This is a genomic window from Thalassotalea montiporae (assembly GCF_053485855.1).
This window is the reverse complement of the sequence record NZ_JBQRUO010000010.1, coordinates 1-57,671: the sequence shown is the minus strand read 5'-3', so window position 1 is coordinate 57,671 and position 57,671 is coordinate 1. Positions and strand designations below refer to the sequence as shown.

Genomic DNA, 57,671 nt, shown 5'->3' with positions numbered 1-57,671 from the left:
TAAACAGATCGAAGCACTAGTTTATTCTGGTGATCCTACCTTTCAGAATGTCTATCCAAATTTATATATCGATGTAAGATCCGTTGGTGTTGCCAACTGGGTTTTCCGTTACCAGCTTCGGGGAAGGCCGATGTCAATTCAAAATTGGCAGCTATGGACTAAACCATGAGCAACTATTGGACTATCCTGATGCAGTTAATGTTGCTATTGATTGTCGTCAAAAGTTAAACGATGGTATCGACCCTAAACTAGAAATGGAGCGGCAAAGCCGCTCTAAACTCATAACGTTTGACGACTGTGTTCAGAAGTATTTAGCTAAAAAGCGCGAGCAAATTCGCACTGCTTTTGTTTATGAACGAATCTACAACAATGAGATCAATGCCCACCTCGGTTATGTGCGGATGGAGCAAATTAAAAGTTATGACATTGATAACGTTATTCAACGTATCCTAGATACGGGTAGGCCAGCAGTCGCGAACCAAGCCTTGTTGCTAATCAAACGTGTCTTTCGAGTCGCTATTAAATACAGCGTTATTGTGTCAAATATCGCTCAGGAATTTTCTCAAACGGAAGATGCAGGTGGAGCAGATAAGAAACGTCAGAGATTTTTAGAGGAGCATGAGATCGAAGCTGCGTTTAGAGTTTTTAGAGAAAACCCCGTGAAGATCACACAGTCGTCCTATATTGCGTTATCACTTTTACTCATGCTGGGTACACGTAAAATGGAGCTGTTATCTGCCAAATGGACGCAAGTTGATATTGAGCGGCAGACCTTCAAATTATTTGCAAGCTCAACTAAAACCGATGTTGCACTTGTCATTCCTATTCCTGATCTAGCAATTTCATTGTTTCAGGATTTACGTGTTTTGAGTGGCCACTCGGAATATCTCTTTCCTAAACGTAAAGCGAGTCAATATCCTTATATTGGGCCCGATACCTTGAATGATGCTGTAGCTTGTTTGTTCGGTATTTCATATGGAAAGCGGGATAGAGGACCTAATCGCATGGAGGAAGCAGGTGTTGAGCATTTTACTTTACATGATTTACGCCGTACTTTTCGCACGTTTCTTTCTAAACTTGGTGTTAGCCGCGAAGTTTCTGAAAAGTGCATGAACCATAGTTTGAAAGGCATGGAGAAAACCTATGATTGTTATGGCTTTTTTCCTGAGCGAGTAAAAGCTTTGAACAAACTCAGTGAATATGTTGCGCCCTTACTTAATTATAAGCCCTTAATTGCTACTACAGTTGGTTAACTAAACTATAGAGTTCTGCTGAGCAATGCTCAGCGGAGTTTTATATTTCGAGTGTAAGTAAGCATACCTACGATCAAAAACTCGGTATTATGTCGACTCAAAGCATACTTCTGATCGTAAGCTCATGCTGCCGAGATCTAATAATTGCTCTTTGCTATTATGGTAATGTTTTCTTAATAGAAAGACTCAAATAATGCGTATCACTAATCCCAATGCTCTTAAGCAGGCACTAGCCAATAACCGACTAGAATCGAAGGTACCTTCTAAAAAGGTCAAAGAGCTTTTAGAAAAAGCTTTGACTGATTCGACTATTACAACTTCTCGAATTCTGCAATTATTGCGTAGTAGATAATTAACAATAGTTCATCACTATTAGTGAATTATTGTTGAGCCACTACTATAACAACCTATATTCACTAATAGTGGTGAATATAAAGCGTTTTATGACAACTGCCTAACCTATTCACTAGTAATGGTGAATATTTCTTGCTAATGTGACTTCTAGTAATATAATCACTAATAATGGTGAATTATTGGGTGTTACCAATATGGCTAATCGAGTTAAAGTTTCAGACATGCCTAGCTCTGCACACATAGAAGATGCAGTAGTACTAGGTAAGCTAATTAAAGCAAAACGAACAAAGTTGAATATGAAACTGGCAGACTGCGCAGCGCTATGTGGAGTTGGTATAAATACGCTATCGCGTATTGAAAACGGCAATGCTAATTGTACTTTGTCCGCTGTCTTTTCGGTTTTACAAGGATTAGGGATAAAGCTAACAACAAAAGAGCTACTAACTCCGAACGTCAATACTATAGCTGATAAAGAGTGGGTCTAACTGATGAATAATAAATTAGATGCCTACAGCCTAAATATAAGATTCGCAGAAAAGGTTATCGGTGAACTATCACTGAACAAAGAAACTGGTTTGCCCAAACTAGAATACAATGATTATTGGCAACAAAATGGTTTCGCCATATCGCCAAACCTAACGCTTGATAATAATCACGATAACGCTGTTGCATATAACTTTCTTGATAATGCCTTACCTGAAGGAGAAGCTCGACTACTCCTTGCAGAAAGGGCTGGAGTATCAGAAAAAAACGTTTTCTCACAAATACGTGAAATAGGCGGCGATCTTTCAGGGGCTGTCACCTTTACTTCTGACAGCATTGAACAGAGTGTAAATGAAGCTGAAGAGCCTGCTTTCAGATTACTCACTGAAGATGAGCTTGAAAGGAGACTCGATACTAAAGAAGACATAGGTTTATTAACATGGGATGACAAGCCTAGGCTCAGTGTGGCTGGGGTTCAGGATAAGCTCAACGTCTTCATAAATGAAAATGGCGAAATTGGCTTTGGTGATGGAACGCTATGTTCTACGCATATCTTAAAATTTGAAAAGAAAAGTTGCCTAAATCTAGTTCTAAACGAATACTTTTGTATGAAGTTATCCGCAGCAGTTGGTTTACCTACTGCTGAAGTCGAGTTTATTCGATTTGGAAAGCACCCAGCGCTTATTGTTCATCGCTTTGATAGAAAATATGTCTCGGAGAAAAAACAAGTGTTGAGGAGGCACGTCATTGACGGATGCCAAGCATTGAACTTGCCTAGGGATTATAAATACGAACGAAATTTGGGAGACAACAGAGATGTATTGCATATAAGAGATGGCGCAAGCCTCCCTAAGTTATTTGAGTTTAGTAAATCAATGTCTTCCCCTGCTGATAGCGCACAATGGTTAATCAACTGGCAGCTATTCAACTTAATCATTAGCAATTATGATAGTCATGGAAAAAACGTATCACTGTTTTGGGGTAGGGAGATTAGTAGCTTCACTCCTGCTTATGACCTTGTCAATATTGCAATGTTTTCTCAGTTTAAGCATGTGTTAGCTATGGCAATGGGAGATGAGTTTGATCCCAATGATATCAATGCCTATCAGTTAGCTGATTTTGCCGAAGTTTGTGCAATAGATAAAAAATTACTGGCACGGTTACTTTCTAATTTAACCAAACAAGTGCTGTCCACTTTAACAGCAGAATCTTTTATTCAATACCTAATCAAGACCAATGACTTTTCGGTAGAAGAGCAAATATACATAGGTCAATTGAAAGACAATATTGTATCAAGAGCACAACATTTAAATTCTCAAACTTCAATGATCTCAACAATAGAGGTGTAATGAGCAGTTGTACGTCATTTCTTCTCTTGTTTGTTTTGAATGCCTCATATCCGAGCATATGCACTATTATTGAGTAATTGAGGTGATTATGTCGCTAAAGCTAGCAAGTGCTTAGGTAACGTCTTGATTTTGAAAATATAAAATCTAAGCGACTAATTTTTAAGTTTTGGTCCCAATATAACCAAAGAACCAAAATATTGAATAGTTGATTCCTCACCGATTTGGATAAGAAAAAGGAGCCATGCGCTCCTTTTTTACTAGTTAAAGTTCAACGCTCTGTTTAAAACACAAAATTAAACATCAGGGTGTAGGTTTGTGCGTCTGGCTCTTGCGGGGTTGTTGTAAATGAGCCACGTTGGTTGCCAAAGTTCTTAAACTGTTGCCATTCAAGGTTAAGTGATAAGTTATGTCGCAGATCATAGCGAACGCCAGCGACGAAGCTACTGCCAGATTTACCGTCGAAGTCTGTTATGTCGGTGCGTTTGGTTTTTGTCTCACCATAAAGCGCATAAGGCGATAGCTTCATAATTCGGTATGACGCCATGGCATACCAAGTAGAGCGTACATTGCCTAGTTGTCGCTCAGCAGTTAGCGTCCAATTACCTAAGTTGTATTCCGCGCCAAGAGAATACAACTCAAAGCGACGATCGGGCTGGTCTAGCACTAAAAGCGGAATGCCTGGGGCTGGGTTTTTTATGATAAATTTTTGATCATATTCGGCATCAAAGTAAGTAAAGTTCCAGCGGAAATAATCGCCTTCAAGTTGTGCATTGGCACCGAGAATGTCGTTAACGTTAATTTCTACGTCAAATGTGCTGGTGACTTCTAAGGTATTGTCATCATCGAAGGCGATGAACGGCGTGATTGATACTTGATATTCATCATAAAGGTCAAAATTCCAGACCACATTAGCGCCGTTGTAGGCAGTGATGCCTAATATAGAGTTGTAAACCTCTTCAGGTGGCCTCGCACTTTGGTAGGCATGGCCAACGTAATAATATTCAGAAGCCAGAAAAACGGGCAGACGAAGTCGACCTACTCGCGCTTCAACGTTGTCGAATGAATAACCCAAATACGCCCACTCTACTTCTGGATTAAGCCACTTGTCTTGTGGACGCTTGACGACTTGCGTTGATGCTTTGAAAGATTCTTGGTAATAATCGAGTTGTAAACCAAAGGTGGTGTCGCAATCCCAGCAGGTTTCATCAAGGATATTACGATTGATAATAAGGGGCGTTTCATTATCACTTTTAGTGATTGACGTTGAGCCAAAGCCACTGAGGCTGAGGTTGTCATTAATTTCAATAGCGGCGAGAGCATCAAAGCTAATCGCCACTGCTGATAATGCTGCGATTAACTTGTTATTCATGATTTTTATCCTTTTTAACCACATACAGTACGGTCACACTTTCAGGTAAAGATTCCAATGGGGCATAGCCGATGCGTGTTGGCTTCTGTGAAAGCCATTGCAGGAGTTCATCCAGTGAACTAGTTTTCATTTCTCTTGGCGGTCTGGCTTTACCGGAAAATGACAAGCCAGCCCAATGGGCGCTCATTTGTGCGGCGTCTTTGCCCAACAAGAGCTGATAGAATTCGTTTCTTGTTTGGTTATTATTAGGCCAATCAGAAAGCTCTATTTTTTTACCTTGCAGCGATTTAGCTTTGCCACGATATAGCATTCTCGCTTTGCCTTTACTGAGCTTTTTAAAGTCTTTATTCAGTGTAATGATGGCGTAGTTTTCAGCGGCATGTAGAGTCTGCGGGATAATCAACGCTGTACAGAATAACCAAGCGAGTAAGCACATTATTTGCTTAGGCCTGATTGATACTTTATATGGGGGTGTAATGGTAGGTTTGAAACGTCTGTGGTGCATCCTGAACCAAAATCTTTCCTTGCGATAGTTATTAAGGTAGCTGATATTTGTGAATTAGCAAGCGTATGATCCTAAACAAATTAATAGCGGATATTGATGAAAATCATGGTTTGCAACAATAATTCAGCGGTAGGCTTGAGATAAATTAGCCAAAATAGGCTAAGCTCTAAGCACAGCCGTATGTTGAGGTAACAGGACACCTGCATTGAAGTTATGGAATCGACTTACTATCAAGCGTAAAATTTGGGGCTTGGTAGTCATCCCAGCGTTCGCCATTGTGTTGTTGGCTGGTCATCAAGTAATCAATATTAATCAGCAAGTTAGTCAACTAAAACGTGCTGAAAATATGGCGCGCCAGCTAAACTCATTAGCGCAGCTTAATACTAATTCCCACCAATTACGCTCAGATAATAGTAACGGTAAATCAGACGCTATTATTTCGATTACAGGCAAATTGAACGAACAGTTAGGTTTAGAACACGAATTTTCCGAAATTCACCCACTGATTGAACAATATCGTGAAACCATAGAAGCAATTGTTGATAGTGAAGATAGTGAAAGCCGCATCGACAATATAGTTTGGCATGTTGAAGTTTATCAAGAGCTCCTGTTATCGGTGGAAGAGCGCACCTTAGTTGCGATGCCAGCTAGTGTTAATAATCACTTGAAAGCATTAGTACAGCTAAATTGGTTACTATTTTGGTCAGCGGAAGAGGCTTGGCAAATCCAACAGCTTAGTGCATTAACTAAGGCGTCAAGCTTCACTGAAGATGAGCTTAAGGTACAAATAAGAGCACTGATCCAGCAGCAAGAGCTATTTATGGGGCGCTTTGTGGTGATTAACGCTGAGCCTGATCAAATTAACCTAATGCTTACCACCTTTTCTAATCACGCCTTTGCGGAAAGTCAGCAATTTCGTGAGTTAGTATTAAGCGAGCCCGCCGTACCTATTTCACCTGAGCAAATGATGGCAGGTCAGCAGGCGTTGGCAACGCGTTTAGCCTTATTCCAAGAGGTTGCTGGTGCAATTTCAGGACAGCTTTTACAGGAAGTAGAGCGCCATGTTACAGCCTTCGAGCAGCAGCGTTTATTCGTTGTCATCGCTATTACGCTTTTGGTGATGGCTGCGCTAACAGTGGGTCTTCGCTTAGGACAGCGAATTATCCGCAACCTTACCTTAGTTTTGGATTATTTGGCTAATGAAGGGAAAACCGATACTAAGCTTTCAGAGCAAATTGACGGTCGCGATGAACTAGCCAGTTTTGCGAAAGAAGTTGAACGCTTGAATGCTGAACGCAACGAAAGTCAGCAGCGTTTACTGGTCGCGAAAAATGAGGCGGTAGTTGCTCGAGAAGAGGCTGAAATAGCAAGTAGAGCCAAAAGCAGCTTTTTAGCGAATATGTCACACGAAATACGCACGCCTCTCAATGGTGTGATTGGCATGTCAGAAGTACTAGCAACTACACAATTAAGCGCTATTCAAAAAGACTATCTAGACACCATAGAAACGTCATCGCATCTATTGCTTGCGCTGATCAACGATATTTTAGACTTCTCAAAAATTGAGTCGGGCAAACTGTGTTTAAGCTTACATTCGACAGCACTGCGCGAGACGATTTATGACTTGGCTGCCATTGTTGCGCCGAAAATTAAAGAAAAGCCATTAACACTGAAACTTGAGTTGGATGATCGCATTCCTGCGCGGGTAAGTGCCGATGACCATCGCATTCGCCAAGTATTGATGAACTTGCTGTCAAATGCCGTTAAGTTTACCCATAAGGGCGATATCACGGTAAGTATTAATTATCAGGGTGAGAAAGATGACAGCCCGCTGATTACCTTTTCAGTGGCAGATTCAGGTATAGGAATTGACGAGCAACAGCAACGCCATATTTTTGAACCATTTGCGCAAGAAGATGCTTCAATAACGCGACAATTTCAAGGCACCGGTCTAGGTTTAGCGATCAGTCGTCAATTAGTTGAATTAATGGGCGGCGAGCTCGGGCTTGTTTCAACGAAAGGACTGGGCAGTCGATTTTACTTTACGTTAGCGCTAGCAAGCATTGAACAAGATTATCAGTACCACAACAAACAAGCGTTCGCTGATATTGCCGTCGTCTGTCGAGAAGCGACTATTACAGAGCAATTGTCAGACTCACTTGCGTATATGGGGATTGATTTGCGCTATCAAGTAGAGTCGTTAGATAAACTGCTGGCTACTGCCAATAGTACTCAGCTGATTGTTGTTTATGTGGTGAGTGAAGGAGCCGACACTGATTCTATTCGTGATGATATGACTCTGCTAGCCAATGCTAATGCAGCAATTTGCCTGGTTCGCCAATTAACCAAAGCTGAAATCGATTACGGCAAACAAGTTACCGCAATGTTGACTTATCCGCTGCTGGGTAATCGTTTGGTGAAAGCGTTAGAGGTCTGTCAGCAGTATATTAATAGTGGTGGCGTTAAGGCACCTAGCGAGAAAAAAACACTGTCTAGCGGTTCGGTTTTATTAGTTGAAGACAACCCCGTAAATCAAAAAGTGTTGAGCTTACAGCTCGCGTCTGCTGGTTTTCAGTTCGATATTGCTGACGATGGCGAGCAAGCTATCACGCTATTTACCAAAGGCAAAAATTACGATGTCGTGTTGATGGACTGCATGATGCCCGTGAAAGATGGCTTTTCTACAACTCGCGAAATCCGCCTATATGAGCAGAATAATGAGTTGCCAGCAACGCCGATTATTGCCTTAACCGCAAGCGTGTTAGAAGAGGATATTGAACGTTGTTACGACGCGGGCATGAATGACTTTGTACCCAAACCATTTAAGCGCGATATTTTGTTCGAACGCATTAACCATGCAATGTCGCAAGCTCAGCGTAAATCAAAAGAGCAACCCGCACTGGCTTCAAAAGTAGCGAGCATTGTTCATCGAGGCGTTAATGTACTATTGGTTGAAGACAATCCGATTAACCAAAAAGTCGCCTCTTTGCTGTTAGAAAAAGCCGGCTATGATTACCAAGTGGCGGCCAATGGCGAAGAAGCACTAGAGCTTTATCGAAAGTCACCAGACTTTGATGTCATCTTAATGGATCTTATGATGCCAGTTAAAGACGGCTTTGCTGCAAGTGTTGAAGTCAGGCAATTCGAACAGCAACAAGGGCTGGCTGCAACACCAATCATTGCCCTGACTGCCAGTGTCGTGGATGATGATATTCAGCGCTGCTTTGACTCTGGCATGAATGGCTATGTGCCCAAACCAGTAAAGGGTGAAAAGCTTTACAGTGAAATTGAAAATCTCATGTCTTCCGTTTGATACTTGTTTATTTAGCTAAAAATACCCGTATCTTAAACTCAAAAGAGCAAACTGTTTTAGGTTAAATCAAAATAAAACTGTTGATGGAATTGCAGCCAACGTTTTTGGTAACTAGGAGCAAGGTAGCATTCTTTGTCTACCATGTTAGGGGCTTGTTTGGGCAGTAAATGCACCACCACATTCTGATAATGCGGCACCTCATACGCAGCCATTCGATGCTGCTTTTTTTTGCGGAAAAGCTGCTGCCAATAACGCAGCGATTGGCTTGTTGGCTCGGTAAAGTTTATCGACAGCAGGGTATGTTCTGGTAAATATTCTATCAATGCCTGTAACGTGTTATGCGTTGCATTAACTCCTACTTTTGGCGCTTGATAAATATCGAAAATTAGCCAGTCGATATCGATTAACGATTGATTAGTCAGCCATTGCTCAGCGGTTTGGCAAACTATTTTTTGGTTTGCTGCGCTCTGGTCTAGCGCAAAGAAGGTCTGGCTTAATTCAATCACGGTGCGATTACTCTCTACAACTTGGTAATCTGATTGGGGTGAAAGCCAGCGACAAAACCTCAAATGATTTCCTCCTCCTAAACCGAACTCAATAATACGTTTTGGTGAATAATGTTGCCACGGCAACATTAGCGCCCATTGATGAGGGAGTGTTAGCCAATGGGGTCTTTGTTTTCGCATCGCGCTTTGCAGTACGTCATTGAATGACAACCAGCGAAAATGGCGATTTTCACTGACTGAGATTGCATCTGGTGCCTGCTTAAAATACAGTAATTGTCCTTGTTGCAAGTGACGGCTAAGCGGCATAGTCCTTCGCACGTAAATTGGAATAAATTAAGCATAACCAATGTATTTAGTGAAAGCACCTGAAAATAAAGCGGCGTTTAAACGTTATTATCAATTTAGATGGCAACAACTTCGAGCTCCATGGCAGCAGCCTCAATGTAGCGAGCAAGATGCGCTTGAAGGCCAGAGTATTCATCGCTTTGTTGAAAATAACGCCGGTGAGATAATTGCGGTTGGTAGGCTGCACAAAACCTCGCAAACCACAGCGCAAATTCGATACATGGCGGTTGCGAGCGATCAGCAAGGCAGTGGCTTGGGGCGCAAAATTATTGACTCGCTAGAGGTCGAAGCAAGTAAGCATGGCGTTACCCATATTAGCTTAAATGCACGAGAAAACGCCGTCCCTTTCTATCGTAAATTGGGCTATGAACTCGTTGAAAAAAGGCATTTGCTGTACGGCGAAATTCAGCATTATTTGATGACAAAATCCTTGGCTCCAGCAGCCGGTCATGCAACTGATGTTAGCGTGCAACTCAACGACATTTGGCACCAAACTATTCCAATGAGTAAAGCAATGAACTTGCAAGTGAGCTTCTACAACAGTGAGCAACTATTTACCCATTGCGATGTCGCCTTCAATAAAAACCTTCACGATACGATGTTTGCGGGAAGTATTTATACCTTGGCCACCTTAACTGGGTGGGGCTGGGTTTATATGAAACTGACTGAGAGCGAGCTAAGTGGCGATATTGTATTAGCGGATGCCAATATTCGTTACTTAGCGCCTATCGCCGGTGCTGGCGTTGGCTATACCCACACTTCACTTGCTAGTGGTGATTTGACTTCGTTAGCGGCAGCACAAAAAGCCAAGATGCAAGTTGAGGTGCATATCTTAAGTGGTGATAAAGTCGCCGCGATTTTCACCGGCAAGTTTGTTATCCATTGCAGTTAAATTGCACTTAGATGCAATTAGAGAGTTGAAATATGATGAGTAAGCAGCAGGTTGCTATTATTGGTTGTGGCTGGGTTGGACAAGCGTTGACGCGTAAACTTCTCACCAAGAATATTGGCGTAACAGCGACAACGACTAATCCTGACAAAATTGATGAGCTTACAGCACTTGGCTGTCAAGCAAGGCTGCTAAAATTACCGCTTGCGTGCTTTGATTCCAGCACCGAGACGAATACTGAAACGAACGTTGAACCTAGCTCTAAATCTAGCTCTGAACCTAGCAATCAGTCTATTAGCGATTATCAGTGGTTAGCAGACATTGACACCATGGTTATTTGTATCACGCCTCAGTTTAAACAAGGTTCGATGGCCTACCCAGATCACGTCACGCAACTTGTGAACTTGGCAAAGCAGTATCACATTGAACGAGTAATACTGCTCAGTAGTACGGGGATTTATCAAGGGTTAGCGGGGCAGGTTGATGAGCAAAGTGCGTTAATGCTTGGTTCGCCAAAGGTTGCATTGTTGCACCAAGCTGAGCAAGCGGTGTTGACGGGTATCAGCAATGTGTGTGTGTTACGACTAGCGGGTTTAGTTGGCCCGAAAAGGCACCCAGCCCGCTTTATGGCAGGTAAACAAGCGGTAGCTAACCCGCGTACACCAGTAAATTTAGTGCATCAAGCCGATGTGGTAAACGCGATAATTACAATGATTAGCCATCAGCAAATTAACGGCATTTTTAACGTGGTCAGCTCAAATCACCCAAGTCGTGAAATATTCTATCAAGCAGCCTGTCAGCAGCAGAAGTTAGCGTCCCCAAATTTTAGTGAAGAGCAAGAGCAATTGTTGCGAATCGTCTCAGGGGAAAAGTACCAGCAGCTAGGTCAACAACTTCTGTGGCCAGATTTACTGGCTTGGTTAGATTCTGATTCACAGTGATGCTAGGCAATTGATATAATCACTGCTTATTACCAAATTGCTTTTATTGAACTATTGCTAGCTCAAGCAAACCGACACTAACCGAATGGCCTTGCTCGACGGTTTAACCTCAAACGCTAATTAAACGTCAGATGAAAACTAAACGAATTCGCTACACTTGCTTTTTTCTTGTGATATTTGCTCATATATCCGTACTTAACCTGTTCTACGTGAATGAACATGGTATTACGTTTTTTTGGCAGCAAGCAGTCGAGCTTCGAACAATTGCTACTCATGTTATTACTGCCGCATTAAGCCTAATGATTTATGCGCTAGTTGAACAAGGCCTTGCTTGTTATCGCAAGGGGCAAATGGCAATTCGTGAGCCTGTGCTGATCTTATGCTCTATCTCAATGATTCTTTCGATTGGTTTTTTGTTAATAGATTAGCTGTGTTGGCTCCCAGATAAAGGTCTGAGGGAGCTGAGTTCGGGAAACAAGGCACAGGAACACAGCTAACCTTTACTTATTCTTGTTTTGTCTTATCCAGACCTGAGGCTTTAGTTTGGCTTTATTTCAGCCATCAACTGCGTTGCATCGAGTTTAGCAATGAGTGGTCTAAATACACCTTCAGCGACAATAGCGGCATAAAGCACAATGAGAATACATACTGCCCAGGCGGTATTAAATGCCGCTAACGACTCGATACTTGCTTGGTTGGAGAGAATTGCAATAGCCCCTGTAATAAAGGCGATAAATGAGCCAGCATAGGTAAACACCAGTTGTTTTTTATAGATATAAGCAAGGTGAGTGGTATAACTGCTGACGGGAACATTTTCAGAAAACAAATACTTCAAACCCGTAATCGATTTAATAAAACCATGTGGCCCAAATGCGACGACCGAACAAGCATAAGTAAACAACGTTAAGAACAAGGCGCTGTAATGATCGGCAAACATCCCAAGTTCGCCGCCAAGCACAAACAACATTCCGATAGCGCCAATAATCACTATAAGTGCAATAACATTCTGCATAATACTTCTCCACTTCCATAAGGTTTCAATTTGTTCGGAAATATGAAGTAGCTCGTTTTGTGGTTTGTTAAGGGCGGCGGCCACCGACAATAGTGTTTCGCTTGAAGCGTTACCGTCTTTTTCCAGTCGTTGAATTGTTCGTAAACTTAAGCCAGACGCTTTTGCCAGTACATCTTGTGACCAGCCATTTTCTTTGCGGAAATATTTAATTTTTTCCGGTGAAATTTGCATAACTTACACTCCAAAGCTGCAACATCAATTTCCAGTTGCTACCTTGCTGCTCAGCTTGAGGAAAAGAAAGAAATACGTTACGTCATTATAGCGACAATGATATGACAATGCTTAATTTACAATAACTTGCGAGTAATGACGAAAATTCAAAAAATGCCTAGCTTGCGCCTGCTTTTACGCCTCTTTTACAATTTCTGCAACCGCTTCTTGTGGCCGACGTAGTTTCTCATCAATATAAGTTTGCAGGTAATCAAACATCACCCGCGGGTTATCACCTGCCATCATTTTTAATATCGCGTCTTTGATCAATGACTGATGCATCAAAATTTCGTCACTACGCTCAGATAACTTATTGGCAAGTGGTGTAGTAATACCATTGGCAATTAAGGCACCGTAAAGTGTGGTTAATAAGGCAACCGCCATAGCTGGGCCAATTGACTTAGGGTCTTCCATGGCAATCAACATATCCACCAAGCCAATCAGTGTACCTATCATGCCCATCGCTGGCGCAATATCTGAAAACGAGCGCAGTACTTTAATAGATTGCTGGTTGCGCTCTTTGGTTAGGTATATCTCTTTGGTCAGTGCAAGATTTACCGCTTCTTCTGAGTGACCGTCGACTAACATGGTTTTCGCTTTAGCTAGGAAAGGATCGTCAACATCGCTTTCTTCTAACGCTAAAAAGCCCCCCTTACGGGTTTTATCGGCCAGTTCAATACAGCTTTCAATGGTTTCAATGACATTGGTGGTAGTCAGTGAAAACGCATGGCGAATATTCTGTAGTGAGCTAAAAAAGGTTTTTGGTCGATGGCTGAGCAATACCGCGCCAAAGGTACCGACAAAAACGATAAATATCGATGGCGCATTCACATAGGTGTCCATCGGCGCGTTGGCTAAAAACAATCCGGAAAAGATGGCGACAATAATCAGTAATACGCCGCCAACTGCACCTAAATCCATAATAGTTCCTTGTTTGTCATTCTGAGAATAAACGTTAAGTTGAAAAAATTGCTACGCCGAGCAAACTCGTTTATCAGCGAACACTAGTGAGCTTCCGAGAGTAAGTTAATTCGCTCGGTGGTCAGTGTTTCACCTTGTAAAATGGCGATTTCTACACGACGGTTCTTGCGTCGATTTACTTTCGTTGAGTTCGGTACCAGTGGCCGATTACTGCCATGCCCAGTGACTGAGGTACGGGAAGAGTCGAAGGTATCTGATTTCGCCATTTGGTGAGCCACTGCTAATGCCCGCTGAGCGGATAGATCAAAATTGCTGGCATACATATCACTTGCAACACCTAAATTATCGGTATGGCCCGAAATGCTGATATGACCTGGAATAGCTTCAATGGTCTCGGCTATTTTCATCACCACTGGCTTAAACTTAGCTTGCAGATAAGGAGAGCCAGAGGCAAAAGCGCCATTTTCTTTAATCCGAATAATAATTTGCTGACCTAGCGCTTCGGTTTCCAGTGCGCCGTCTTCAATATATTGGGCGAGCTGTTGATTAATGCGTTTGAGCTGCGCCTCTTGCTCGCGCTTTGCCGCTTCTTCTTGAGCTTTTCGCTTAAGCCCTGAGGCGTCTTGATCACCCGGTGTTACTTTTAACGATTGCTCTGTGGCAGCAATCGTATGCTGGGTAATGGTATTAATGGGTGAAGGAGTTGGCTCGCCGGGTGAAAATTCCTGCGCAATAATACTGGTACCTTTGGGGATATCTTGTAGCTCAATTTGATTTTGTACACCAAAGGCCATTTTCATTGAACCAGCAATTTGCTTGAACTTAAGCACATCCATTTCAGAATAGGACAAGAGCAAGACAAAAAAGCACATCAATAATGACATCAGATCGGCAAAAGTCGCCATCCATGCCGGTGAGCCAGAGGGCTGATCATCTTGTTGATGTAATAACTCGGAAATTTCCATGAACTACTGCGTCCGTTTTCCTTGTAAAGCCTACTCAAGGTGGAGGCGATTAATATAAGGGGAAAGTGGCTTAGCTGGCAACCAGTTAGCGCATTAATCTGATTTTAATCAATTTTGTTGTTCAGGCTAAAAAAGTAAACCAATACTGTACGACAAAATGCCGACAGCATTATGACAAGCGTATTGATTTAGTCATTAGTTCAATGACTTAGCTTCAATGGTTTAGCTTAAAGGTTTAGGAGTAGAAGCGAACTAGCTTATCTTATGAGCTTTATTATGTTTTTCTAAGTGCGGTGGTACTAGGTAAAAGAGTATAAAATGAAAGTATAAAAAGCCGCTGGTAATTCATTACCAACGGCTTCACTTTTAAATACAAAGCTTAGCTTTGTAATGCATCCCAATTACTAAAAGCTTGGCAAAATATCGGCAGGGATCAGGTAGTTAAAATCACCTTCAGCAATACAGCCTGAAGCTTCTGCGATGTCAGGTGCGAAGTATCTGTCTTTATCATAGTAAGGGACATATTCGCGAATAATGGCTTTTGCCGCTTCAACTTTGTCAGATCCTTTCAGTGGGGTTCTAAAGTCTAAGCCTTGTGCAGCAGCCAGTAATTCAACCGCTAATACGCCGTTGGTATTTTCCGCCATATCCGCTAAGCGTCGACCCGCAAACGCAGCCATGGAAACATGATCTTCTTGGTTGGCAGACGTTGGTAAGCTATCGACCGAGGCAGGGTGGGCAAGGGTTTTGTTTTCTGATGCTAATGCCGCTGAGGTCACTTGTGCGATCATAAAGCCTGAGTTTACGCCGCCATTTTCTACTAAGAATGCCGGTAATTTGCTGAGATGAGCATCGATTAGCAGAGCCATACGGCGCTCTGACAATGAGCCAATTTCCGCAATCGCCAGCGCTAAATTATCCGCCGCCATGGCAACCGGCTCAGCGTGGAAGTTACCAGCAGAGATAAAGTCACCTTCGTTGGCAAATACCAGCGGGTTGTCTGTTACGCCATTGGCTTCCACATGTAACACTTCCGCTGCTTGGCGAATTTGTGTTAAACACGCACCCATCACTTGCGGCTGACAGCGCAGTGAGTAGGGATCTTGCACTTTTTCACAGTCCATATGCGATTGGCCGATCTCAGAGCTGTCCCCTAAGATTTCGCGGTAGGCACGAGCCGCATCAATTTGGCCTTTTTGACCACGTACTTGATGAACGCGATCATCAAACGGTGCACGTGAGCCCATTGCCGCTTCCACTGACATAGCGCCAATAGCAACACCAGCAGCAAATAAATCTTCTGCGTAAAATAAGCCTTCGAGTGCAAATGCGGTTGATGCTTGCGTGCCGTTTAGTAGCGCTAAGCCTTCTTTCGCTGCTAAGGTAACTGGCTCAAGGCCCGCGATTTTTAAGCCTTCAGCAGCTGGAATCACTTGGTCTTGGTAAGACATTTCACCTTCACCCAATAAAGGCAATACCATATGTGAAAGCGGTGCTAAATCGCCAGAAGCGCCAACTGAGCCTTTTTTCGGAACACACGGGTAAACTTCAGCGTTAAGCAAAGTGATTAATGCTTGAATCACAGGCAAGCGGATGCCTGAAAAACCGCGAGCTAAAGAGTTAATTTTTAGCACCATCATTAAGCGTACTGTGGCATCTTCCATATATTCACCAAAACCTGATGAATGCGATAGCACGATTGATTTTTGCAGCAGTTCTAATTCTTCTTTCTTGATGCGAGTGCTGGCCAGTAAGCCAAAACCAGTGTTGATGCCGTAAACCACTTGGTCTTTTTCAATCACCTCTTGCACCGCTTGGGCACTTTGATTAATGGCGTCAAAGGCAGATTCATCAAGGGTGTAGTGGATGCCATCATATTTGGCAACCGCACGTAATTGCGCCAAGCTCAGTTGGCCGGGAATAATGTTGAGTTCAGTAATGACAGACATTGTCTTACCTCTAATTCTGTAGCGATAAAAATGAACAAGTCTGGCGACATCTTATTGATGACCGCCAGAGCTGCTCAAGCTAGATAACTTTTTACATCAGCCTCAATAACAAGCTTATATAGCAGCTTTTAAAGGTGCTGATTACTAGTAATTTATTGTTAAGCGCGTGGCTTGCCATTAGCACCGTCAATCATTGGCAAGTCTAAGCCTTGCTCTTGTGCGCATTTGATCGCGATATCGTAACCAGCATCGGCATGGCGCATCACGCCAGTGCCCGGATCGTTCCATAAAACACGGCCTAAGCGCGTGGCGGCTTCATCTGTGCCATCTGCAACAATCACCACACCAGCATGTTGGCTAAAGCCCATGCCAACACCACCACCGTGATGTAAGCTAACCCAAGTGGCACCGCCAGAAGTTGATAATAGGGCGTTCAATAATGGCCAGTCAGAAACTGCATCAGAGCCGTCTAACATGCTTTCGGTTTCGCGATTTGGTGAGGCAACTGAGCCAGAGTCTAAGTGATCTCGGCCAATCACTACTGGCGCTTTTAGCTCGCCATTTTTAACCATTTCATTGAAGGCTAGTGCTAAGCGAGCGCGATCTTTTAAGCCAACCCAACAAATACGTGCTGGCAAACCTTGGAATGCAATACGCTCTTTCGCCATATCTAACCAGTTGTGTAAGTGTGGGTTATCTGGGATCAGTTCTTTAACTTTCTGGTCGGTTTTGTAGATATCTTCTGGATCACCTGACAATGCAACCCAACGGAATGGGCCAATACCTTCGCAGAATAATGGGCGCACATAGGCAGGTACAAAACCCGGGAAATCAAAGGCATTGGTAACGCCTTCTTCCAATGCCATTTGGCGAATATTGTTACCGTAGTCAGTTGTTGCAGCACCGGCGGCTTGTAAATCTAGCATCGCCTGTACTTGCACTGCCATTGATTGCTTCGCTGCTTTGACGACTGCTGCTTCGTCTTGCTGGCGCATTGCGGCCGCGTGCTCCATGCTCCAACCTTGCGGTAGGTAACCGTTTAGTGGATCGTGTGCTGAGGTTTGGTCGGTTACTACATCTGGTGTGATGCCACGTTTTACTAGCTCAGGGAAAACATCAGCGGCGTTACCCAGTAAGCCAACAGAGATAGCTTCACCCTTAGCACATGCGGTGTTAATGATGTCTAACGCTTCGTCTAAGCTTGTTGCTTTTTTATCGACGTAGCGAGTTTTTAAGCGAAAATCGATGCGTGATTCGTCACACTCAACCACTAATGCGCTGTAACCGGCCATAGTTGCAGCTAGTGGCTGTGCACCACCCATACCACCAAGGCCGCCAGTAAGTACCCACTTACCTTTGGCGTCACCACCAAAATGTTGTTTTGCCATGGCGACAAAAGTTTCGTAAGTTCCTTGAACAATACCTTGTGAGCCAATGTAAACCCAAGAGCCCGCGGTCATTTGGCCGTACATCATTAAGCCCTGCTTATCGAGCTCGTTGAAGTGCTCCCAATTGCCCCAGTTTGGTACTAGGTTAGAGTTGGCAATTAATACTCGTGGTGCATCGCTGTGGGTGCGAAAAACACCAACTGGCTTGCCCGATTGCACCAGTAAGGTTTCATCGTCTTCTAAACGATCTAAGGTCTCGACAATCTTGTCGTAGCATGCCCAGTTGCGAGCGGCACGGCCAATACCACCATAAACTACTAGTGATTGTGGGTGTTCAGCTACTTCATCATCTAAGTTGTTCATTAGCATGCGCTTAGCTGCTTCGGTTAACCAGCTTTTTGCGGTAATTTCGCTGCCTGTTGCCGCTTTAATCTTGCGGTTTTTGTCTAGGCGAGGATCATTCGACATGGTCGGCTCCTATAAATGTGTAATGGCTATTAACACCAGCGCTTGGCTAATCGTTAATAACAATATGGCCGCCGAGGCGATATTTATCACCCGGCGACGTTAAAATAGCGACACTCACCACCCCTTGGCGCGCCCAAGTACGTCGTCTAACTCTTAAACAAGGCTGGTGGTGAGTAATATTTAATTGTTGGCAAACCGATTCGCTTGCCAACACAGCTTCAATTTCATGGGTTGCTTCGGTTAGTGGCGCAACCGATGATAAAAATTCGTGTGGTGTGATTTGATTAAAGTCTTGTGCCAAATAATTCGGCACTAAGGCACTGCTGACATAGCGCTGCTCTAGTTGAATAGGCTGGTTATTTTCTAGGTGCAGTACTTCAGAATAAAACACCTTGTCGCCTGGTTGGCAGGCCAGCAGAATTGCGATTTCTTCATCAACGCTAACCGACGCCAGCACCAGTTGTTTGGCTTGATATTCGTGTCCGCGTGATTGTACTTCTTCCGCGATATTCTTGATTTCTAATAGCGACGATTGTGATTTAAAAGTGGCAACAAAGGTGCCAGCCCCTTGCGAGCGCACCAGCACCCCTTGCTCGGTCAATTCTTGTAAGGCTCGACGCGCCGTCATACGGCTAACAGTAAACTGTTCAGCAAGCTCATTTTCTGATGGTACTTTGGCATGCTGCGGCCATTGGCCAGATTCGATCTTATTTAAAATAAACTGTTTGATGATGCCAAACTTAGTGGTTGTCATCCCTTTGCTGGTCGCCATAACGATACGTACTGTAGTCGATAAATTTAACTTGTATATACAATCTCATGTTTTCAAAAAAATAACAATACTTGTATATACAAGTATTGTGTCGATTTTATTGTTCAACTATAGTTCGAATAAATGATAGCGCTGTTACAGATATGCTTGGCATATGGGCTTTGGAGCAAACAGCCGCAACTTTTGATGAAGAGAAGATGAAGATAATGACAGCAAGTCACTGGCAGCAACTTATTACAAACGTCAACATCGCCACTATGACTGAAGGCGGTAACGGCTATGGTGAGATTAAAGGCGGCGCATTAGCAATTGCGAATGGCAAAATAGCTTGGTTGGGCGCAATGGCTGATCTACCAAGCTATGATGCTAAGCAGCTAACCGTCATTGATGGTCAGGGCAAATGGTTGACACCTGGGCTGATAGACTGTCATACGCATTTGGTGTTTGGTGGAAGCCGTGCCAACGAATTTGAAATGCGTTTACAAGGTAAAAGTTACGAAGAAATTGCCAAAGCTGGCGGCGGTATTGTCTCAACAGTCGCAGCCACCCGCAGCGCTTCGCAAGCGGAATTAGTCGAGCTAGCTAAACCGAGGTTAGCAGCGCTTTTCGAACAAGGTGTGTCAACCGTTGAAGTTAAGTCTGGCTATGGCTTAGATACTCAAACAGAAATCAAAATGCTGCGCGCTGTGGGCGAGTTAGCTGAGCAGTTTCCGGTTAATGTTCAACGAACTTTCCTTGGTGCGCATGCCTTGCCTGTCGAATTTCAAGGCAGGGCAGATGAATATATTGAGCTGGTTTGCAATGAAATGTTGCCTGCAGTTGCACAGCAGGGTTTAGCAGACGCTGTTGACGTATTCTGTGAAAGTGTGGGTTTTACGTTAGCGCAAACAAAACAAGTCTTTGATGCAGCCAAACAGCATAACTTAGCAACTAAAGTACATGCAGAGCAATTATCTAATTTAGGGGCAAGTGAATTAGCAGCAAGTTATGGCGCGCTGTCGTCTGATCATATTGAGTTTCTGGACGAAGCAGGCATTAAAGCGATGGCACATGCTGGCATGACGGCAGTGCTATTACCTGGTGCCTTTTATTTTCTTCGTGAAACACAATTACCGCCCATTGAATTGCTCAGAAAACACGGGGTTGCGATGGCTGTCGCCACAGACGTAAATCCAGGAACATCACCATTTTCTTCCCTAACCTTAATGCTAAATATGGCGTGTACTTTGTTCCGTTTAACGCCTGCAGAAGCGTTAGCTGGGGTAACTTGCCATGGTGCCAAGGCGCTAGGCTTAGCTAACTCCAAAGGTCAGCTCAAAGTAGGGTTTGATGCCGATATCGCCCTGTGGAACATTAACCAGCCAGCGGAACTTTGCTATCAGTTTGGTGTTAACCCATTGTCAGCGTTATTTATTAATGGTGAAAAAGTAAAATAACTAAAGCTAAAAGGCATCGCCGAATGACCACTGTACAAATTTAATGCATTTGATTAGTCTAGACTTATCGACAAGGCTAAGTTAAGTGTTTGATGGAAGATGGATTTGTTAAGTGGTCGTTCAGTTTATCAAAGGTTAGTTGCAAAACTTACCCCTGCTTCTTTGGTTTCACTTTGTTGCCAACTGTGGTCAATGCTTTTCGTTATGGGTTTATTGAGCTTTTCTGCGTCGGCTAGTACTCCTCTTTTAGCCACCGAAGTTGATGGCACAAGCGTTATATCCCATTCATTTACGTTTATTGATTTTAATATTGCCTTTGTACTGGGCCTTAGCCTGCCAATGTTATTGGTCGTGTTGCTGGTGCGTCGGTTAGTGCCTAACCCATGGTGGTACTTTAGCGCGTTAATGCTTAGCGCACTTGGCTTTCTCTATTCATTAAATTATTTAACAGACAATCAAGCGCCAGCGGTGCTGAGCTTTGCTATCACCAGTATTGCCTTGGTGTATTTATGGTCATTTGCAAGTACAAACATGCTGTTTGTGGATCATGAAAGCGAATATTTTGCTCACGTTAAACTGGGTGAGAAGGTACTGATTGCCGCCAGTGTTATTTATATTGGCACCATTTGGTTAATCCCGAGTATTGATGCATACATTGGTTGGCTAGCGTTTGTGGCGCTGGTGTTGTTTACCGGCGCAGTGCAAATTGCCATGATGGCAAAAATAGCACCTGAGCATGTAATTCGTCTTGTTGGACAATGGCTGCTGGTGGGCATGTTTTGCGGCGTCATCTTCTTCTATTTACACGCTCAGGTTGAGCTTGAATGGTTAGTTATTAGCTTTGTATTAAGTTTTTGTGGGGCGCTAATCAATTCGAATTGGGAGTTGGTGCAACGTATTTACCAGCTCATCAGTGAGCAAAAAGAAGTGAATGCTAAACAACTCACTGATGAACAAATTTTTAGCTTCACGCATGACCCCGCTACGAATTTACCTTCATATCAACAAGCAATTTTACGCTTCGAGCAGCTAAGCTTCCAAAACCAGCTTACCGATTTTGCTGTGGTTGTGGTTAAGCCAAAAAACTTCACCGACGTGAACCGTGTGTTAGGTCATCAAAATTCAGACCTCTTATTACTCCAGTTGGCATATTGCCTTAAACGAGAAGTTGCCGATCTCAATTATCTGATGAACTTCGACTTTTCAGATATTAATGCCAAGCTTGCAAGGTTACCGAGCTTACACTTTATGCTGGCAGTGGATTTGAACAAAATAACCCATAGTAAAGAAATTGTTGTTGATGAACTTTGTCGAAGGTTAGCAGGCGCAGTGCCGCCGGCGATGAGCTTTAAAAGCTTTTCCCTTCGTTTTGAACTAGCTTGCGGTGTTGCCTATACCAACGAGCATGGCCAAACATTAGCTGAAGTTATTGCGCATGCAGGTGATGCTGTGATGGAAGCCCAACGTCGCAATGCACTATGGGTAGAATTTGATGCACAAGTTGCGCTGCATAGCGATCAACAATTGCAACGAATGGAGCACTTAAAACTCGATATTCAGCAGGACAAAGTGCAGTGCCAGTTATTGCCGCAAATTGATCTTGGCAATCACCAAATTCGTGGTTTTAGCCAAGTTGCGACATGGTATTACAATGGTGAAAACCTGCCACTAGAGGCGTTTATTGATGTGGCCGAGCAAAGCGGCGAAATATTCACGCTGTCAAAGAAAATGATAGTACATGCCTTTAAAGCACTCTTTGAATTGAAAAAGCTAAATATCTATCAACCTATAGGCATTCCAGTATTAAGCGAAAAGCTGTTGGAACCAGATTTAGCGGAATTCATTGAACAACAAATCGCGACCTACAATATTTCGGCTAAATATCTGGTTATTCAAATGAGTGAGCCAGTTATGCAGGCGGCATGTGAGCAAGCCAAAAACTTGATCGATCAACTAAAAGCGCTAGAAGTGAAAATTTGTATTGCCGATTTTGATGGCAGCTATGAGTCGCTTCGTTATATTCGTAAATTGTCTGTCGACCAAGTAAACATCAGTTGCGAACCGTTATGTTTGGCTGAAGCCGGCAGTGCAGAAAAGGCGATTGTCAACTCATTGGTGAGCTTGGCAAGAACTATGAAACTATCGTTTGTCGGTAGCCACGTAAACAGTAAACAAGGGTTAGAGCATTACCGAGCTATGGGTGGACAAGCGGTTGAAGGCGACGCGATGAGCCCACCTATTCAATTAGCTGATATCGCGACTTGGACGGAAACTTGGTTTAAACGCTACCCGTCAGCCCATACTCGAAATAGCTCCTTGAATATTTAACACTTATTCTTATGAGCCCAAGTAAGTTATGAGCTCAACTAAGTTGTGAGCGAGAATGGATGATGAGGCGACTGTTTGAGGGCTGTTTTTCTGCCCTCGTTGTCATTTTGGTCAGTACTTGTTCGATTGGCCTCTATTCTATATCTAGCGGATCAGGTGATAGAATCACGCCGGTATTGTCGGCATAAATGTGATCATCAGGTAAGAAGGTGACACCTGCAAAATTAATGGCCAAATCGCTTTCACCTACGTCGCTATCGGTCGCGCCAACAGGAATTGACACTAGGCCTTGAATGCCTAAATCTAACTCTTCAATGGCATCGACATCGCGGACACTGCCATAACAGACAATGCCTTCCCAATTATTTTCAACGGCTAATTCCGCAATTTCAATGTCAATAAGCGCGCGGCGAGTAGAGCCACCACCATCGATAACAAGCACTTTACCTTCACCGTTTTGGCTCAGTACTTCGTGAATTAACCCGTTATTTTCAAAACATTTAAGGGTAACTACTTGGCCACCAAATGAGTTACGGCCACCATAGTTACTAAAAATTGGTTCTAACACATCGATAAGATCGGCGTAAATATTACATAACTCTGAAGTGTTATATTCCATAATGGTCTCTCAACTGGGTGGAATGGCGAGTAGCCTTATTGATTGTTAGTTTAGTATAGCGAGTTAACGCGTCTAGTCTCAATTGTTAATGTCTTGTTTATAATAAGATTGTTGCTTGAAATCAAAGAAAAAACACTATTAAATGAGTAACTAAGTAGTTTTTCTTGCCAAGGCGCTCATGAACGAGCAGTTAGTTGCTAATACATTTTTATACCTGACAAATGCAATTGTCTTTGGCGTTCTCTCCTTTTTACTGTGGCAATTCTATCGCGGATTCGGTAGTAAACATGTCAGGCTTTGGCAGTTTAGTTTACAAGCGCTAACTACTAACCAATTAACTATGTGTGTTAAAGCATTTACTGCTTTGTCACCCCCTACAAGTTTTAGCCAAGTACTGCTAGAAGGTCTTTATCAGAGTAGTTATTTTGTTTTTGTCAGTTTGTTTTTGATCGGCTTGTATATCGCCCAAACCCAGAAAAGCCTAGCTCGCAAGCATATTATTGCAATAACAGGGGCAAGCTTTTTATTTGCTTGGCTGATAACGTTAATTTACGCCTTTGCCGATGGGCATGTTTATGATCGCTTCTTTATGCGGGAGACAGTGCCTCAATTTCTGTTTGGTATTGCCTACATTGGCATGGCATTTTTTAGCTATCGCACACCGCCAGCCCACGTTTCAAGCCGTATTATGCAAATCTCGTTTGTAATTTATGGGCTGCGCTATTTTGTATTTTCGATGTTATCAACCGTAATGATAGCTGAGGTATGGTTTAGTCACGTTATTCGCTTCTTCAATTTCTTTGATATTGGCTCACATGCGGTGATTGGTTTTAGCATGTTAATTTGGATGCAAGGAGCTGAACGAGCAACAGCGAAATCAGCTACGAATAAGGCACAGTATCTTGGTCGACACGATTCACTGACCGGCTCGTTAAACCGTGAGCAAGTGATGGAGAAAATGCCAGAGCTAATGCGTACGGCTGGCTTAAACGGTAAAAAGTTGAGTATCTTTTTACTGGATATTAAACGCTTTAAGTTTGTTAATGATACTTATGGCTTAAAAACTGGCGATTTTATTTTGGGTGAAATTGCTCGCCGCTTGCGTGATAGCCTATTCCAGCCGCAAATTGTTGGCCGTTTAAGCGGTGATTCATTTGTTTATGTATTCGAGTTTGAGCAGCGCCAGCAAATTCCTCGTGCCCTAAGCCATTTGCATGAATTAATTGCCCGCCCGTATCAATACGATGGGCAAGACATAATGTTGCAATGCAGCATTGGCTACAGCTTTTATCCAGAGCATTCAGATAACGCAGAAACTCTATTGCAGTTGTCAAACTTAGCACTTTTCCATGCGGAATCACGCAATGAAGCGAGCAAGCAGTACAGTGATGATATGCAGGTGCAAGGTCGTCATCTATTAGCCATGGAAAAAGCCATTAAGCTGGCAATGGAGCGTGATGAATTTGAACTCTATTTCCAACCTCAGCTCAACTTATTGACTAATAAACTTGAAGGGGTAGAGGCATTAATTCGCTGGAATCATCCAACGGATGGTCTGCTTTCGCCTGATCGCTTCTTGCCCGATATTGACGCATTGGCACTTAATAGTGTCTTTGATAACTATGTGTTGGACAAAGCCTGTCGTGCTATTGCACGTTGGCATCAAGCCTATCATCGCTGGATAACGGTCGCGGTGAACATTACTGCGGTTGAGTTCCAAGACCCTAAATTCGTTTCTAAAATTCAAACTTTGTTACTTAGGTATGACCTTCCGCCAAACTATCTTGAATTAGAGATTACGGAAAATGTGGTAATGACGGATTTACAGTCAGCAATGGATACCATTGTTGAGCTGCAAACCATGGGGATAAAAGTATCGATTGATGATTTCGGTACTGGCTATTCATCACTGGCGTATTTACGTAATTTGCCGATAGATAAAATTAAAATTGATCGCAGTTTCGTTAATGAAATGGCTGAGAATGATTCAGACTTAACCATTGTTAAATCTATGGTGCGTTTATCGCATGGGTTAGGCAAACGCGTATTGGCAGAGGGCGTAGAAACGCAAACTCAGCTCGATATTCTGCGCACGCTTAATTGCGATGCAGTGCAAGGCTATTTTATTAGCAAGCCGATTTGTGAAGCTGATTTAGTTAAATACTTTAAGCGTTAGCAAGCCGCGAGAACCAATTAAAGTCAACAGTAAAATAATATCTAAACTTTTCGAGTGCTATCTGATGTAAATCAATACCCTTCTTTCTTGCTTCAGTAGCATCATTATATGCTGACACCTTATTGAACTTGTGTACCCAAGGTGAACACGAGTTAGCATTACTGTTAACAGAAGTTTGTCTACTATTCTTATTAGAATTCAGCTAGTTGAATACCAATTTCTGGCTTAGTGCATGATTTTGTCCAATTATTAAGAAAGAAAACTAGGCTTGTCAGTGTCTTTTCAGTTCACAAAGTTATTACCATTTTGTCGTATCAGGGGATAGTTGATGCTAATTAAACGAAAATTAATGCTCAATACAACGATATCGGTTGTAGCCATGTTATTTATGCTTTGGCTGCTAACTTTTACGATTTCGTCCTTAGAAAACAATATTCAAGTTGCGCGTCATATAGGCAAAATTGAAAGTCATGTGCTGCAGCTTCGCAGGCATGAAAAAGATTTTATTGCGCGCAAAGATATGGCTTATGTAGACAAGTACCAAAGCAGTGCACAACAGCTCAAAGCCGAAGTAGATTCTTTAGCAAGAGAATTTAAAGAACTTGGCTTGGAAAGTACTGAAACAACCGCGATGCAAAGTGTGTTGGCAAGTTATGAACAGGCATTTACTGAGCTTGCCGATACGCAACAGGTTATTGGTTTGCACCCCAAAGATGGTTTATATGGCTCACTGCGTAGTGCTGTGCATGACGTTGAAACCCTAATTGGTAAAGATGACTACCAGTTATTAAGTGGCATGTTACAGCTACGTCGCAACGAAAAAGATTTTATGCTGCGTTTGGACGAGAAGTACGTAACGCGTTTACAAAACAACACCGCGAAGTTAGTTGAGGCGGTGCGCGCAAGTGCCTTCGAACAGGAGCGGAAATCGAATATTGTTACGCTGCTAAATTCATATCAAACCGCATTCGTAAATCTAGTCAATGAGCAGCGTAAATTAGGTTTAACCCCTGACCAAGGTATTCAAGGTGAAATGCGGGCGAGTATCCATCGAGTGGACGAGATCTTAGAGCGTTTATTAACGATTAGCTCTGACGAAGTTGCCCAGTACACAAGCTTTGTTGAACGCCTCGCTTTTATAGCGTTTTTCATCATACTCGTTGTGGCAATTGGTTTCGCTAGCTATATCGCTAAGAGCGTTCTCACTTCTATCCGCCGTTTACAAACATCGATGTTGGCCATTTCACAGTCTAACGACTTAACCATAGAGATTGATGCCAGTGGCAATGATGAGTTGTCTGAGATGGCAAAAGTGTTTGAAACCATGGTACAAAACTTTCGCAACTTGATTGTTGAAGTAAACCAGTCTGTGACTACGCTTAATGATGCGACACAGCAGGTAGCAAACAATATTAGTGTTACTAACCAAGGTGTCGCGTCACAAATTCAAGAAACGGATATGGTAGCAACAGCCGTTACTGAAATGGTCGCAACCGTGGATGAAATAGCCAACAACACGCAAGAAGCAGCGCATAAGGCGGAGCTTACCAATGAAAATGCATCGCAGGGTAAGCAAGGTGTTGATCATACGAAAGGCCAAATTAGCGCATTATCAGAAAACTTAGCAGACTCTGAGCAGATAGTGCAGGAGCTAGCAAAAGACAGTGAAACTATAGGTTCGGTACTTGATGTTATTCGTGGTATTGCAGAGCAAACCAACTTATTAGCATTAAACGCGGCGATTGAAGCTGCGCGTGCTGGCGAACAAGGACGAGGTTTTGCGGTCGTAGCCGATGAAGTGAGAACCCTTGCTAGCCGTACTCAAGATTCTACGCAAGAGATTGAAGGGATTATTTCCTCACTGCAACAACGCACACGTCAAATTGTTGAGCACATGGCCGATTGTCGTGTACAAGGTGATGAAAGCTCAACAAAGGCAGATTCGGCAGGGCAAATGCTGGTCGAGATCACTCAAGATGTTTCAACTATTATGGAAATGAACACGGCAATTGCCATGGCCATTAAAGAGCAAAGTGCGGTGGCGACAGAAGTAAATAAGCATGTCGTATTAATCCGTGATGTTGCTGAGCAGTCAGGACAAATGGCACAGCAAAATGAACAAATGAGCCATGAGCTATCAGAGCAAGCCCATAAACTGCAATTAGAGGTTAATCGCTTTACTGTCTAGAAGAGCAGCTAAAGCTGCTTGATGTCGATCATAGCATCACGGCTGTGGCCGCTGATGCTAAGTTGCTGTAAATAGGTTTGCCATAACAAGCCGGATTGCTGGTGAAATAGGGCAAGCTGAGCTTCAGAATAAATCACTTGATAGCTATCATCAAAAAGCAGTCGGTAACCGTGTTTACCGACTACTTCAATGCGCGTTAGCACAACGTCTTTTTTATGCGTCGCCAGCGCAGGTGCTTTGCCTTTCCGGTTGCCAGAGGCATTAGCCGCAAAAGCACTGGTGGCTTGGCTGCTTTCAAGCACCCTTAAAAATTCATAGCTAAACTGCCAGCTTTCCGTCAGCGCTTGTTCGCCTGCTTGAGGTGCAAGCGCAACCGTTAGCTGCTTGTGCGTATGGTTTAGCTGAAATTTTACAATGCTTAACATAATCGAATGTTGTGTTAATCAAACCTTAGTACTAGTGAGCCGCTTAAAGAATAAAGCGGCTTAAGTCTTCGTTTTGTACTACGTCGTTTAGCGTTTTTTCAACATAAGCAGTATCAATCACGACTTTCTCACCAGAGCGATCGTTAGCGCTGTATGAGATTTCCTCCATCAGGCGCTCCATCATAGTATGTAAGCGACGCGCACCGATGTTTTCAGTGGTTTCATTTACTTGCCATGCCGCGTTAGCGATCGCTGAAATACCGTCTTCAGTGAACTCCACATCAACACCTTCTGTTTTCATTAACGCAATATATTGTTCGGTTAATGAGGCATTTGGCTCAGTTAAAATGCGTACGAAATCTTCAGTGGTTAGGGCTTTTAATTCAACGCGAATTGGCAAGCGACCTTGTAGCTCTGGAATTAAGTCAGACGGTTTTGCCATTTGGAAAGCACCCGAGGCGATAAACAGAATATGATCGGTTTTCACCATACCGTGCTTAGTGCTCACCGTTGAACCTTCAACTAGTGGCAGTAAGTCACGTTGTACACCTTCGCGCGAAACGTCTGGACCTGAGCTGTCGCCACGCTTACAGATTTTGTCGATCTCATCTACAAACACAATACCGTTTTGCTCTACCGCTTCGAGCGCTTTGGTTTTGATATCGTCTTGATTAACAATTTTCGCGGCTTCTTCTTCCTGCAAGGCTTTAAACGCATCTTTGATTTTCAGCTTGCGTTTTTTGGTTTTATCGCCTGACATATTTTGGAACATGCTTTGCAATTGCGAGGTCATGTCTTCCATGCCCGGAGGCGCCATGATCTCCACGCCCATAGGCTGTGCTGCGATATCAATCTCGATTTCTTTGTCGTCGAGCTTGCCTTCACGTAATTTCTTACGGAATACTTGACGGGTGCTGCTGTTGTCACTGGTTTCTTCGTTGCCAAAGGTATCGCGAGGGTTTGGAATAAGTACATCAAGTACACGCTCTTCTGCCGCTTCTTCGGCAAGGTGCTTAACGCGCTCCATTTCCTGCTCTTTGGTCATCTTAACTGCCATATCAGTTAAGTCGCGGATAATGGTTTCCACTTCTTTACCAACATAACCGACTTCAGTGAACTTAGTCGCTTCCACTTTGATAAAAGGTGCGTTAGCAAGTTTAGCTAAACGGCGGGCAATTTCGGTTTTACCAACACCCGTTGGACCGATCATCAAAATGTTTTTTGGCGTTACTTCAGTGCGCAGCTCTTCATTAAGCTGCATACGACGCCAGCGGTTACGCAGAGCAATGGCAACAGCGCGCTTAGCGTCGGCTTGGCCAACAATATGGCTATCTAGTTCATGAACAATTTCACGTGGGGTCATATTCGACATGATAATTCCTTACTTCTCTTCTGCGCCAAGTTCGTCAATGGTGTGATGCTGGTTGGTGAACACGCAAATATCACCAGCAATAGTGAGCGACTTATCAACGATGTCGCGGGCAGATAATTCGGTATTTTGTAACAGTGCTAGTGCTGCAGCTTGCGCATAGTTGCCACCACTGCCAATAGCAATTAAGTCATGCTCTGGCTGCACCACATCACCGTTACCAGTAATGATTAAAGAAGCGGTTTCATCAGCAACAACTAGCATAGCTTCTAATTTGCGTAGGGCACGATCGCTGCGCCAGTCTTTGGCCAGTTCAACCGCTGATTTGGTTAAATGACCTTGGTGCATTTCCAGCTTGCTTTCAAAGCGTTCGAATAAGGTAAATGCATCGGCAGTACCGCCAGCAAAACCAGCGAGTACTTTGTCGTGATAAAGGCGACGCACTTTTTTTGCGTTGCCTTTCATTACTGTATTGCCTAAAGAAACTTGGCCGTCGCCACCGATCGCAACTTTACCGTTACGTCTAACTGATACAATTGTAGTCACACTACACCTCAAACCTTTGGCTGCTGGTTACCAGCAGCGCGATAAACATGTTTGATAAGATGGGTGTGTTTAGCGGATTTTCAAGTTATGTCAGGGAAATTAACTGAAGAGGCTAGTTCCACAGCCAAATTTGGCAGGTGGTAATATTATTGCGCTTAAGCTTGTGCTTGTCGGCTTCTGCCATACGCTTGCGTGGGTATGGGCCAAGGGCAACCTTGTACCAAATACCATTTTTACCTGAGCTTTCCGACACTTTCGCCACTAGGCCGCTAAAGGCAATTTGTGCTTTCATCGCTTCTGCTTGGCTGCGCTTTCTAAATGAGCCACACTGCATTTTATACGGGCCTTTTTCTTCCACTTCATAGTGGCCGCCTTCGATTTGCGTGCCTTGTTTAAGCTTGTCGATATATTCCCACTTTTCAGCCGGCGGCTCAGGTAGTTTTTTGGTGGCTTTTACCGCGGGTGCTTTAGGCGTAGGTGTGGCGATCGGTTTAACGTCTTTTAAAAACCACAAAAAGTAACCGGCACCGGCAACTGCTAAGACAGTGAATAAAGTGATCAGCTTCACTTTTAATGGCATTCCCGTCGCCTCTGGCTGTTGCTTTTTGTAGGGGCTTTTCTTTTTATTGTTCGAGCGGGAAACGTAATCCTGTGGTGCCATAAAAAATCATAAAACTGCGGTAAACAAGAGCCGCTATTGTAGCGAAATAAGCGGAAAAAAAAAGCCTACAAGCAAGTCCTAATCAAGTAAAAACAAGGCTTACCAACTAAAATCTAAGGGATCAACATCTACTGACCAGCGCACTTTATTGGTTAATTCATGGCTTTCCAAAAACGAAATAACTTGCAGCATCGCTTGATGCAGTGTTTTACGCTGCTCGCTTTGCACTATTAAATGGTAGCGATAGTAACCGGCTTTTTTCTCCATGGTCGCGGGAATTGGGCCAACTAATTGACAATGGTCAAGGCTTAGTTGGCTGACCGCCATTAAAAACTTGGAGGGGTAAGATGGATATTTCGCTTCGGCGCGAATAAGTACTTGATAGCCAAATGGGGGCAATCGGGCAAAGTTTCGCTCAGCCAAGGTTTGCTGGGCAAAATGGCGATAACCATTGTTAACTAAATCTTGCAGCAGCGGGTGCTGAGGATATTGGCTTTGAATTAGCACCTTACCGGGTTTACTGGCACGGCCTGCACGACCTGCTACTTGCACTAAAAGCTGCGCCATATGCTCAGCGGCGCGAAAATCGAAACTGAACAGGGCGCCATCAACGTTCAATATCACCACTAAGGTCACATCTGGAAAATGATGACCTTTGGCAAGCATTTGTGTGCCCACCAAAATATCGTGCTCTTTATTGTGAATGGCTTGCAGCAATTTGGTTAGTTCGCCTTTGCGCCTTGTCGAGTCGCGGTCAATGCGCACTACGCTACTGTAGGGAAACCAGTCGGTTAAGTGTTGTTCAAGTTGTTCGGTACCTTGACCAACGGGGGCTAAACGTGTGCTACCACATTGCTGGCATTGATGAACAATACGCTTTTGATTGCCGCAGTGATGACAGACTAAAAGCTGATCTTTTTGATGCAAGGTGAATGGTTTATTGCAGCGCTGACAGTCAGCGACCCAATGACATTCTTGGCAATTAATCGCTGGCGCATAACCACGGCGATTTAAAAACACCAGCACTTGTTCGCGGCGTTTTAGCGTATCGGCAATCGCTTGTTTAACCGTTTCGCCAACCCCTGCGGTTAAATGCTCATGGTTAACATCCACTAAGCGCATACTGGCTTGCACGCTATTGCCCGCACGCTTATTTAACTGGTGATAATGAAACTTGTGCGACAGGGCATTTTGCAAGCTTTCTAAGCTCGGCGTGGCACTGCCCAGTAGTATCGGAATATTGAGCTGACGTGCTCGTAAAATTGCGGCGTCTCTGCCGTTGTAGCGAAAGCTGTCTTGCTGTTTTAATGAGGCATCATGCTCTTCATCAACGATGATCAAACCAAGTTTATTAGCTGGGGTGAAAATGGCTGAACGCGTACCGATAATGATGGCCGCATGACCACGATAAGCTGCCCGCCAGGTATCTAACCGCTCTTTGTCGTTAAGTGCTGAGTGGTGCAAATATATCGGCACGTTAAATCTATGCTCAAAGCGCGACAAGGTTTGCGGGGTTAGGCCAATTTCCGGCACGATCACCAGCACTTGCTGATTGCTGGCTAAGGTTTTCTCCATTGCCTGCAAGTACACTTCCGTTTTACCACTGCCAGTAATGCCGTCGAGCAAATGACAACTAAACGCTTGATGACTTTGGTTAAGGGCAGAAACAACAATAGCCTGCTCGGATGAGAGCTTTAGGCGGCTTTCTTGATTTAAGTCGCTCTCGTGCCAGTGAAATGGTGCTGGCACTATCTCTTTTTCTTCAATCAAGGCTTTGTTTTGCAGCGCGGTTAATTGCTGTTTAACAAAACCTAAGGTTCTTAACTCAGGCCAGCTAGTGCCCGTTTGGTTATGGCGGATAACTTGATAAAGCTCTAGTTGCTTTTTCGCTTTTGTACCTATGGCACTGAGCGCTTCTTCTTCACTTGATTCAGTGGCAAACCAGCGGGTTTGGTAGCTTAAATCGGGCGCTTCAATCTGGCGCAGCAATACTGGCAATGCCTGCTGGAAAATATCACCAATAGCGTGGTGGTAGTATTGGCTTAATGTCGTTAAAAAAGTCACTAATTCTGGCGGCAGTGGATATTGCTCAGATACGCGGCTAGTAACGGCTTTGATCTTGTCTGCGCTTAGCGTTGTGCTGGTATTGGTTGCCAGCACAATACCCACTAATTGGCGGCCAGCAAAGGGCACCACCACACGTTCACCGATTTGAATTGCTGGCGAATTGAGTGCTGACGGCAATTCATAGGTATAAAGCTGCCTAGTAGGTACGGGCAGGGCAATTTCAATATAGCAAGTTGCTGCCGTTGGCTTGGCTAACGGATTCGTTAGTGGCAGCTTAGCGTTCTTTTTTACGTGCTTTTCAGACAAGATTTTTGGTTAGCGTTGGCAATAATTTCTCTATTGTGACCAGATGTAGGCGAACTGCCAAGTGCCTTTAATCGCTTTATTTTTTGCTTAGCTTTTTGCTTAGCCAAGCGCTAATAAACAAAACAAATATCACACTACTCGCTCATTGCGCTAAAATTGTTTAAAAAATTAGCGATTTTGCGTGAATTTGGTTGCAGTTAACGCAACGATCCCCTACAATTCGCGACCGTTATTTTTAACTAACTCGTATGGTGCTTAGCGGTAATAAAACTGACTAAGTGGCGATACGGCCTAATATAGAGGTTTCCCATGAAAGAAGGTATTCACCCTAATTACGTAGAGATCAAGGCAACTTGTTCTTGCGGTAACGTTATCACTACTCGTTCAACAGTAGCTAAAGATTTACACCTAGACGTATGTTCAGAATGTCACCCATTCTACACTGGTAAGCAAAAAGCTGCTGAAACTGGTGGTCGTGTTGACAAATTCAACAAGCGTTTCGGTATGCTTGGTAAGAAGTAAGTTTTACTTACTCTTGCAAAAGAAAGCGCCTAATAGGGCGCTTTTTTTGTGCCTGAAATATCTAATCACCGCTAAATATAAAGGCCAAAAACGAATTACATCAAGCCTTTAGATTTTTGGATCAAAAATTAATTCCTGCCTTTTAAACCCTTTTGCGGCATACTGCATCTAACTTACTAAAACCTAAACAAACAATCGCGAATAAACGGAAGTTTTCATTGGATAGTCATCAAGTTATTGAAGCCAGTAAGCGCTTCACACAAGATGAAGAAGCAAAGCTTATCACGCTATCAAAGGGCGGCGATCAGCAGGCGTTCTATCAGCTGTATGAAATGCATCATAAAAAGGTGTACGGCTTGTGCTGGCGGATGCTGGCAGATAAAGACAGTGCCGAAGATGTCTGTCAGGAAGTGTTTGTGCAGGTCTGGCAAAAAATTGGCAACTTCCAAGGCAATAGTAAATTTAGTACTTGGTTGCACAGCGTGGCCTCTAACATCGTACTAAGCCACCTGCGTAAGCATAAAAACTGGTTGCAACGGGTGTTTAGTATTGAAGACCAAGTGGTTGAAGAAGTGGGTGAAGAAATGGCGGAAATATCAGAGTTAGACAAGCATATTATGCGTTTACCTGAACGTGCCCGCCTGGTATTTGTGTTGTTTGCCGTTGAAGGCTATCGCCATGAGGAAATCGGGAACATGTTAAATATGGCGGTCGGTAGCAGCAAAGCCCAGTACCACAGAGCAAAAACCTTATTAAAAGAATGGCTGGAGGAATGATAATGAGTATGTCAGACCAAGAGTTACAGCAAAGAATTGATGGCTTAAATAAAGAAGTCGCGCCACAACGGGACTTGTGGCCGGGTATAGAGAATGCCTTGGCGGCGCAGCAGATGACAGCACAGCGCGGGCGAGGCAATGAACAGCGTAGCAAAGTTGTGCCGTTTGCATGGGCGGCCAGTATTGTCGCTGCGGTATTGCTCACTTGGGTCAATGTCGTGCCGCAAGGGGCAAGCAATGCTGAACTGGGTTTAGTGGCGTCACTCAATCAAGAGTTTGACCAGCAAAAACAGCTGATGCTTACCAGTTTTGGTGAGCCAGATTTAACCCAGTTATCACCTGAGATGCAAGTGGAATTGGCTAAGCTGGCGCAGGCTCGAAAAAGCATTGCCGCCGCACTGGAAAACGATGAGAACAACACGGATTTATTGAATTTACTGCAATGGACACAGCAGCAAGAACTGGATTTATTAAAACGTTTGTATACGCCCCAATGGCAAACCATATAACGGCAGACTATATAGCGACAGACGAGTTAGGTCGAGTAGCCTTACGCCTGCAAGCGTAAAGACTAGCAAAGAGTAGAGTAAAGAATTTAGAGGTAGTTATGAAAGGTACAACCTTATTATCATCAGCATTTTCACGCCTTGGCCTACCCGTTGGCCTAGTGCTAGGTATCGCAACTGCTTTTAACGCCTATGCTGGCGAGCGCATTGATGAATCGCTATCGGCAGATGGCCTGTCGGTGGTTAATATTGAGAATATGCGCGGCTCGGTAAAAATTATTGGTCACGATGATGACGAAGTCAGTGTTAGCGGTGAACTGGGCGAAAAAGTTGATCGCTTTATTTTCGAAAAAAGCGGAAATATGTTGCGGGTTAAGGTGGTATATCGCTCAACGCGTCATAGCAACAATAGTAGCGGCTCTCGTTTTACTGTCAGCATGCCGAAATCGCTAAGTATGAATTTTGAAGGGGTATCGAGTGACGTAGAAGTGTTAGATCTCGACAGCCATATTGAAGTGAAAACCGTCAGTGGTGATATTGTTGCTAAGAAACTGAAAGATAATATTGAGCTAAGCTCGGTGAGTGGTGATATCGACAGCCGCGATTTAGCGGGCAAAATTCGCTTATCGACCATTAGCGGTAAAATTGATGATCGCGACTCTTCTGGTCGCTTACGCTTAAAAGCGGTGAGTGGTGATGTAGAAACACGCTCAACTGCACAGCAAGTGTCACTCAGCGTTGTCTCTGGTGATATTGAGTTTGAACTAGGGGAAGTAGAAGAACTAGCCATTGCCAGTGTTAGCGGCGATGCTAGCGGCTCACTGACCTTGCTCAATCACGGTGATGTAAAAGTCTCCGGTGTCAGCTCAGATATCGAATTAGCGTTTGAGAACGATGTTAATGCTGATTTTAGACTGCATGCCAGCGCAGGTGGCGACATTGTAAATCGTATTACTAACGACAAAGCGACGCGCGCAAAATACGGCCCAAGTTCTAAGCTTTCATTTACCGTCGGTAATGGCACAGGCACAGTACGTGGTAATGTGGTTAGCGGTGAAATTAAGGTGAGAAGTAAGTAATTTTCAGCAAACCTTACTAATGTTTAAAGCTGATTTTCATTACTCTTTTTGATAGCATACTTGTCCCGTATTGAGACTTTTTAAAGTAGCGCTCGTCGCTGCTTTTTCATATGTGCAGGTAGTAACCATGGCCGAAGCCAAAACAAGTCAATTCCCCAAAGGTGGTGCGCAAGGCTCAAAAGCTAAGCGTGATCAACAGGTTGAAGACCTGAAAATGCCGCCACACTCACTCGAGGCTGAGCAATCAGTGCTGGGTGGCTTGTTATTGGATAATGAAACTTTCGACCGCGTCGGTGAACACGTAGTAGCGCAAGATTTTTATAGCCGTGGCCATCGCCTGATATTTGAAACCATCAGTGTATTGGTTGAGCGCGGTGAACCAGCTGATTTGGTGACGGTAACTGAGTCGCTGGAAAACGATCAACAGCTTGATGATGCCGGCGGCTTTGTTTATATCGCGGAAATGATCCGCAATACGCCAAGTGCAGCCAACATCACGGCTTATGCGGATATTGTGCGTGAACGTGCGGTAACACGCGAGCTGATCAGCGTTGCCCATGAAATCTCTGAAGCAGGCTTTGATACTCAAGGGCGCGACAGTGCCGAGCTACTGGACTTTGCCGAAACTAAAGTTTTTGCCATTGCCGAAGCGCGTGCTAATAAAAATGAAGGCCCAGAAGCGCTGCATCCAATCTTAGAAAAAACCGTTGATAAAATTGAAAAGGCTAGTGGCTTAGGCAACGACGGTGTAACTGGGGTTTCAACTGGCTTTGCTGATCTGGATAAAATGACTGCAGGCCTGCAAGCCTCTGACTTAATTATTGTTGCTGCCCGTCCGTCGATGGGTAAAACCACCTTTGCGATGAACTTGGCCGAGCATGCGGCTATGCATGAAGACAAGCCAGCGTTAATTTTCAGCCTTGAGATGCCGTCAGAGCAAATCATGATGAGGATGCTAGCCTCACTAGGCCGCATTGACCAAACTAAAATACGTACTGGTCAGCTAGATGATGAAGATTGGGCGCGCTTATCAACCACCATGGGTACCATGATCGAAAGCGGTAAAATGTATATTGACGATCAAGCAGGCTTAACACCTACGGAAGTGCGCTCACGTGCTCGCCGTATAGCCCGAGATCACGGCGGCTTAAGCATGATTATGATCGATTACCTGCAATTGATGCGCGCGCCGCAGTTTGCTGATAATCGTACCTTAGAAATTGCCGAAATCTCTCGCTCACTTAAAGCCTTGGCGAAAGAGCTAGAAATTCCAGTGGTGGCGCTATCTCAGCTAAACCGTAGTTTGGAGCAACGCTCTGACAAACGCCCGGTTAACTCTGATTTACGTGAATCTGGTTCAATCGAGCAAGATGCCGACTTGATCATGTTTATCTATCGTGATGAGGTGTATCACGATGATTCTGAGTTTAAAGGCATGGCGGAAATCATTATTGGTAAGCAGCGTAATGGCCCAATCGGTCGTGTGCCACTAACCTTTAACGGTCAATGGTCACGCTTTGACAATTACGCTGGCCCACACGTACTAGAAGAAGATTAAGCTCGATGTCGGTTCGCACTGCAACGGCTGCAATTGATTTGCAGGCGCTCACCCATAATGTCACCCAAATCAAAAAACTTGCCTCGAACTCGCAAATTTTGGCAGTGCTCAAAGCCAATGCTTATGGCCATGGCTTAGAGCGCATTGCCGAAGCACTAGCCGAGCAGGACGTAGGAGCATTCGGTGTTGCGCGTTTAGATGAAGCGCTGGCGCTTAGAGCCTGTGGCGTGGTTAAGCCGATAGTCTTGATGGAAGGCTTTTTTAGCCCGCAAGAGCTACCTGTACTGGATGTGAATAACCTTCATACGGTGATTCATAACCAAGAGCAACTAGATGCATTGTTGACAGCTGATTTGCAAACACCAGTAAAAGTGTGGTTAAAAGTTGATACGGGCATGCATCGCCTTGGTGTTGAACCTGAGCAGTTTCACGATTTTTATCAGGCGTTAAAAAAATCGCCTAACGTGCAAGATGATATTGTGCTGATGAGCCATTTAAGCTGTGCGGATGATGTTGAAAGTATGCATACGCCAACACAGCTTAGTTTGTTTAATTCGCTAACTGATGTATTAGCAGGGCAAAAAACACTGGCAAATTCCGCCGCCATTTGTGCTTGGCCTGATACCCACTTTGACTGGGTCAGACCGGGCTTAATGCTTTACGGCGTGAGCCCTATGCAGGATAAAGTTGCAGCCGAGCTTAATATTCAGCCGGTAATGACGTTAAAGTCTAGCCTAATCGCTAAGCGCTTTATTAAAAAAGGCGAGTCGGTTGGTTATGGCGCAGCATGGAGCGCAGAAAAAGACACTTATATCGGTGTGATTGCCATAGGCTATGGTGATGGTTATCCCCGCCATGCGCCCAACGGTACACCGGTATTGCTTAATGGCCGACGCGTGCCGCTAGTGGGTCGCGTCTCAATGGATATGATCAATGTCGATTTAGGCGGCGCAGCTGAGGGCGAATGTGCTGATAACATCGGCGATATTGCCACTTTGTGGGGCGCAGGCTTAGGCATTGAAGAAATCGCTCAATGGGCAACTACCATTCCTTACGAGCTACTGTGTAATATCACTCGCCGAGTGAACATGACGGTATCCTCCTAGCAAATAATCTTATTCACCTTGGATAGTCGCCACGAGTGTCCGGCTGCCACCATAATCTCGATGCTCACCTAAATAAATACCTTGCCAAGTGCCCAGATTTAATCGCCCGTTACTGATCGGAATACTAACGCTAGTGCCTAACGTGCTGGCTTTAATATGGGCTGGCATATCGTCAGCACCCTCATAGGTGTGTTGATAGTAGCGGGCATTTTCGGGCACAAAGTGATTAAAATGCGCTTCCATATCAGAGCGTACGGTTGGATCTGCGTTCTCGTTGATGGTTAGTGAAGCTGAAGTATGTTTTACAAATAAGTGTAAAAGGCCACACTGAATACCACCTAGTGCTGGTAATTGTCGTTCTACTTCGTTTGTGATCAAATGAAAGCCACGTGCTTTCGCAGAGAGAGAAAATTCAACTTGTTGCCACATAGGCTTAGCTCATTCGGTTATTGAAATGGTTGCATAAGCGTAGCGAATTTATCGCGTGATGCAATCACCAGTTGTTTTACGCTGCTTAGCTCAGCAATATCTTGCTTTAAGCGAATATACAGTGACTTTGTAATTGCTGGTGCTAAAGGTATTGTTCGTATGCCTGTTTGGTATTGGTAGGCATTGACTAACCAATCGGGAAGAACGGCTACACCAATATTGCCGTGGATCATTTGTAATATAGAGTGAGAATTCGCCACCTTTCTCGTTTTGGCAGGTACAACATTGGCAGGTGTCAACAATTGGTTAAAGATATCAAGACGGCTAATCTCCACTGGGTAAGTGAGCAGCACTTGATTGGCAAAGTCTTCGGCAATTAGCAGGTCTTTTGAGGACAAAAGATTAAGCTCACTAACTACAGCCACTTGCTCAAATTGCCCCAATTTAATTTCTATCACTTGATTGTCGGTGCTCGCTTCGTCGGTAAACAAAATATCTAAATCACACTCTTGTTCGAAGACATCATCCCGTATATCCCAACTTAGGCTCGGATAATCTTGTTGTAAATTCCGACAAATGGGCATCAACCATTGAAAGCAAGCATGACAAGCAAAACCTAATGATAAGCTCTGCGCTCGCGGCCTTTCAGTTAGGGTTGCAACAAGGGCATCGATTTTTGGTAAGACTTCATCAGCCAGTGACTTAATTGATTTGCCTTGCGTGGTTAAGTCGAGCTTACGTTTATCACGTGTGACTAATTTAGTTGCTAGCTTGTGTTCTAGTTCTTTGAGTTGGTGCGACAATGCCGATTGGCTTGTTGCCAACTGCTCTGCAGCTTTGGTTAAGCTGCCTTGCTGATCAATTGCGCGGATGGTGCGCAAATGCTTGAGCTCTATCATATAGCATTCCCGAAAATTGCGTATCAAAATTTACTTGGCCGATTGGCGAAGCAAATTTATTATAAGCATCTGAATGTCTAGACGTCTATAACTGTTTTTAGTTAGCGCTAGCTTTATTTGGGGAGGATATTCGGGTAGGAATTCGGTTTAGGTGTTACCAGTACAGCTATACCTTCAAGCGACTAGCCGATTAGCCACCTTGTTAAACAAAATAGATGACTAGCGGCTGGGCGCTCAAAAAGCTTTTGTTAGCTCAGGTTGTTATTGCGTTCGATAGGGATATCCGAGAGATATTCTATAAACTCCACCTCGTAGCCTGTTGGATCGATAAAGTACACGTTTTTGCGAAACGGGTTTGATGCGCCAACTTTATCAGCGGCAAAGCCTGCGGCGGTAAGTCGCTCTATAACAGCGTCTAGGTTTGTTACCTGATAGCCGAAATGAGCAAGACCAACGAGATGACCTGTATTCTCTCTAAGCTCTCCTTCACCGTGATCACTAAACGACAAATATTGATAATCGTCGCCAAAATGCAACCAGTTTCGCGCTTTACCATACCACTCGCCGCTCCCTTCGCTGCGAACACGCCAGTGAGGGAAAGCAGCTTGATAGAACTTCAGGCTGGCTGTAATGTTTTTGACGACTAAATTGACATGTTCTAACTGCATGTTAGCTCCTTGTTTTGGCTTAAGTTCGGCTTTAATTTGGTATAAGTTTGGGTTCAGTTTGGCTTATTTGTATTGCATTGTTTTGCTTAGCAGCTCTGCTAATGCGTGAATGAATTTACGTTGTTTGTGCGTTTGGCATTCCGTTGGCTTGTTACTCTCAGCTTTACTTTCGCTATCAGTATTTTGCACATCAATACTGTCGCTATTGGCACAATTCACTATTGATTGACTAGCCAGTGTAATAGAGGTCATTTCGCTACTCCTTGTGATTAAGTTATGAGCATGCTAAAACCTCAAGTTAGGTTTAGGTAAAGTACTTTTTGAAACTTTTTTGCAGAGTATCTAGATTGTGTTGAGGGACTGATATGCTAGAAGAAGCGAACTGGACGGTTGGCAGAGTTGCTAAACGTTGCGGTGTGAAGGTGTCGACACTCCACTATTACGAGCGTCAGGGGCTTATTAGAAGTTGGCGTAACGATGGTAACCAGCGTCGATATAAGGCGGATGTATTAAGGCGCATCTCTGTTATCAAAGCGGCGCAAAAAATGGGTATCTCGTTGGCCGATATTAAAGCCGCGTTTGCCAGTTTGCCAAATAATCGCACGCCAACCAAAGAAGACTGGAACGAGCTAGCTGCTAGCTGGCAAGCACAGCTTAACGCCCGTATTCATTATTTAGAAACGCTGCGAGATTCGCTCTCAGGTTGCATAGGCTGCGGATGTTTATCATTGAATTCCTGCCCGATTTACAACCCAGAAGATACGTTAGCCAGCGAAGGCGAAGGAGCGATTATTTTAGAGCGTGATGCGGCTCTCAAATAAAATGATTAGGTGGTTGCTTTTGCTAAGGTATAAAAAAAGCTCCTATCATCAGGAGCTTTCGTCGTCTTAGGCGTTAGTAACGCTATGTTGATACTTAGTCAAAGCTAAATTCGATAAACGCTTTACCGTGTGCAGAGGTCAACGGAATAATAACAATTGGGCCTTCTGCTTTGTGGTTGATGGTGTGGTCTTTACCTGATACAACCATAGGTGTCGCCATATCAAACTCAAAACCTTTTTCGCTTAGCATACGCTTAGCGCCGCCAGTGACCATGTTGGTGATTTCACCGACTAAGTCAGTAATTTCTTCATTAACTACATCAGGGCCCTCACCAACCATATTTTTCATCGTCGCAATGGCTAATGATGCTTCAAAAGTTATCGATAGTGAGCCTTTAGCTTGGTCACTTACCATGCCAATTAAACCCGAAACGTCACCTTTAGCGACTTCGCCTTGCTTTAGCTTAGGCTTTTCCGGTGTTAGCTCCATCATTGCCATCGTAGACATTACGTTTAACATCGAAGATAAGAAAGGATTTATAAACTCTACATTCATGGAAATTACCGGGTCTTAAAGTTGGCTCAAGTGCATAATCTGGCTGCTAATTTAGCATAAATTTAACATAGGGCACTAGTTATTGTTGTTAATTGTAGCAATACGCTGTGAATTATTGAATGTCAGGCTGAATTTTGCTTTGCCACTAATAAAGTTCACCGTATTGATTTGCTTGGGATAAGTATCAACGAGTAGTTGATTTTTTACCACCAAAGGCGCGAAAAACTTATTGGCACTTGCTTCTTGATAAATGACGATTTTATCGCGAACTATTTCTAAACCAACCCAGTTTGTTTTAATTTGCGCATCGTTCATCAATAGATGAAAGTGGTTTTCAACATATTCTTGAATGAAAGCTTCGTAGTCAGCAAGCTCTGGGCTGAAATGGATATTGCGTTGTTCGGCAATGGTGTTTTCAATGTCGTGTGCGGTTAGCTGATGAATAATCTCAAAACTGTTTGCGCTGCGATTGTGGTTAATATCAGTGATCGCGAAAAAGTATTTGTGAGCTGCAGCCGAAGCTGCAACTCCCATCATCAAAGTGGCGGTTAGCCACAAGACAATTTGACGACCAAACGATTTAGTTGGCTGTGTTGTCATCTTGCTTTTCTTCATTGCTGTCTGATTTTTCGTCTACTGGTTTTAACTCTTCATTGTAGTCGCGCATCATGTCTTTTTTCTTGCGTTTGAATAAATCAAAGCGCGATTGAATTGGACGTGCTGGCCAATAGTTGTTGTTCACATCAACATCGGCAGTTTCCCAGTTCGGATCAAGCGCAATCGCTTTAATTTCTTTGTCGCGAATTAATAGCTTCGATACCTTTTCAGGGGTTCTACGCCAAATTTCAGCAGGAATGCGAACTTGCTCTGTGCTGTCGTCAGCATAGGTAATATCCAAGATAATGGGCATTACCAAGCCGCCTTTGTTAGCGAAGTCGATAATGTAGAACTTACTGTCGTTTGCTAATAGGTCTTTTTCCCACTGCTCTAATTTACTGTGCGTCTTGTTGTACTTATTGCGCGCGGCGTTAGTTGCAGTGAATTTATCGTGTTCGTTGTAGAAGTCTAACAATTCAGGCTTGTCGTGAGTACGACGCCAGTTGCCTTCGTTTAGCATGTCGCTGATAAAGGTTGGTTGCTCATTGTAACGAGCACGTTCCCAAGCCTCTTCAATATCTGGATTTTGGCTGTTGGGGCGGTACAGGTAAACATTTTCAATCGCGATGTCTACATGGTCAGTGGTGTAGAACCAACCGCGCCAGAACCAGTCAAGGTCAATACCTGAGGCATCTTCCATGGTACGGAAGAAATCAGCTGGTGTTGGACGTTTGAATTTCCAACGTTGAGCGTATTCACGGAAAGCGAAATCGAATAGTTCACGACCCATAATGCTTTCGCGTAATATGTTCAACGCAACCGCTGGCTTACCATAGGCATTGTTACCGAACTGCAAAATTGACTCTGAGTTGGTCATAATGGGTACTTGGTTAGTACTTTTCATGTAGCTGATCATGCCTGCTGCATGGCCACGGCGAGATGGGTAGTTTTCTTCCCATGCTTGCTCAGCAACAAATTGAAGGAAAGTATTTAAGCCTTCATCCATCCATGTCCATTGACGTTCGTCAGAGTTAACAATCATCGGGAAGTAGTTGTGACCAACCTCGTGAATGATAACGCCAATCAAACCGTACTTAGTGCGACGAGAATAGGTTTTCTCACCGGTTTCCTCGTTCAACGTCGGGCGTGGGCCATTAAAGGTGATCATTGGGTATTCCATACCACCCACTGGGCCATTGACTGAGATTGAGACTGGGTATGGGTAATCAAAGGTGTACTTGTTGTACTGCTCCATCGTGTGGATGATGGCTTCCGTTGAATAGCGCTCCCACAATGGGTTACCTTCGTTCGGGTAGAACGACATTGCCATGGTGTCGGTGCCACCTTTTTTATAGCCTTGTGCATCCCAGATAAACTTACGACTTGATGCCCAAGCAAAGTCACGTACGTTCTCCGCTTTAAAGTGCCAAGTTTTCGTTTTGTCTGAACGTGACTTTTCATTTGCCAACGCTTCTTCAGGCGTAATAACAAGTACCGGCTTTTTAGCCGTTTCTGCCTGCTCTAGGCGCTCACGTTGTGTTTTGGTTAGCACCTGCTTAGGGTTTTGAAGGACACCGGTTGCGGCAACAACGTGATCAGCAGGTACGGTAATTTTTACATCGTAGTCACCAAACTCTAGGGTAAACTCACCATTGCCCAAGAATTGCTTGTTTTGCCAACCCATCACGTCGTAGTAAGCCGCTGCACGTGGGAACCATTGAGCTAGCTCGTACAAGTAGTTGTCGTCTTTTTTGAAGTATTCCCAACCTGAACGGCCACCTAAGACTTTTTGTTCGTGTAGTTGGTAGTTCCAGTCGATATTTAGCTCAACAGTTTTACCTGGCTTTAAAGGCTTGGGTAAGTCAATACGCATCATAGTGCCATTGATCACATGCTTAAGCGGTTTGTTATTGCTGTCAGCGACTTTTGTGATTTCATAACCACCATCAAAAGCATCTGTTTCAATAATGTTGCGCAGACCTTTGTAGGTCACTTTTTTCTTTGGCGCGACATTGGCTAGCTTGTAGTCAGCACCGCGTTTCATGCGGTTTTGATCAAGCTGAATCCAAATATAGCGCAACGTGTCTGGCGAGTTGTTGGTGTAGTCTAACGTTTCAGAACCCATTAAACGCTGGGTTGCATCATCTAGAGTAATATTGATTTCGTAATCAACTTCTTGTTGCCAGTATTGATGACCAGGAGCACCTGATGCTGTGCGATAGGTATTAGGTGTTGGTAACAATTCGTCTAATTGACGGAATTTATCGTCGAATGGCGCGCCTTTGGCAATGGCTGCACCGGAAAATACAACGGTTAAGCACACAATGGTGCTTTGCACTAATTGTTTCATAGAACTTCCAGCGTTGGTTGTGAATATGGATTTACAAGAATTTTGAACGCGGGAGGTTATATCACAGAAACATTCGTTTACGAATAGCAATATTTAGTAATTGCGGCTATTCGTACAAGAATTAGGATGAATGGCTAATTGTTATAGTGTAACGATAAAATATGTGGGGGGTTATTAAATCGTTGGGTTTAATGACAGCGTTGGCAGCGGCCATGTGCTTCAACAATTTGATGGCTAATATCAAAACCGCTGGCATCTGCCATTGCACGTAATGCGAGATCTAGGTTATTTGACTGAATTTCTTCAACGTGGCCACACTCATCACAAATAAGCAGCTGAACTGGATGGTTACAATCGCTGATGTGGTGACACATAACAAAGGCATTAATCGACTCGATTTTATGGACAAATCCTTGCTTACTTAGGAAGTCCAACGCACGGTAAATAGTGGCTGGCTTAGCACTTTGATCGGTTTTTTGTAGTTGCGCTAATAAGTCATACGCACCGACGGCACCGTCGTGCTGCGCCAATAGTTTCAGTACTTCCGCACGTGCACGCGTTAAACGAGCACCGCGTTTTTCACATACTTGTTGTGCTTGGGAGATTAAATCTTCTAAATTCATAATGTTAGTGAAACTGTTGGCAATGTTGATTAGCGTTGTTGCTTGTTGGCCAGTCTACCATAGGGATTAAGTCTTGAAAATTCTATTCAAGTAATATCATGGGCACATTGGGCTTTTTATTATTAAACGGCGTAATGACCTATTCAAAACCTATCAAAACCTAGTGAGGAAACTGAGATGGATTTACTGATCAAGTCGCTTGAAGGTAATACGTATCTTGCTGAACAGCGAGATGGCAGTAGTAGTCACCTAGTATTGGATAAACATAACAGGCCGCTGCGTTTTCAAAGTATCACCAGTGTTCGCGAACACTTTAGCGATCACAGCTTTGAACAAGTTTGGCTGGAGCACCAGAGCGCTTACGATGAGATGTGTGGCATGCAAGCACCCGCTGAACCTTTGCTTATGCCGCTGCGCTGGAAGTAGTTTTTAGTTTTAACAAGAAAGGCTGCCATTAGTGCAGCCTTTTGTTTTGTCAGTGGTTTCTTGTTGAGTAAAAAACTTAAAGTTACTTGAAGCTAGATACGGCTTTCAAACGTTCTGGTTTTGTTCTTGCCATCGTTTTGTGAAAACTGCGTAATACCGCGTTTGCCTTTAACCGAGTGTAGATTGTTAATGTATTTCTTCCATTGACGCTGGCTGAGGTAACCAATATGGATATCTGGCTCCTGTCTTACCCCAGTAATAATTGGGCCGTCAACTATGGTGGCAATAATGTAGTCTTGGAAATTCTTGCAGTACATATTTTTCACGGCTCTTGTACCATGCTCTTCAAAACTAGTTTCCAAGCCAATTTCAAATTCGTCGTCGCACTTTGCCCAAAAAATTCGTTCAAGACGCTCAAGCGTTCTATCAAATTGGTAGACGTTTGGCATTTTTAGGGTTTTTTCATAGAAGACTAAGGTGTTATCTGAGTTCAGGAACCAAAGATCATATCGGCCTTCATCACATTTCATTTCATACTTGGTAATGGCTTTGAGATCTAAACCCGGCATCACCGAAAAGTTCATATTGTAGTTGGTTAAACCAAAGTTACTGTTAGTAGAGGTTTCTGGAAAGAAGTGATCAACCAAGGCTTCTTTTCGCGGTGCCAGCGTTTTGGTGATCGGAAAACTATAGTCGGGCATTTGGCTAATTTTACAGTTTTCAATAAGCGATAATAACTCGTTCTTTTTTGCCCCTAAGGGCACATTGTCTATCGTAAAATCACCATCTGAACTCGGTACCAAAGTAAGTTTCTTTTTCAGCGAGTTTTTTTCACGGGCGATCAAGTAGTCATCAAAGTATTCAAAATTTTGGGCACTGGCATCTTCTTTAGCAACGCGATAAACCTCCAGTGGAAAGCCATAACTTTTAGCTAGCTGTAAATCACGTTTATAGCTTTGATAATCTGGATAGTCGTAAGACTGCGCTTCAAGATGTTGCTGATACGCTAGGTAATCATCGAATCCAGCTTGCTTAGCATTAACCATAATGGCTTGGTACTTGGTTAACTCAAGCTCATGCCTGGTTGCTCGTTGCAATTCTTGCTGGTAGCTTTGATAGTTATCATAACCATATTGGTTTGCTAGCTTGAGCTTGTTGTCAAAGTCGTTGTAGTAATAAAGTGGCACATAGCCTAGAAGGCCAACAATAAGATACGTAAGTGCTCGAGAACGACTTGAGATACCAATTGCGCTGTTTATCTTGTTGGTCAGTGGCGCATAGCTATTTATTAGAAAATAAATAGTCAGTACGGCTAAAATCGCCGCAATAGTAACTACAGTAATACTCATTTGTTCAACCCTGTATGATGTCCATTACTAATACAGATCCATGTTGCTAGCTTGTTAGCTTGTCTATATCAATTGTTGAGTTTGCTGCGTGCCGTGGCGGCTCCAGCTTTATCGTTATTGTTATCGTGTCAGCAAAAAGAGATACGTTGCTTTCATCACTACTACCAATTTCAATGACGGTTCGATCATTTAAGTTGGGTATCAATATCCAACTCATTAATTCAATTGGTATAAGCAACTTATGTTAACAATAAATTACATTTTCGCAAGCCAGTGTATTGACTTTTATTTGAACGAGGGCTAAGCGCCTGTTTAAGACGCTTAAATCAAGATATGTGTAGCTAAGGTGTAGTGTAGAGAAATACAGGTAAGAAGAGTTAGCTGCCGCACACGAACGTTTGCTTGAGTATGGTGCTTTCCTGCAATGCTTTGTTGGCAGGCAGCGGCTCATAGCCGTCTAAAAAGTAGATAACGCGATTGCCCCGTTCTGCTAGTTCAATTGCGTGCTGATAATTCACACTAATACTAGAAGCAATCGATTGCGGGTACTTTTCCGCATCACGACGCACATATTCCAGTAATTCTAAATTAACTTGCTCATCATAAAACACCGCGTCCGCAAATTGACAAGCTTTGTGAATCGCTAACGTCATGTTGTCTGGGTTACCTGTCATGGTATGAACAAAGGTAATACTGCCTTGCTGTGGTGGTATTTCGCTTTTTAAGCTAGTGAATAGTTGTTGCTCTGCTTCGGTTACTCGCCCCGATAAAATATTCTCACCGATACTGCCTCGCAATGTGTTTTCCCAAAATTGGCGGCGATTAGACAAGCCCTTGACACGTGCTTTGACATGATCTCGAAACTTGAATGAGAAATCTGCCAGTTTGCCGTAAGCGGCGGGCATAATGCGTTCTATTTGTTCGCGCAGCATTCTAACTAGAATTGGTGCGCTTCCTGAGCTTGAGATAGCCACTATCATCGGATCACGGTCAATGATGGCTGGCGTGATATATGAGCATAGGTCTGGTTGATCAACGACATTCACTAACAAGCCAAGGCTGCTTGCTTCTTCTTGTACTTCAGCATTGACATGTGGGTCGTCTGTTGCGGCGATAACCATTGACAAGTCGTTCATATGACCCGGCTCGTAGGCGTGTGCAAGCCATGTTAAATCGTGTTCCTTAATTAAACGTTGCACGGTTGGATTGAGCTTGCTGCTCATTACCGTGATGTTTGTGGTCGACTTTAATAGCAATTCAATTTTACGGGCGGCAACTTCGCCACCCCCAATGACCAATGCGCGGATAAAACGTGCATCTAAAAAAACGGGAAAATATTTCATCAATCAGCCAATTGCCACTTCTGTAATATCGCCAGATATTGTCCGCTTTGTTTTAACTTTTCCAGTGCTTTTTGCAATTTTTTAATGATGATAGGGGAGGTATTCAAACTGGCAGCAAGGTAATGCCCTTGTTGAAGGTCATCTAAAATCAAAGCTGACTCTACCGCTTGAAATGCCTCGTGGCTTGTTTGTTGCTGCGCTTGCCACATAAATTTATTTGCTGTGATGTAATCAACTTTTCTTTCTAAGAGCGCCAGCCACGCACTGGCGTAAGAAGAATTCAGCAAGATGTTATGGTCATCAGTAAACCCCTTAGCTTGCAAATACTGATGAATAATATCTGAGCGATGAACGCCAATGCGGTACTGTTTGGCTTGTTCTAATGTCGAAATAGTGAGTTCCGGTCGCGACTTTAAACGCACCAAATGCACACTATCGTTTACCAAGGGGAACAGCCAGTGAAATCTCCCTTCTCTGCTGGGGGTGCGAACAATAGAGAAAATTAGTGTATTTGCTTGCTGTTGTGCGATTTGATAAGCGCGAGCCCAAGGGTAAAATTTGATTTCCCCTTCAATTTCACTGTCGTTAAGAAGGCGCTCAACAATTTCTACCATCGCCCCGCTGGGAGGTTGGTTCGGCACATTTATCTGCAATGGTGCTAAGTGCTCAGTAACAATCTGCACTTTAAGTTGCTGGCTAAAGCTTAAACTAGAAAAGCAAGCAAACGCTGCTGCAACTATCAGGGCGATTGGCCAACCTTGCTTTGATTTGTCCATCATATCCTACTTATATATACGGCTATTATCGTTAAGGGATAGTAGAGAGTATTACTTTCTACAGGCGATGAATGATAAACTTTAGTATAAATGTTCTGACAGAGATACCCAATGCCTTGGATACAATTAAGGTTACAAGCCAATGAAGAAACGGCTGAAAAATACAGTGACTGGTTAAGCGCTGCTGGCGCACAAGCCGTTACCTTTATTGACGCGCAAGATACGCCAATTTACGAACCCTTACCGGGCGATGAAGTGATTTACTGGGCTAATACTGTAGTCATGGGCTTGTTTGATGCTGCACACGATATGGAAAAGGTCATTAGTTACCTTAAATCTATTCACCCAGAAAAAGCCGAAATGGCGTATAAGCTAGAGCAATTAGAAGACAAAGACTGGGAACGAGAGTGGATGGATAACTTCCATCCCATGAAGTTTGGTGAACGTTTATGGATTTGCCCTAGCTGGCGCGAAGTGCCGGATCCTGAAGCCGTAAACGTGATGCTTGACCCTGGCCTTGCCTTTGGTACGGGTACGCACCCGACAACTGCATTGTGTTTAACTTGGCTAGATGGTTTAGACCTCACCGATAAAACGGTCGTCGACTTTGGTTGTGGCTCAGGCATTTTATCACTGGCTGCGCTTAAACTTGGCGCGAAAAAAGTGATTGGTATTGATATTGACCCACAAGCGCTGCAAGCCAGTCTTGAAAATGCTAAACGCAATGGTTGTGAAGACCGACTTGAGCTTTATTTACCTAAAGACCAACCCAGCCTGAAAGCTGATGTAGTTGTTGCCAACATTCTGGCTGGCCCATTAAAAGAGTTAGCGCCAACGATAATCGAGTTTGTTGGTGACAAGGGTTTACTGGCACTTTCTGGCGTATTGGAAAATCAGGCGCCGGAATTACAAACGATTTACGGGCAGTGGTGCACCATGGATCCAATTCAGGTGCAAGACGAGTGGGTCAGGCTTTCTGGGGTTTGTAGCTAAAAATAGAGCAGATACTTCAGAAAAAAAGTCAAGCAGAAAATTGTGCAAAGTTGATAACTTTTGTGCATTTTCTGCACGTTTAAAAATTAACTCAAAAGTCAATATTAAAAAATCAAAAAAAAACAAAATTTGTTCAATTTATATCCTTTTCAATCCTAAAAAAAACACGTAAACTGTGCGCCCTTTTGACCAAGAGCTCAAAAAAGCAGCAGTGAAGATAGGCAGCTACCAGCTAAAAAGTAAGGCAATGCTTGCGCCAATGGCGGGCATTACCGATAAACCGTTTAGACAATTATGTTGTCAGATGGGCGCTGGTTTGGCGGTATCTGAAATGGTGTCGGCGAACCCTAAGGTCTGGAATACAGAAAAATCTAAGTTACGAATGGTACATAGCGCGGAAGCGGGTATTCGTTCTGTTCAGATTGCTGGTTCTGACCCTCAGGAGATGGCGTTTGCAGCTCAGGTTAATGTGCAAAACGGTGCCCAAATTATTGACATCAATATGGGGTGCCCAGCCAAGAAAGTAAATAAAAAACTCGCCGGTTCGGCGTTGCTTAAAGCCCCAGATCAAGTAGAACAAATTGTTCAGGCTGTAGTCGAAGCGGTGGATGTGCCAGTAACGCTGAAAATACGAACGGGTTGGTGTGAAAACACGCGCAATGGTATTGAAATTGCCAAAATTGCTGAACACAACGGTATTCAATCGTTAGCTGTTCATGGTCGAACTCGTTGTGACTTTTATAAAGGTAATGCCGAGTACCAAACGATTAAGGCAATTAAAAAAGCAATTTCGATTCCTGTTGTTGCAAATGGTGATATTACTTCTGCGCAAAAAGCCGCAGAAGTACTCGAATTCACCAATGCAGATGCGATCATGATTGGTCGCGCTGCCCAAGGTAGACCGTGGATTTTTCGCGAGATTAACCATTATCTCGACACAGGTGAGGTACTACCTGAGCCTTCAATGGAGGAAGTGCGCTCAATATTATTGGGACATGTAGGTGATTTACACCAGTTTTATGGTGACTTCATGGGCGTGAGAATCGCTCGTAAACATGTGTCTTGGTATATGCAAACGCACGACCAGGGTAAAAATTTTCGATCAAGTTTTAATGGCCTCGAGTCAACTAGCGAACAGCTCGAAGCGTTAAACATGTATTTTGATAACTTAACTAGATAAGAGTCTGAACTTTATGTTTGAACAAAATATTTCTTCTCCTTTCATTACCAATGTAACTGATATTCAGCAGCAAACTACGAAGGCGTCACCACTACGCACTCAAGCGAAAATCGCTATCAAAAACTACTTATCACAATTGAACGGTAATGATGTTGACGATATGTACGAATTAGTACTATCTGAAATCGAAGCGCCAATGCTAGAAGAAGTAATGACTTACACTCGCGGCAACCAAACCCGCGCAGCAAACTTGCTAGGTATCAACCGCGGTACACTTCGCAAGAAATTGAAAAAATACGGTATGAACTAATATCGCATTATCAGAAAGCACCTTAGGGTGCTTTCTTTGTTTTTGGCACTTGGAAAAGTGAACCAATCAGTCAGCATTTGAACTGCTAGACTAAAAGCGCAAAACGTGAACGCACTGAGCGCAAGAAAGTAAGAAGAAATAGAAGTAGAATTTAAATCGCAGGAGCGACAGCCACTAGTTGTTTATCACGAGACAAGATAAACAATTATCGGTTTTGCCACGGATATATGTCACAGGCCAGACTACATCACTAAAGATACAGGTAATAGAAATAGCAATGGATACCCCACGCCCAATCAAACGTGCACTACTAAGTGTTTCTGATAAAACTGGTATTGTAGAGTTTGCGCAAGCACTTGCGCAAAAAGGTGTTGAACTACTCTCTACTGGCGGCACGGCAAAATTACTTGCCGATAATGGTATTAACGTCACTGAAGTGTCTGATTACACCGGTCACCCTGAAATAATGGATGGCCGTGTTAAAACGCTTCACCCAAAAGTGCATGGCGGTATTTTAGCGCGTCGTGGCACAGATGAAGCTGTGATGGCAGAGAACAACATCGATGCCATTGATATGGTGGTGGTAAACCTATACCCATTTGCTAATACCGTCGCTAACGATGATTGTTCACTAGAAGATGCCATTGAGAACATCGATATCGGTGGCCCAACCATGGTACGTGCTGCGGCTAAGAACCACAAAGACGTGACGATTATTGTTAACGCCCATGACTACAATCGCGTATTAGCAGAAATGGGTGCCAATAGTGACTCGCTTACCTACAAGACCCGTTTTGATTTAGCGATTGCGGCTTACGAGCACACGGCAAGTTATGATGGCATGATCGCTAACTACTTTGGCCAAATGTTGCCAGCGTACGCTAAAAACTGTGAAAAGCGTGACAACACTGCTGAGAGCGAAGTTGGCTTTGACAACAAGAATAAATTCCCACGCACCATCAATAGCCAATTCGTCAAAGCGCAAGATTTGCGTTACGGCGAAAACTCTCATCAAGACGCGGCGTTTTATGTTGAAGCACAGCCAGAAGAAGCATCAGTTGCTACCGCGAAACAAATTCAAGGTAAGGCACTGTCATACAATAACATCGCTGATACAGATGCAGCGTTAGAGTGTGTGAAAGAATTCGACGAGCCAGCGTGTGTTATCGTCAAGCATGCTAACCCGTGTGGTGTTGCAATTGGCGATAATATTTTAGCTGCCTACGAAAGTGCCTATACAACCGATCCAACCTCAGCATTTGGTGGCATTATTGCCTTTAACCGCGAGTTAGATGCTGACACCACGGAAGCGATTATTTCACGACAGTTTGTTGAAGTGATCATTGCACCGAAAGTATCAGAAGCTGCAGCGCAAATTGTTGCCGCAAAGCCTAATGTTCGTGTTCTTGAATGTGGTCAGTGGCAGTCACAAACCACAGGGTTAGATTACAAACGTGTTAACGGTGGATTATTAGTACAAGATCGCGACCAAGGCCGTGTTACTGATGATGAGCTGAAAGTTGTCACTAAGCGTCAACCGTCAGCAGAAGAATTACGCGATTTAAAATTCTGCTGGAAAGTGGCTAAGTACGTAAAATCAAACGCCATTGTTTACGTGAAAAACTCAATGACGATTGGTGTTGGCGCTGGTCAAATGAGCCGTGTTTATTCAGCGAAAGTGGCCGGCATTAAAGCTGCGGATGAAAATTTGGAAGTGGCGGGGTCAGTTATGGCGTCTGATGCTTTCTTCCCATTCCGTGATGGCATTGATGCGGCAGCAGAAGCAGGCATTACTGCCGTTATTCAACCGGGTGGCTCAATGCGTGATGAAGAAGTTATCGCAGCGGCTGATGAGCACGGTATGGCGATGGTATTTACTGGTATGCGTCATTTCCGTCATTAATGCCATATCCGTCTTTAATTCAAGGCGGCAAACTATTTCAGTTGGTTAGCTAACTAACTGAAATAGTTAAAGTGCTGGTTTCCAACGACAAGTGGCAACCAGCTTCACTGAATCTTTTAACGAATTCTGCTATAACTTTACGGGTCTAGTTATTATCACTTACAACCCTTGTTATGGAAGAACTATGAACACAATAAAAACAGTACTCAGCGCTTCACTTATTTCACTGACTATGGCGTCATTGCCTGCAATGGCACATACCCATGAATCTCACGGTAAACAAGCCGCAACTAGCTTTGAGCTAATGAAAGCAATTAACGGCGATCACCGTAGTGCCAAAAACAAAGCGCGTGATGTTTACCGTAATCCAAAAGAAACATTAGCTTTCTTTGGTTTTAAGCCAGACATGACCGTAGTAGAAATGGCACCTGGTGGTGGTTGGTACACTGAAATTCTTGCTCCTGCGCTAAAAGCCAACGGTAAGTTTTACGGTGCTCACTACCCAGATACCGGTGAAGATAACTATTTCAGCAAATCTCGTCGCCGTTTAGAGCAAAAAATGGCGAGTGATGAAGTATTTAGCAAAGTAGAGCTAACTAACTTCACGCCACGAGTTGCCTCAGAAATTGCTCCGGCAGGAACAGCTGACCTTGTTTTAACATTCCGTAACCTACACAACTGGGGTGAAGAAGGTGTGCTGCAAGTGTTTAAAGATGCACATAAAGCACTTAAAAGCGGTGGTGTACTAGGTGTTGTTGAGCACAGAATGCCAACCAGTCAAAAATGGGAAGAAAACAAACGCAGTGGTTACTTCCCTGAACAAATGACGATTGATTTAGCAGAAAAGGCAGGTTTCAAATTAGCGGCGAAAAGCGAAGTTAATGCTAACCCGAAAGATACTGCTGATCACCCGAAAGGCGTTTGGACGTTGCCACCTGTATTACGTTTAAAAGAGCAGGATAAAGAAAAGTACTTGGCGATCGGTGAAAGTGACCGTATGACGCTGAAGTTTGTAAAAATGTAAATCTTTACAATGTAGATCTTTATATTGGTAAAGATTAACCCTTTAAGAAGAGTATTGAGTTTTAAAGCATTTAACAAAACACTCACTACTCTTCTTTATTATTTTAGTTAGGAAAAGTTATCAATGAATGTATTAGTGATTGGCAGTGGTGGTCGTGAACATGCCCTTGCATGGAAGGCGGCGCAATCTACTAAAGTCGAAAAAGTATTTGTCGCACCGGGTAATGCGGGTACCAGTACAGAAGATAAACTGGAAAATGTTGCAATCTCAGTTGGCGATATTCTAGCATTAGTGACTTTTGCTAAACAAAATAAAATTGCGCTAACCATTGTTGGCCCAGAGCAACCATTAGTTGATGGTGTAGTTGATGCATTTCAGGCCGAAGGTTTAACTATTTTTGGTCCGTCAGCTAAAGCGGCGCAATTGGAAGGTTCAAAGGCATTCACCAAAGACTTCTTAGCGCGCCACAACATTCCAACTGCAGCCTATGCTAATTTCACGGAAATTGAGCCAGCATTAGCTTATGTTCGTGAGCAAGGTGCACCTATTGTGGTTAAAGCTGACGGCTTAGCGGCAGGTAAAGGTGTAATCGTTGCGATGACACTTGAAGAAGCGGAAGATGCGATTAAAGATATGCTGGCAGGTAACGCTTTTGGCGATGCTGGCCATCGCGTAGTTATCGAAGAATTCTTAACAGGTGAAGAAGCAAGCTTTATTGTCATGGTTGACGGTAAAAACGTATTGCCATTTGCTACAAGTCAAGATCATAAGCGTGCATATAACGAAGACAAAGGCCCAAACACAGGTGGTATGGGCGCATACTCTCCAGCACCTGTGGTAACACCGGCAATTCATGATCGCATTATGAAAGAAGTGATCATGCCAACAGTAGAAGGCATGGCAAAAGAAGATGCACCATACACTGGCTTTCTATACGCAGGCTTAATGATCGCAGAGGATGGCACGCCAAAAGTAATTGAATATAACTGCCGTTTTGGTGATCCAGAAACTCAACCTATCATGATGCGTTTGCAATCAGACCTTGTTGAATTATGTACAGCTGCATGTCAGGGCGAATTAGCGGGTAAAGAGATCAACTTTGATCCTCGCGCTGCAGTAGGGGTGGTTTTGGCCGCTGGTGGTTACCCAGGTAGTTATAACAAAGGTGATGTAATTTCAGGCTTGGAAATCAACACAGCAAACGATCGTAAAACGTTTCATGCTGGCACTGCGTTGAAAGACGAACAGGTAGTAACTGCAGGCGGACGGGTGTTATGTGCAACTGCATTAGGTGAAGATGTTACAACAGCGCAAAAGGCGGCGTATGAACTGTTACACCAAATAAGCTGGGATAATGTCGAATTTAGAACCGATATTGGATATCGTGCAATCGCGAGAGAGCAAGACTAAGTAAGCACAAAGAGATGTAACAATAAAAAGCCCGGTTATTCATACCGGGCTTTTTGTCTTTATTGGTTTGTGTCGCTAGGCTAGAGAAGCTTAGGTATTATTGAACGCTGCTTTCTGTTCTTTCCGGTCGCTCTTTCGCTTCTCTGACTTTCAGTGTGCGTTGTTGAAACTCTGAATCATTTAACGCCGAAATCGCACCTGCTGTATCTGCGGCAGCCATTTCAACAAATCCAAAACCTCTGCGTTTACCAGTATGCTTATCTTTCATTAAACGCACAGAATGAACTGCGCCATGCGCGGAGAACAATGTTCTGACCGCTGCTTCATTTGCCCGGTAAGGTAAATTACCAACATAAAGCGTTTTGATATCCCCATTAATACCAGAAGCAGAATTATTGTTAACCTGCTCGTCAGCGCTTTGGCTAGCACTCTGTTTATTGAGTAATGACGAGATAATATTTGCAACCAACGCACCTAATGCTGCACTTACTGCAATAGTAGGTGCGTCCTTACCGAGTGTGTTGGCAACCAGAAAAGCAATAACCCCCATAACAATAGCTAAAGCAAATGCTGTAATGACTTGAGAAGACTTCATAAGTTATACCTGAAATTATTATTGTAAAAATTGTATAAATACAAAGCTATGTTACCCAGCTTTATCGATAGTGCAACTTTAAGTTATTAAGCCTACCGATCTCTTTGCCCAGAGGAATGCTTGTGCAACCCTGTTTTCTAGTAATTATTAAGTGTTTAGAAGCGAAAGACAGCGTAACTCGTTATTTATAAACATTCCTTGGAATAAAAGTTTTATTTTTAATGGTCGAATTAAGGATCTACTTTTTAATCCCTAAAGATTATAAAAGCAGCGTTTTAGGGGCAGGATCCTTTTTAAAACCCAATAAAACACGGGTTTTGTACAATAAGTGTGCGAACGGTAAAATAATTGAAAATAGTGCTTGATCCTTTTCTCAAAGTGTCTAAAATGCGCCACATCTTCAACGGGGCAGCCCAACGAAGTGTTTTGATAAGTTTAGTGAGCAAGTTTGCTGAGTAAACGGGTCAGATAACTTAGAAAAATGAATTAAAGATTTTTTCAAAAAGTTGTTGACATCAAAACTAGGAAGCGTAAAATGCGCATCCGCTCTCAACGAGAGAGCAGCCACAAAACACGAGTGCGATGTTTTGTTTGAATCGAAAGATTCAGTTCTTTAACAATTAGTTATCATGCAATTTGTGTGAGCATTCACATGATGTTGATTTTACAAATAAGCAAACTTCGGTTTGCCAAAATTAA

At 43.5% G+C, this 57,671-nt stretch carries 52 protein-coding genes; 25 read left to right on the top strand and 27 right to left on the bottom strand.

Annotation, left to right across the window (positions count from 1 at the left end; all coding sequences use genetic code 11):
- Positions 1-176: 176 nt before the first annotated feature.
- From ACSLUR_RS18325 to ACSLUR_RS18315, 3 genes are all read left to right on the top strand, one after another.
- On the top strand, positions 177-1,253 hold the full coding sequence (locus ACSLUR_RS18325; protein ID WP_448556736.1) for a tyrosine-type recombinase/integrase: 1,077 nt from the start codon (positions 177-179) through the stop codon (positions 1,251-1,253).
- A 548-nt stretch (positions 1,254-1,801) separates the two neighbouring features.
- A complete protein-coding gene (locus ACSLUR_RS18320; RefSeq protein WP_448556735.1) occupies positions 1,802-2,092 on the top strand; it encodes a helix-turn-helix domain-containing protein in 291 nt (96 codons plus the stop codon).
- Positions 2,093-2,095: 3 nt separating this feature from the next.
- Positions 2,096-3,439 carry a HipA domain-containing protein gene (locus ACSLUR_RS18315; protein WP_448556734.1) on the top strand — a complete coding sequence of 448 codons (1,344 nt, stop codon included), beginning with the start codon at positions 2,096-2,098 and terminating at the stop codon, positions 3,437-3,439.
- A 280-nt stretch (positions 3,440-3,719) separates the two neighbouring features.
- Here the strand turns inward: ACSLUR_RS18315 and ACSLUR_RS18310 are convergent, their stop codons facing one another.
- Both ACSLUR_RS18310 and ACSLUR_RS18305 read right to left on the bottom strand, forming a co-directional pair.
- Positions 3,720-4,808, bottom strand: coding sequence for a porin (locus tag ACSLUR_RS18310; protein ID WP_448556733.1), 1,089 nt, complete (start codon positions 4,806-4,808; stop codon positions 3,720-3,722).
- Entirely contained in the window at positions 4,801-5,244 is a 444-nt protein-coding gene (locus ACSLUR_RS18305; protein ID WP_448556732.1) for a hypothetical protein, read from the bottom strand. The genes ACSLUR_RS18310 and ACSLUR_RS18305 overlap by 8 nt, the downstream gene beginning before the upstream one ends.
- A 274-nt stretch (positions 5,245-5,518) precedes the next feature.
- Here ACSLUR_RS18305 and ACSLUR_RS18300 point away from each other — a divergent pair, with 274 nt between their 5' ends.
- Positions 5,519-8,626, top strand: a complete 3,108-nt coding sequence (locus tag ACSLUR_RS18300; protein ID WP_448556731.1) for a response regulator — start codon at positions 5,519-5,521, stop codon at positions 8,624-8,626.
- 56 nt (positions 8,627-8,682) lie between these two features.
- On the opposite strand, the gene ACSLUR_RS18295 is transcribed toward ACSLUR_RS18300, so the two are convergent.
- Positions 8,683-9,438: a class I SAM-dependent methyltransferase gene (locus ACSLUR_RS18295; RefSeq protein ID WP_448556730.1), complete on the bottom strand. Its 756-nt coding sequence runs from the start codon at positions 9,436-9,438 to the stop codon at positions 8,683-8,685.
- 40 nt (positions 9,439-9,478) lie between these two features.
- Here ACSLUR_RS18295 and ACSLUR_RS18290 point away from each other — a divergent pair, with 40 nt between their 5' ends.
- The 3 genes from ACSLUR_RS18290 to ACSLUR_RS18280 all read left to right on the top strand — a co-directional run bounded on the left by ACSLUR_RS18290 (position 9,479) and on the right by ACSLUR_RS18280 (position 11,735).
- Positions 9,479-10,369, top strand: coding sequence for a bifunctional GNAT family N-acetyltransferase/hotdog fold thioesterase (locus ACSLUR_RS18290; RefSeq protein ID WP_448556729.1), 891 nt, complete (start codon positions 9,479-9,481; stop codon positions 10,367-10,369).
- Between the two features lie 32 nt (positions 10,370-10,401).
- Positions 10,402-11,307 (top strand): NAD(P)-binding domain-containing protein, encoded by a 906-nt coding sequence (locus tag ACSLUR_RS18285; protein ID WP_448556728.1) that lies wholly within the window; start codon positions 10,402-10,404, stop codon positions 11,305-11,307.
- A 131-nt stretch (positions 11,308-11,438) separates the two neighbouring features.
- Positions 11,439-11,735: a hypothetical protein gene (locus ACSLUR_RS18280; RefSeq protein WP_448556727.1), complete on the top strand. Its 297-nt coding sequence runs from the start codon at positions 11,439-11,441 to the stop codon at positions 11,733-11,735.
- 110 nt (positions 11,736-11,845) lie between these two features.
- On the opposite strand, the gene ACSLUR_RS18275 is transcribed toward ACSLUR_RS18280, so the two are convergent.
- From ACSLUR_RS18275 to hutC, 6 genes are all read right to left on the bottom strand, one after another.
- Complete coding sequence (locus ACSLUR_RS18275) at positions 11,846-12,550, bottom strand: helix-turn-helix domain-containing protein (protein WP_448556726.1); 705 nt, start codon at positions 12,548-12,550, stop codon at positions 11,846-11,848.
- A 174-nt stretch (positions 12,551-12,724) separates the two neighbouring features.
- On the bottom strand, positions 12,725-13,510 hold the full coding sequence (locus ACSLUR_RS18270; RefSeq protein WP_181901530.1) for a MotA/TolQ/ExbB proton channel family protein: 786 nt from the start codon (positions 13,508-13,510) through the stop codon (positions 12,725-12,727).
- An 83-nt stretch (positions 13,511-13,593) separates the two neighbouring features.
- Positions 13,594-14,475, bottom strand: coding sequence for a flagellar motor protein MotB (locus tag ACSLUR_RS18265; RefSeq protein ID WP_448556725.1), 882 nt, complete (start codon positions 14,473-14,475; stop codon positions 13,594-13,596).
- Between the two features lie 404 nt (positions 14,476-14,879).
- Positions 14,880-16,424 carry a histidine ammonia-lyase gene (gene hutH, locus ACSLUR_RS18260; protein ID WP_448556724.1) on the bottom strand — a complete coding sequence of 515 codons (1,545 nt, stop codon included), beginning with the start codon at positions 16,422-16,424 and terminating at the stop codon, positions 14,880-14,882.
- Between the two features lie 158 nt (positions 16,425-16,582).
- Positions 16,583-18,280 carry a urocanate hydratase gene (gene hutU / locus ACSLUR_RS18255; protein WP_448556723.1) on the bottom strand — a complete coding sequence of 566 codons (1,698 nt, stop codon included), beginning with the start codon at positions 18,278-18,280 and terminating at the stop codon, positions 16,583-16,585.
- 46 nt (positions 18,281-18,326) lie between these two features.
- Entirely contained in the window at positions 18,327-19,034 is a 708-nt protein-coding gene (gene hutC / locus ACSLUR_RS18250; RefSeq protein ID WP_448556754.1) for a histidine utilization transcriptional repressor HutC, read from the bottom strand.
- A gap of 224 nt (positions 19,035-19,258) precedes the next feature.
- Between hutC and hutI the strand changes: the two genes are divergently transcribed.
- Together hutI and ACSLUR_RS18240 are read left to right on the top strand one after the other, a co-directional pair.
- Complete coding sequence (gene hutI / locus ACSLUR_RS18245; protein WP_448556722.1) at positions 19,259-20,488, top strand: imidazolonepropionase; 1,230 nt, start codon at positions 19,259-19,261, stop codon at positions 20,486-20,488.
- A gap of 99 nt (positions 20,489-20,587) precedes the next feature.
- The gene (locus ACSLUR_RS18240; protein ID WP_448556721.1) at positions 20,588-22,816 is read left to right on the top strand and encodes an EAL domain-containing protein; all 2,229 of its coding nucleotides are present in this window, start codon (positions 20,588-20,590) and stop codon (positions 22,814-22,816) included.
- A 133-nt stretch (positions 22,817-22,949) separates the two neighbouring features.
- Here ACSLUR_RS18240 and rraA read toward each other — a convergent pair whose 3' ends face one another.
- On the bottom strand, positions 22,950-23,435 hold the full coding sequence (gene rraA, locus ACSLUR_RS18235) for a ribonuclease E activity regulator RraA (RefSeq protein ID WP_448556720.1): 486 nt from the start codon (positions 23,433-23,435) through the stop codon (positions 22,950-22,952).
- 178 nt (positions 23,436-23,613) lie between these two features.
- On the opposite strand from rraA, the gene ACSLUR_RS18230 reads away from it, so the two are divergent.
- Together ACSLUR_RS18230 and ACSLUR_RS18225 are read left to right on the top strand one after the other, a co-directional pair.
- A complete protein-coding gene (locus tag ACSLUR_RS18230; RefSeq protein ID WP_448556719.1) occupies positions 23,614-25,611 on the top strand; it encodes a putative bifunctional diguanylate cyclase/phosphodiesterase in 1,998 nt (665 codons plus the stop codon).
- A gap of 328 nt (positions 25,612-25,939) precedes the next feature.
- Positions 25,940-27,799 carry a HAMP domain-containing methyl-accepting chemotaxis protein gene (locus ACSLUR_RS18225; RefSeq protein WP_448556718.1) on the top strand — a complete coding sequence of 620 codons (1,860 nt, stop codon included), beginning with the start codon at positions 25,940-25,942 and terminating at the stop codon, positions 27,797-27,799.
- A gap of 8 nt (positions 27,800-27,807) precedes the next feature.
- On the opposite strand, the gene ACSLUR_RS18220 is transcribed toward ACSLUR_RS18225, so the two are convergent.
- From ACSLUR_RS18220 to priA, 5 genes are all read right to left on the bottom strand, one after another.
- Positions 27,808-28,224, bottom strand: a complete 417-nt coding sequence (locus ACSLUR_RS18220; protein WP_448556717.1) for a gamma-butyrobetaine hydroxylase-like domain-containing protein — start codon at positions 28,222-28,224, stop codon at positions 27,808-27,810.
- A 43-nt stretch (positions 28,225-28,267) separates the two neighbouring features.
- A complete protein-coding gene (hslU, locus tag ACSLUR_RS18215; RefSeq protein ID WP_116015559.1) occupies positions 28,268-29,596 on the bottom strand; it encodes an ATP-dependent protease ATPase subunit HslU in 1,329 nt (442 codons plus the stop codon).
- A gap of 9 nt (positions 29,597-29,605) precedes the next feature.
- On the bottom strand, positions 29,606-30,139 hold the full coding sequence (gene hslV / locus ACSLUR_RS18210) for an ATP-dependent protease subunit HslV (RefSeq protein ID WP_115998751.1): 534 nt from the start codon (positions 30,137-30,139) through the stop codon (positions 29,606-29,608).
- Positions 30,140-30,251: 112 nt separating this feature from the next.
- Positions 30,252-30,800 (bottom strand): SPOR domain-containing protein, encoded by a 549-nt coding sequence (locus ACSLUR_RS18205; RefSeq protein ID WP_448556716.1) that lies wholly within the window; start codon positions 30,798-30,800, stop codon positions 30,252-30,254.
- Positions 30,801-30,899: 99 nt separating this feature from the next.
- On the bottom strand, positions 30,900-33,173 hold the full coding sequence (gene priA, locus ACSLUR_RS18200; RefSeq protein ID WP_448556715.1) for a primosomal protein N': 2,274 nt from the start codon (positions 33,171-33,173) through the stop codon (positions 30,900-30,902).
- 309 nt (positions 33,174-33,482) lie between these two features.
- Here priA and rpmE point away from each other — a divergent pair, with 309 nt between their 5' ends.
- From rpmE to alr, 6 genes are all read left to right on the top strand, one after another.
- Positions 33,483-33,695 (top strand): 50S ribosomal protein L31, encoded by a 213-nt coding sequence (gene rpmE, locus ACSLUR_RS18195; RefSeq protein ID WP_115998752.1) that lies wholly within the window; start codon positions 33,483-33,485, stop codon positions 33,693-33,695.
- Between the two features lie 218 nt (positions 33,696-33,913).
- Positions 33,914-34,471, top strand: a complete 558-nt coding sequence (locus ACSLUR_RS18190; RefSeq protein ID WP_448556714.1) for an RNA polymerase sigma factor — start codon at positions 33,914-33,916, stop codon at positions 34,469-34,471.
- A 2-nt stretch (positions 34,472-34,473) separates the two neighbouring features.
- Complete coding sequence (locus tag ACSLUR_RS18185) at positions 34,474-34,980, top strand: hypothetical protein (RefSeq protein ID WP_448556713.1); 507 nt, start codon at positions 34,474-34,476, stop codon at positions 34,978-34,980.
- A gap of 98 nt (positions 34,981-35,078) precedes the next feature.
- On the top strand, positions 35,079-36,056 hold the full coding sequence (locus tag ACSLUR_RS18180) for a DUF4097 family beta strand repeat-containing protein (RefSeq protein ID WP_448556712.1): 978 nt from the start codon (positions 35,079-35,081) through the stop codon (positions 36,054-36,056).
- A 127-nt stretch (positions 36,057-36,183) separates the two neighbouring features.
- On the top strand, positions 36,184-37,614 hold the full coding sequence (gene dnaB / locus ACSLUR_RS18175) for a replicative DNA helicase (RefSeq protein WP_448556711.1): 1,431 nt from the start codon (positions 36,184-36,186) through the stop codon (positions 37,612-37,614).
- Between the two features lie 5 nt (positions 37,615-37,619).
- Positions 37,620-38,720: an alanine racemase gene (gene alr / locus ACSLUR_RS18170; RefSeq protein ID WP_448556710.1), complete on the top strand. Its 1,101-nt coding sequence runs from the start codon at positions 37,620-37,622 to the stop codon at positions 38,718-38,720.
- Positions 38,721-38,729: 9 nt separating this feature from the next.
- On the opposite strand, the gene ACSLUR_RS18165 is transcribed toward alr, so the two are convergent.
- The 4 genes from ACSLUR_RS18165 to ACSLUR_RS18150 all read right to left on the bottom strand — a co-directional run bounded on the left by ACSLUR_RS18165 (position 38,730) and on the right by ACSLUR_RS18150 (position 40,968).
- Positions 38,730-39,149 carry a secondary thiamine-phosphate synthase enzyme YjbQ gene (locus ACSLUR_RS18165; RefSeq protein WP_448556709.1) on the bottom strand — a complete coding sequence of 140 codons (420 nt, stop codon included), beginning with the start codon at positions 39,147-39,149 and terminating at the stop codon, positions 38,730-38,732.
- Between the two features lie 17 nt (positions 39,150-39,166).
- Positions 39,167-40,048 (bottom strand): LysR substrate-binding domain-containing protein, encoded by an 882-nt coding sequence (locus tag ACSLUR_RS18160; protein WP_448556708.1) that lies wholly within the window; start codon positions 40,046-40,048, stop codon positions 39,167-39,169.
- Between the two features lie 248 nt (positions 40,049-40,296).
- Positions 40,297-40,716: a VOC family protein gene (locus ACSLUR_RS18155; RefSeq protein ID WP_448556707.1), complete on the bottom strand. Its 420-nt coding sequence runs from the start codon at positions 40,714-40,716 to the stop codon at positions 40,297-40,299.
- Between the two features lie 63 nt (positions 40,717-40,779).
- Entirely contained in the window at positions 40,780-40,968 is a 189-nt protein-coding gene (locus ACSLUR_RS18150; protein ID WP_448556706.1) for a hypothetical protein, read from the bottom strand.
- A 113-nt stretch (positions 40,969-41,081) separates the two neighbouring features.
- On the opposite strand from ACSLUR_RS18150, the gene soxR reads away from it, so the two are divergent.
- Complete coding sequence (soxR, locus tag ACSLUR_RS18145; RefSeq protein ID WP_448556705.1) at positions 41,082-41,537, top strand: redox-sensitive transcriptional activator SoxR; 456 nt, start codon at positions 41,082-41,084, stop codon at positions 41,535-41,537.
- A 94-nt stretch (positions 41,538-41,631) separates the two neighbouring features.
- On the opposite strand, the gene ACSLUR_RS18140 is transcribed toward soxR, so the two are convergent.
- The 4 genes from ACSLUR_RS18140 to zur all read right to left on the bottom strand — a co-directional run bounded on the left by ACSLUR_RS18140 (position 41,632) and on the right by zur (position 45,663).
- Positions 41,632-42,093 (bottom strand): chemotaxis protein CheX, encoded by a 462-nt coding sequence (locus ACSLUR_RS18140; protein ID WP_115998763.1) that lies wholly within the window; start codon positions 42,091-42,093, stop codon positions 41,632-41,634.
- 75 nt (positions 42,094-42,168) lie between these two features.
- Positions 42,169-42,693: a DUF6702 family protein gene (locus ACSLUR_RS18135; protein ID WP_448556704.1), complete on the bottom strand. Its 525-nt coding sequence runs from the start codon at positions 42,691-42,693 to the stop codon at positions 42,169-42,171.
- Positions 42,674-45,040 carry a M1 family metallopeptidase gene (locus ACSLUR_RS18130; protein WP_448556703.1) on the bottom strand — a complete coding sequence of 789 codons (2,367 nt, stop codon included), beginning with the start codon at positions 45,038-45,040 and terminating at the stop codon, positions 42,674-42,676. The genes ACSLUR_RS18135 and ACSLUR_RS18130 overlap by 20 nt, the downstream gene beginning before the upstream one ends.
- Before the next feature lie 188 nt (positions 45,041-45,228).
- Complete coding sequence (zur, locus tag ACSLUR_RS18125; protein ID WP_116015529.1) at positions 45,229-45,663, bottom strand: zinc uptake transcriptional repressor Zur; 435 nt, start codon at positions 45,661-45,663, stop codon at positions 45,229-45,231.
- Positions 45,664-45,840: 177 nt separating this feature from the next.
- On the opposite strand from zur, the gene ACSLUR_RS18120 reads away from it, so the two are divergent.
- Entirely contained in the window at positions 45,841-46,089 is a 249-nt protein-coding gene (locus ACSLUR_RS18120; protein WP_448556702.1) for a DUF6482 family protein, read from the top strand.
- 92 nt (positions 46,090-46,181) lie between these two features.
- Here the strand turns inward: ACSLUR_RS18120 and ACSLUR_RS18115 are convergent, their stop codons facing one another.
- The 3 genes from ACSLUR_RS18115 to ACSLUR_RS18105 form a co-directional block, all read right to left on the bottom strand.
- A complete protein-coding gene (locus ACSLUR_RS18115; protein ID WP_448556701.1) occupies positions 46,182-47,438 on the bottom strand; it encodes a hypothetical protein in 1,257 nt (418 codons plus the stop codon).
- 377 nt (positions 47,439-47,815) lie between these two features.
- Positions 47,816-48,781, bottom strand: coding sequence for a siroheme synthase (locus ACSLUR_RS18110; protein WP_115998769.1), 966 nt, complete (start codon positions 48,779-48,781; stop codon positions 47,816-47,818).
- The gene (locus ACSLUR_RS18105; RefSeq protein WP_448556700.1) at positions 48,781-49,560 is read right to left on the bottom strand and encodes a substrate-binding periplasmic protein; all 780 of its coding nucleotides are present in this window, start codon (positions 49,558-49,560) and stop codon (positions 48,781-48,783) included. Before ACSLUR_RS18105 ends, ACSLUR_RS18110 begins: the two co-directional genes overlap by 1 nt.
- A gap of 108 nt (positions 49,561-49,668) precedes the next feature.
- Here ACSLUR_RS18105 and prmA point away from each other — a divergent pair, with 108 nt between their 5' ends.
- From prmA to purD, 6 genes are all read left to right on the top strand, one after another.
- Positions 49,669-50,550: a 50S ribosomal protein L11 methyltransferase gene (gene prmA, locus ACSLUR_RS18100; RefSeq protein WP_448556699.1), complete on the top strand. Its 882-nt coding sequence runs from the start codon at positions 49,669-49,671 to the stop codon at positions 50,548-50,550.
- 211 nt (positions 50,551-50,761) lie between these two features.
- Complete coding sequence (gene dusB / locus ACSLUR_RS18095; RefSeq protein WP_448556753.1) at positions 50,762-51,730, top strand: tRNA dihydrouridine synthase DusB; 969 nt, start codon at positions 50,762-50,764, stop codon at positions 51,728-51,730.
- 13 nt (positions 51,731-51,743) lie between these two features.
- Entirely contained in the window at positions 51,744-52,040 is a 297-nt protein-coding gene (fis, locus tag ACSLUR_RS18090; RefSeq protein WP_115998772.1) for a DNA-binding transcriptional regulator Fis, read from the top strand.
- Between the two features lie 277 nt (positions 52,041-52,317).
- Complete coding sequence (gene purH / locus ACSLUR_RS18085; RefSeq protein WP_448556698.1) at positions 52,318-53,943, top strand: bifunctional phosphoribosylaminoimidazolecarboxamide formyltransferase/IMP cyclohydrolase; 1,626 nt, start codon at positions 52,318-52,320, stop codon at positions 53,941-53,943.
- 193 nt (positions 53,944-54,136) lie between these two features.
- The gene (locus ACSLUR_RS18080) at positions 54,137-54,967 is read left to right on the top strand and encodes a class I SAM-dependent methyltransferase (RefSeq protein ID WP_448556752.1); all 831 of its coding nucleotides are present in this window, start codon (positions 54,137-54,139) and stop codon (positions 54,965-54,967) included.
- Between the two features lie 123 nt (positions 54,968-55,090).
- Positions 55,091-56,377, top strand: coding sequence for a phosphoribosylamine--glycine ligase (gene purD / locus ACSLUR_RS18075; protein ID WP_448556697.1), 1,287 nt, complete (start codon positions 55,091-55,093; stop codon positions 56,375-56,377).
- 97 nt (positions 56,378-56,474) lie between these two features.
- Here the strand turns inward: purD and ACSLUR_RS18070 are convergent, their stop codons facing one another.
- On the bottom strand, positions 56,475-56,972 hold the full coding sequence (locus tag ACSLUR_RS18070; protein ID WP_115998776.1) for an RNA recognition motif domain-containing protein: 498 nt from the start codon (positions 56,970-56,972) through the stop codon (positions 56,475-56,477).
- Positions 56,973-57,671: the final 699 nt, after the last annotated feature.

Bases quoted from the DNA above. Each gene is read 5' to 3' on its own strand.
- rpmE (WP_115998752.1), top strand. From the start codon at position 33,483: ATGAAAGAAGGTATTCACCCTAATTACGTAGAGATCAAGGCAACTTGT.
- purD (WP_448556697.1), top strand. From the start codon at position 55,091: ATGAATGTATTAGTGATTGGCAGTGGTGGTCGTGAACATGCCCTTGCA.
- ACSLUR_RS18135 (WP_448556704.1), bottom strand. From the start codon at position 42,693: ATGACAACACAGCCAACTAAATCGTTTGGTCGTCAAATTGTCTTGTGG.
- hutC (WP_448556754.1), bottom strand. From the start codon at position 19,034: ATGACAACCACTAAGTTTGGCATCATCAAACAGTTTATTTTAAATAAG.
- prmA (WP_448556699.1), top strand. From the start codon at position 49,669: ATGCCTTGGATACAATTAAGGTTACAAGCCAATGAAGAAACGGCTGAA.
- soxR (WP_448556705.1), top strand. From the start codon at position 41,082: ATGCTAGAAGAAGCGAACTGGACGGTTGGCAGAGTTGCTAAACGTTGC.
- ACSLUR_RS18155 (WP_448556707.1), bottom strand. From the start codon at position 40,716: ATGCAGTTAGAACATGTCAATTTAGTCGTCAAAAACATTACAGCCAGC.
- ACSLUR_RS18265 (WP_448556725.1), bottom strand. From the start codon at position 14,475: ATGGAAATTTCCGAGTTATTACATCAACAAGATGATCAGCCCTCTGGC.
- ACSLUR_RS18110 (WP_115998769.1), bottom strand. From the start codon at position 48,781: ATGAAATATTTTCCCGTTTTTTTAGATGCACGTTTTATCCGCGCATTG.
- ACSLUR_RS18165 (WP_448556709.1), bottom strand. From the start codon at position 39,149: ATGTGGCAACAAGTTGAATTTTCTCTCTCTGCGAAAGCACGTGGCTTT.
- ACSLUR_RS18230 (WP_448556719.1), top strand. From the start codon at position 23,614: ATGAACGAGCAGTTAGTTGCTAATACATTTTTATACCTGACAAATGCA.
- ACSLUR_RS18220 (WP_448556717.1), bottom strand. From the start codon at position 28,224: ATGTTAAGCATTGTAAAATTTCAGCTAAACCATACGCACAAGCAGCTA.
- hutH (WP_448556724.1), bottom strand. From the start codon at position 16,424: ATGTCTGTCATTACTGAACTCAACATTATTCCCGGCCAACTGAGCTTG.
- ACSLUR_RS18140 (WP_115998763.1), bottom strand. From the start codon at position 42,093: ATGAATGTAGAGTTTATAAATCCTTTCTTATCTTCGATGTTAAACGTA.
- hutI (WP_448556722.1), top strand. From the start codon at position 19,259: ATGACAGCAAGTCACTGGCAGCAACTTATTACAAACGTCAACATCGCC.
- ACSLUR_RS18130 (WP_448556703.1), bottom strand. From the start codon at position 45,040: ATGAAACAATTAGTGCAAAGCACCATTGTGTGCTTAACCGTTGTATTT.
- rraA (WP_448556720.1), bottom strand. From the start codon at position 23,435: ATGGAATATAACACTTCAGAGTTATGTAATATTTACGCCGATCTTATC.
- dnaB (WP_448556711.1), top strand. From the start codon at position 36,184: ATGGCCGAAGCCAAAACAAGTCAATTCCCCAAAGGTGGTGCGCAAGGC.
- hutU (WP_448556723.1), bottom strand. From the start codon at position 18,280: ATGTCGAATGATCCTCGCCTAGACAAAAACCGCAAGATTAAAGCGGCA.
- ACSLUR_RS18305 (WP_448556732.1), bottom strand. From the start codon at position 5,244: ATGTGCTTACTCGCTTGGTTATTCTGTACAGCGTTGATTATCCCGCAG.
- ACSLUR_RS18240 (WP_448556721.1), top strand. From the start codon at position 20,588: ATGGATTTGTTAAGTGGTCGTTCAGTTTATCAAAGGTTAGTTGCAAAA.
- ACSLUR_RS18275 (WP_448556726.1), bottom strand. From the start codon at position 12,550: ATGCAAATTTCACCGGAAAAAATTAAATATTTCCGCAAAGAAAATGGC.
- ACSLUR_RS18310 (WP_448556733.1), bottom strand. From the start codon at position 4,808: ATGAATAACAAGTTAATCGCAGCATTATCAGCAGTGGCGATTAGCTTT.
- ACSLUR_RS18315 (WP_448556734.1), top strand. From the start codon at position 2,096: ATGAATAATAAATTAGATGCCTACAGCCTAAATATAAGATTCGCAGAA.
- ACSLUR_RS18290 (WP_448556729.1), top strand. From the start codon at position 9,479: ATGTATTTAGTGAAAGCACCTGAAAATAAAGCGGCGTTTAAACGTTAT.
- ACSLUR_RS18295 (WP_448556730.1), bottom strand. From the start codon at position 9,438: ATGCCGCTTAGCCGTCACTTGCAACAAGGACAATTACTGTATTTTAAG.
- ACSLUR_RS18160 (WP_448556708.1), bottom strand. From the start codon at position 40,048: ATGATAGAGCTCAAGCATTTGCGCACCATCCGCGCAATTGATCAGCAA.
- ACSLUR_RS18205 (WP_448556716.1), bottom strand. From the start codon at position 30,800: ATGGCACCACAGGATTACGTTTCCCGCTCGAACAATAAAAAGAAAAGC.
- ACSLUR_RS18105 (WP_448556700.1), bottom strand. From the start codon at position 49,560: ATGATGGACAAATCAAAGCAAGGTTGGCCAATCGCCCTGATAGTTGCA.
- zur (WP_116015529.1), bottom strand. From the start codon at position 45,663: ATGAATTTAGAAGATTTAATCTCCCAAGCACAACAAGTATGTGAAAAA.
- ACSLUR_RS18270 (WP_181901530.1), bottom strand. From the start codon at position 13,510: ATGGATTTAGGTGCAGTTGGCGGCGTATTACTGATTATTGTCGCCATC.
- ACSLUR_RS18115 (WP_448556701.1), bottom strand. From the start codon at position 47,438: ATGAGTATTACTGTAGTTACTATTGCGGCGATTTTAGCCGTACTGACT.
- ACSLUR_RS18285 (WP_448556728.1), top strand. From the start codon at position 10,402: ATGATGAGTAAGCAGCAGGTTGCTATTATTGGTTGTGGCTGGGTTGGA.
- ACSLUR_RS18150 (WP_448556706.1), bottom strand. From the start codon at position 40,968: ATGACCTCTATTACACTGGCTAGTCAATCAATAGTGAATTGTGCCAAT.
- alr (WP_448556710.1), top strand. From the start codon at position 37,620: ATGTCGGTTCGCACTGCAACGGCTGCAATTGATTTGCAGGCGCTCACC.
- hslU (WP_116015559.1), bottom strand. From the start codon at position 29,596: ATGTCGAATATGACCCCACGTGAAATTGTTCATGAACTAGATAGCCAT.
- ACSLUR_RS18320 (WP_448556735.1), top strand. From the start codon at position 1,802: ATGGCTAATCGAGTTAAAGTTTCAGACATGCCTAGCTCTGCACACATA.
- ACSLUR_RS18225 (WP_448556718.1), top strand. From the start codon at position 25,940: ATGCTAATTAAACGAAAATTAATGCTCAATACAACGATATCGGTTGTA.
- ACSLUR_RS18120 (WP_448556702.1), top strand. From the start codon at position 45,841: ATGGATTTACTGATCAAGTCGCTTGAAGGTAATACGTATCTTGCTGAA.
- ACSLUR_RS18185 (WP_448556713.1), top strand. From the start codon at position 34,474: ATGAGTATGTCAGACCAAGAGTTACAGCAAAGAATTGATGGCTTAAAT.
- ACSLUR_RS18280 (WP_448556727.1), top strand. From the start codon at position 11,439: ATGAAAACTAAACGAATTCGCTACACTTGCTTTTTTCTTGTGATATTT.
- purH (WP_448556698.1), top strand. From the start codon at position 52,318: ATGGATACCCCACGCCCAATCAAACGTGCACTACTAAGTGTTTCTGAT.
- ACSLUR_RS18180 (WP_448556712.1), top strand. From the start codon at position 35,079: ATGAAAGGTACAACCTTATTATCATCAGCATTTTCACGCCTTGGCCTA.
- ACSLUR_RS18070 (WP_115998776.1), bottom strand. From the start codon at position 56,972: ATGAAGTCTTCTCAAGTCATTACAGCATTTGCTTTAGCTATTGTTATG.
- fis (WP_115998772.1), top strand. From the start codon at position 51,744: ATGTTTGAACAAAATATTTCTTCTCCTTTCATTACCAATGTAACTGAT.